The sequence below is a fragment of the Streptomyces sp. NPDC045956 genome (assembly GCF_056430705.1).
Genome location: NZ_JBWKKZ010000011.1, coordinates 104,648 through 145,584, shown reverse-complemented (window position 1 = coordinate 145,584; position 40,937 = coordinate 104,648). Strand labels below are relative to the sequence as shown.

Genomic DNA, 40,937 nt, shown 5'->3' with positions numbered 1-40,937 from the left:
CGTATGGGTTAGGGGAGAGGTGGGGGGTATGGAGCTCTGGGGGGGGCGGGGGGTGGGGGGGGGGGGGGGGGGGGCCCCCCCCCCCCCCCCGCTCCCGGTTCTCCCCGGGCGTGGTTCAGGCCAGCCGGTCCGCCAGGGCGCGCAGCAGCCGTACGACCCCCGCCGGGCCGTCCACCACCACGTCCGCGCGCTTCCTGAGGTCGGGGACCTCGTCGCTGCCGCTGCACACCAGCAGGCCGGGGGTGCCCTCCCCGCGCAGGGTGTCGACGGCCGCGAAGGCGGGGAGGTCGCCGAGGTCGTCGCCGGCGTAGACGACGGTCTCGGCGCCGACGTCCCGGGCGTACGCCCGCAGCGCGGCGCCCTTGTCCATGCCGGGCGGGCGCAGTTCCAGGACCATGCGGCCCGGCTCGACGATCAGGCCGTGGCGGGCGGCCAGGCCGGTGAGCGGAGCGCGCAGCGCGTCGAAGGCCGCCTGCGGGTCGGGGGCGCGGCGGGTGTGGACGGCGACGGCGTGGCCCTTCTCCTCGACCCAGGTGCCCGGTCCGGCGCCGGACCGCTCCAGCAGCCCGGGCAGTTCGGCGCGGACGGCGGCGACGCCGGGGTGCGGTTCGGGTGCGGTGAGGGTGCCGGTGGCGGCGTCCCAGCGCTCGGCGCCGTAGTGGCCGAGGACGACGAGGTGCTCCAGGCCGGGGGCGTTCGCGAAGCCGCCGTGGCGGACGGCGACCTCGGCCGGGCGGCCGGTGATCACCGCGACGGAGGCGACCTTCGGCGCGAGGGCCGCGAGCGCCGGTACGGCGTCCGGGTGGGCGCGGGCCCGGTCGGGGTCGGGCACGATCGGCGCGAGGGTGCCGTCGAAGTCGAGCGCGACGACCGCGCGGGCGGGGCGGGCGAGCAGGGCGTCGAGCCCCGCACGTCCGGCCTCCGTCGCGGGCGTCGGCAGGTGGTCCGGCGAGTCGTCTCGGGTGGATTCCTGGTGGCTGCCCATACCGCGAACCTATCCCGCGGACCCGCACCGCACGCCTGACCCGCGCATCCGGCCCGTGCGTCCGGCCGGTGGCCTACCGCTCCCCGCGCCGCGTCTCCCGCACCCGGCGCAGGCGGTTGACCGTCACCGGGTCGGCGGCCAGGGCGCGGGGGTCGTCCAGCAGGGCGTTGAGGAGCTGGTAGTAGCGGACCGGGGCCAGGCCCAGCTCCTCGCGGATCGCCCGCTCCTTCGCGCCGGGGCCGGGAAAGCCGCGGCGCTCCAGCGCGAGGATGTTCCGCTCCCTCTGTCCGAGCCGTCCCAGGTCCATGTACGGCACCGTAGCGCCCGCCACCGACAGCCCCGCTACTCCGCGCTGCCCGCCCGCATCGCCGTCGTCTGGATCCGGCCGAGCACCTCCGAGGGGCTGTTGCCGGGGGCGACCGCCTGGCCGATGAGCTTCTTGACGTCCGCGCTGACCGAGGCCCAGGAGGTCTTGCCGACCGGGTACAGCTCCGAGAGCAGCAGTTCGTCCAGGAACGGCCGCAGGGCCTTGTCCTCCTCCGCGGTGCTCATGACCTGGGAGGCGGAGGTGGTCACCGGCAGCAGGTCGTAGCGGCGGGAGAAGTCCAGGACGTTCTCGTCGCTGTAGACGAAGTCGAGGAAGTCGCCGATCTCCTCCTGGTGGCCGCCCGCCTTGAAGGCGGTCATCCAGTCGGTGACGCCGAGCGTGTTCCGGCTCTCGCCCTCGGCGCCGGGGGTGGTCACCATGCCGTACTTCACGCCCTTGTCGGAGGCCATCTTCATCAGCGAGGGGTGGCCGTTGAGCATGCCGACCTCGCCGTTCGCGAAGGCGGCGAAGGCGGCGGCGCGGTTCAGCTTGCCGGGGGCGACCGGGCCGGTGAGGCCCTTGCCGACCAGTTCGTCCCGGAGCCAGGTGAAGGTGGTGACGTTCTGCGGCGAGTCGACGGAGTAGGTGCCGACGTCGTCGGTGTAGCCGCCCCCGCCGCTGAGCATCCACTGCATGGTCTCGGCCTGCGCCTCCTCCGGGCCCAGCGGCAGCGCGTACGGGTACTTCACGCCCTCCGCCTTCAGCGCCTCGGCGGCGTCCGCGAGGTCGTCCCAGCTCTTGGGCGGGGTGATGCCGGCCTCGCTGAAGAGGGTCTTGTTGTAGAAGAGCACGCGCGTGGAGGCGGCGAAGGGCAGCCCGTACTGGACGCCGTTGACCTGGCCCGCGCCGGCGAGCTGGGAGACGAAGTCGGCCTGGACGGGGATGGAGAGCACGTCGTCGGCCCGGTAGAGCAGGTCCTTGTCGGCGTAGTCGGAGTAGGCGCCGATCTGCGCCAGGTCGGGCGCGTCACCGGCGTCGACCATCTCGCGGACCTCGCGGTCGACGTCGTTCCAGGAGTGGACGGTGACGTTTACGGTCACGTCGGGGTGCTTGGCCTCGTAGGCCTTGGCCAGCTCGTCCCAGTACTCCTTCGAGCCGTTGGCCTCGCTGTCGCCGTAGTCGGCGGCGACCAGCCTCAGCGTCACCTCGCCGGAGTCGCCGGTGAGCCCGCAGCCGCCGAGGACCGCCACCATGCCCAGCGCGGACACCGCCGCGACCGTTCCTGCCCTGTGCCGCTGCACCCTGATTCCCCAACCCCGGCGACGTACGCCGTTCACACGCACGCGCTTGTCCGCTTGTTCGCCTGTCCGTTTAACGGATTAAGGTCTACACCACGGCAGTGGACTAGACCTCTCCCGGGTCGACGGGCCACACTGTCCCCGTGAGACACGTCATCGCCCTCGATGTGGGCGGCACCGGGATGAAGGCCGCCCTCGCGGGACCGGGGGGCGAGCTGCTCCACGAGGCCCGCCGGGCCACCGGCCGCGACCGCGGGCCCGAGGCGGTGGTCGCCGGCATCCTGGACTTCGCCGCCGAACTGCGCGCCCACGGCGCCGACCGCTTCGGCGAGCCCGCCCTCGCGGCGGGGGTCGCCGTCCCCGGCATCGTCGACGAGGAGCACGGCACCGCCGTCTACGCGGCCAACCTGGGCTGGCGCGACGTGCCCCTGCGGGCGCTGCTCGGCGAACGGCTCGGCTCCATCCCGGTCGCCCTGGGCCACGACGTGCGCACCGGCGGGCTCGCCGAGGGGAGGATCGGCGCCGGCCGCGGCGCGGACCGGTTCCTGTTCGTGCCGCTGGGCACCGGCATCGCGGGCGCCATCGGCATCGACGGCCGGGTCGAGTCGGGGGCCCACGGCTTCGCCGGCGAGATCGGCCACGTCGTCGTACGCCCCGGCGGTACCCCCTGCCCGTGCGGGCAGCGCGGCTGCCTGGAGCGGTTCGCGTCCGCGTCGGCCGTCAGCCAGGCTTGGGCCGAGGCCTGCGGCGACCCGGGCGCGGACGCCGCCGACTGCGCCGAGGCCGTCGCCTCGGGGGACGGCCGCGCGCGCGCCGTGTGGCAGGACGCCGTGGACGCGCTCGCCGACGGGCTGGTCACCGCGCTCACTCTGCTGGACCCGCGCGTCCTGATCATCGGTGGCGGCCTGGCCGAGGCGGGGGAAACCTTGTTCACACCGCTGCGGGAGGCCGTGGGGCGGCGCGTCACCTTCCAGAAGCTGCCGGAGATCGTCCCCGCCGCGCTGGGGGACACCGCCGGCTGCCTGGGTGCCGGGCTGATGGCCTGGGACCTGCTCGGCACCGATCCGAACGGCACCACCCCGACGACCGCGACTCCCCCGGAGGTAACCACCTGATGGCCCCAAGCAAGGTTCTCGCCGGTGCCCGGGTGGTACTGCCCACCGGGACCGTGGACGACGGCCGCGTGATCGTCGACGGCACGCGGATCGCCTCCGCCGCCTCCGCCGACGCCGAGGTCGTCGACCTGTCGGGCCACTGGGTGGTCCCCGGCTTCGTCGACCTCCACAACCACGGGGGTGGCGGGGCGTCCTTCGCCGGCGGCACCGCCGAGGACGTCCTGAAGGGCGTCGCCACCCACCGCCGGCACGGCACCACCACGGTGGTCGCCTCGGCCGTCACCGGTGACCTGGACTTCCTCGCCCGGCACGCCGGGATGCTCGCCGAACTCGCCCAGCAGGGCGACATCGCGGGCATCCACTTCGAGGGGCCGTTCATCTCCCCGTGCCGCAAGGGCGCGCACGACGAGCAGCTGCTGCGCCACCCCGACCCGGCCGAGGTCCGCAAGCTCGTCGACGCCGCGCACGGGCACGCGAGGATGATGACGCTGGCCACCGAGCTGCCGGGCGGACTGGACTCCGTACGGCTGCTCGTGGAGCACGGCGTGATCGCGGCCGTCGGGCACACCGACGCGACGTACGAGCAGACGCTCCTGGCCATCGACGCGGGCGCCACGGTCGCCACGCACCTGTTCAACGCGATGCCGCCGCTCGGCCACCGCGCCCCCGGCCCGATCGCGGCGCTGCTGGAGGACGAGCGGATCACCGTCGAGCTGATCAACGACGGCACCCACCTGCACCCGGCCGCCCTGCGGCTGGCCTTCCACCGCGCGGGCGCCGCCCGGGTCGCCTTCATCACCGACGCGATGGACGCCGCGGGCTTCGGCGACGGCCGCTACCTGCTCGGCCCGCTGGAGGTCGAGGTGGCGGACGGCGTGGCCCGGCTGGTGGAGGGCGGCTCGATCGCGGGCTCCACGCTCACCCAGGACCGCGCCTTCAAGCGGGCGGTGACGGTGGACGGGCTGCCCGTCGAGGACGTCGTCGCGGCGATCTCCGCCAACCCGGCGCGGCTGCTCGGCATGGACGACCGGATCGGCTCCCTGGAGCCCGGCAAGGACGCCGACCTGGTGGTCCTGGACGCCGCGTTCGACCTGGTGGGCGTGATGCGCCGGGGCGAGTGGGCGGTCGATCCCCAACTGGGCTGATCCGTCCCCCCGTACGCTCCCGGACCGGCGCCCGATGGCCGAACCGGGGGCTGGGCCCACCGCCGTCCGTTTGGCATGATCGTGTCCCCCGGAGCACGTCGCCGGGGACGCACGGAACGCCGCAGACGATCGGGGAGGCCGGCCCGGGTGATCCTCACCGTCACGCTGAACACCGCTCTCGACATCACCTACCGCGTCCCGGGCCTGCGGCCGCACGCCTCCCACCGGGTCACCGCGGTGACGGAGCGCCCCGGCGGCAAGGGGCTGAACGTGGCCCGGGTGCTGGCGGCCCTGGGCCACGAGGTGACGGTCACCGGCTTCGCGGGCGGCGGCACCGGGGACGTCGTGCGCGCGGGGCTGACCGGCGTGCGCGGGGTGACCGACGCGCTCGTGCCCGTCGCCGGGGCGACCCGGCGCACCATAGCCGTCGTCGACGAGCGCACCGGCGACACCACCCAGCTCAACGAACCGGGCCCGGCCGTCGCCCCCGCCGAGTGGGACGCCTTCCAGGAGGCGTACGGGCCCCTGGTCGCCGCCGCCTCGGCCGTCGCCCTGTGCGGCAGCCTGCCCCCGGGCGTCCCGGTGGGCGCCTACGCCGGTCTGGTGCGCACCGCCCGTGCGGCGGGCGTGCCGGTGCTGCTGGACACCAGCGGGGAACCGCTGCGCCGGGGAGTCGCCGCCCGCCCGGACCTGATCAAGCCGAACGCCGACGAACTGGCCGAGCTGACCGGCTCCCACGAACCGCTGCGGGCCACCCAGGCCGCCCGGCGGCGCGGTGCCCGTGCCGTGGTCGCCTCGCTGGGCGCGGAGGGGCTGCTCGCGGTGACCCCGGAGGGCCGCTGGCGCGCCGCCCCGCCCGCCCACGTCCGCGGCAACCCGACCGGCGCGGGCGACTCTGCGGTCGCGGGCCTGCTGTCGGGCCTGGTCGAGCACCTCTCCTGGCCGGACCGCCTGGCCCGCGCGGTCGCCCTGTCGGCGGCGACGGTTCTCTCACCGGTGGCGGGCGAGTTCGACCGGGGGGCGTACGAGGAGCTGCTCGGGCGCGGGGTCGCGGTGACGGCGGAGGCCGGCGCGGCGTGAGGCCTCCGGGCCGGAGGATCAGCCGGTGGTGAGCGAGAACTGGTCGAGGACCACGTCGCACTTGTTGCCCGCATTGCACGCGAGCTCGATCGTGTTGGTGCCCTCGGTCAGGTTCACGGTCGCCCAGGTGGTCTGCCAGCCCTTCTCCCAGTCGCCCTGGGGGGTGCCGCCGAAGTTCTTCATGTTCATCGGGCGGGAATCGGCCTTGCCGTTGACCATCAGGGTGGCGTCGGCGTCGACGCCCGGAATGCCGTAGCGCACGTTGAACCGGTAGCTGCCGGCCTTCTCGATGCCGTCCACGGTCCAGGTGACCTTGGCGCCGACCTGGTTGAAGCCCGCGACGTAGACGCCGCCGTCGGACTTCGCACCCTCGATGTCCGACGCCGTCGCCACGCCGGGCGACAGCCGCAGCGCCTTCGCGTCGATCGTCGGGAGCTCCGCCTCTTCCTCGGCGCCGTCGCTCGACGACGGGCTCGGGTCGGTGGTCTGGGACTGGGTGGGGGCCGTGCCGCCGCCCGCCTCCTCGCCGCCCTTGTCGTCGTCCGAGCCGCTGCTGGTCATGGCCACGGCGATGCCGATGACGACCGCGGCGACGACCGCGACCGCGCCGATCAGCAGGCCCTTGGTGTTGGGACCGCGGCGTCCGCCCCCGCCGTGCGCCGACTGCTGCGGGGCGGTGGGGGCACCGCCGCCGGGGAAGGTCTCCGGCGCGGCGTAGTGCGCGTTCGACCGGCCGTAGGCGCCCTGCTGCTGGCCGTGCCCGCCCTGGTGCTGTCCGTAGGCACCCTGCTGCGGGGCCGCCTGGCCGTAGGCGGCGGTCTGGGCGGCCTGGCCCTGCGGTGCCCCGTACTGCCGTGCGCCGACGGGACGCACCCGGTTGACGGAGTTCGGGTAGCCGTAGCCACCGGAGGGCGGCTGGGCTCCGTTGGCCTGCCCGTCGGCGTAGAGGTAGCCGAAGGGGTCGTCGTCCTCGGGCGTGCTCGCGCCGTTGTTGCCGGGCGTCATCCCTTGGTCTCCTAACCAGATGCGGTGCGTGTGCGGTATGGGTGTGAGAGGGCGAGCCTACCCGCTCCTACTGACCCGAACGGGTGACTCAGACCGCATCAGCGCTCTGACCTGGGGCTCATCCGGCTCGGCGATGTTGTTTGGGACGAGATCGTTTCTCGACGTACATCCGTTCGTCAGCTGACTTCAGCACCTCGTCCGCCGTCATGCCGCAGTGCGCCCATCCGATGCCGAAACTGGCCCCCACGCGCACGGCCCGTCCCTCGGCCCGGATCGGCTGGATGATCTCGTTGCGCAGCCGTACGGCGAGGTCCTGGGCGTCGGCGAGGCCGAGCCCGTTGGCGAGGATCACGAACTCGTCGCCGCCGAGCCGGGCCACCGTGTCGCCGTCGCGGACGCCGCCGCTGAGCCTGCGGGCGACCTCGATGAGCACGGCGTCACCGGCGTTGTGCCCGAACCGGTCGTTGATCGACTTGAAGCCGTCCAGGTCGCAGAAGAGGACCGCGAGCCCCTTGGTGCCGTCGTCCCGGCCGTCCGTGGGCGCGACGGCGTGCACGTGGTGGTCGTAGGCGCCGTAGGGCTCGGGCGTCGCGCCGAAGTCGAAGGTGTGGCCGCCGGAGTCGGTCACGGCGGGGTGGCCGTAGGCCGCGTCCATGGCGTCGACCACGGCCGCGTGCGAGGACTGCGGGCGCCGGCACAGCCGGGCGGAGAGGCGGGAGCGCAGCTCGGCGGAGTTCGGCAGGCCGGTGAGGGAGTCGTGGGAGGCGCGGTGGGCGAGTTGCAGCTCGCGGCGCTTGCGCTCCTCTATGTCCTCGACGTGCGTGAGCAGGAAGCGCGGCCCGTCGGCGGCGTCGGCGACGACGCTGTTGCGCAGCGAGACCCAGACGTAGGTGCCGTCGCGGCGGCCCAGGCGCAGCTCGGCCCGGCCGCCCTCGGCGGAGGTCCGCAGCAGGGTGCCGATGTCCTCGGGGTGGACGAGGTCGGAGAAGGCGTAGCGGCGCATCGCGGAGGCAGGGCGGCCCAGCAGGCGGCAGAGCGCGTCGTTGGTCCTGAGGATGCGGCCGTGCTGGTCACCGCCCATCTCGGCGATGGCCATGCCGGAGGGGGCGTACTCGAAGGCCTGGCGGAAGCTTTCCTCGCTGGCCCTGAGGGCCTGCTGGTCGCGCTCCAGGCGGACCAGGGCGCGCTGCATGTTGGAGCGGAGCCGGGCGTTGCTGATCGCGATGGCGGCCTGGAACGCGTACATCTGCAAAGCCTCGCGTCCCCAGGCGCCGGGCCGGCGGCCGTTGCGCGGCCGGTCGACGGAGAGGACGCCGATCAGCTCGCCGCTGTTGCCGCCGCCCTGCGGGCCGGGCGCGTACATCGGGGCGAAGAGGCGGTCCGAGGGGTGCCACTCGTCCTCGAAGCGGGGGGCGGGGCCGTCGGTGTACCACTGCGGGACGTCGTCGTCGTCGAGGATCCAGCCCTCGGTGTGGGGTATGAAGATCAGGTCGCCCCACTGCTCGCCCATGTTCAGGCGGCGGTCCCAGGACTCGCGGGAGCCCGCCCGGCCGGTGATCAGCGCCTCGGCGGCCTGGTTGCCGGAGAAGGCGGCGACGACGAGGTCGCCGTCGGGTCGGACCAGGTTGACGCACGCCAGCTCGTACCCGAGGGCCTGGACGACGCCGTCGGCGACGGCCTGCAGGGTGTCCGCCAGGCTGCGGGCCTTGTTCATCTCGGCCATGACCTGGTGCAGCTGCCGCAGGGACGCAAGACGGACGTAGGGCTCCGACTCGGTCTCCATGCTCGCCCTCCCCCCGAGACCTCGCAGCGAATCAAGGGTTCCCTTCGGCGCCTTCACTGATGGTGCCCTTGCAGGTTCTCCGCCACTGAATCACAGCGCGCTCCCCACTCGGTACACAGGGTCAACAATTACCGCTCCTTGTGACTCAAGTCACAGCGAAAGATGAACAATTGAGTGGGGTTTCTGCGTTTTCCCTGTGCGTTTACTGAACGCAAAGTTTGTAGGTATGCGCACGTCTCCCCCGAGTTCTCCGCGGACTCTCCTTCCGTGGTCCTAGGTCCCGGTTCGGACCGGGGCCCGATGCCGCGCCGACGGCCCGGAGATTAGCGTGGCGGGGTGCCGAACACTCCCTCCCTCACGTCCCCCGCGCCCCTCACGTCCCCCCGGTCACCGCTGGTGTCACCGGTCGCCGGGCATGCTGAGGGGGTGAGCAACGACGAGTTCCGTGCCGCCATGTCCCGGCTGGCCTCGGGTGTGGTCCTGGTGACCGCCCAGGAGCCGCCGCTGGACCCCGACGACCCGCTGGCGCCGCGCGGCGAGGACGTCGGGATGACGGCCACCGCCTTCATGTCGGTGTCGCTGGACCCGCCGCTGGTGCTCGTGAGCCTGCGCGAGGGCTCCCGCATGGACGACCTGCTGGACGAACAGCCGCTGTGGGGGGTCTCCGTGCTCTCCGAGAGCCAGCGCCACATCGCCGGACGGTTCGCCATGAAGGGCCGCGTCAGCGACCGGCTGCTCTTCGCGGACATCCCCTACCGGCGCGGCGAGGCGACCGGGGTGCCGCTGGTGGGCGGGGCCCTGGCCACGCTGGAGTGCCGTACCGAGCAGCGGGTGGCGGCCGGGGACCACACCCTGGTGATCGGCCGGGTGCTGACCGCCTCACTGCCGAGCGCGGACGGGGGGCCGCTGGCGTACTTCAAGGGGCGCTACCGGCAGTTGGGGTGATCGGTGCTGGGGAGCGATCGGGGCCGGGGAGCGATCGGGGCTGCGGGTGACCGGTGCTTCGGGGTGACCGGTGCTTCGGGGGTGATCGGTAAATCGCTCGTGCGGCGCGGGACGCCCGCCTAGGGTGCGCGCATGACGAGGAGCACGCTCCGCCTGGAGGAGATCACTCCCGCGAACATCGAGGCCGCCCTGGACATCCGGGTGCGCCCGGAGCAGGAGTTCGCCGTCTCGCCGGTGGTGAAGTCCCTGGCGGAGGCCTACGCGCACGCCGGCGTCGCCTGGCCGCGGCTGATCGTGGACGGGGACCGTCCGGTCGGCTTCCTCATGGCCTTCCTGGACATCGACTGGTACGGGGACGGCCGTGTCCGGCGGTCCGGGCTGTGGCGGCTGAACATCGCGGCCGGGGAACAGGGCCGGGGCTACGGGCGCTTCGCCGTGGCGTCGGTGGCCGCGGAGGTCCGCCGGCGCGGCGGCCGGGAGTGCTACGTGACGTGGCACACCGGTCCGCACGGCCCGGAGGGCTTCTACCTGGGCCTCGGCTTCACCCCCGACGGGGAGACGAGCGAGGGGGAGACGGTGGGCGTGCTGAGCCTCGGCTGAGCACCGCCGCCCGGCACGGAGCACGCCCCGGCAGGGGCGCGGGGAACTGCGCGACCCGCCACGACGGACCCGCGGACAGCCGCGGCGGGCGCCCCGCGCCGGTCAGTCCCAGCCCCGCGCGGAGCGGCCCTGCTTGGTCTGGGAGCGCTGCTTCTTCTCCCGCAGCCGGCGCTCGTTGATGCCGCGGGGGATGCGGGTCGGTCTGCGCGGCTTGGGCGGGGGCGCGGTGGCCTCGGCGAGGAGGGCGGCCAGGCGGACCGCGGCGGTCTCGCGGTTGCGCCACTGGGAGCGGTGCTCGGAGGCGCGGACGGTGACGACGCCGTCGGCCAGGCGGTCGGCCAGCCGCTCCAGCGCCCGCCGCTTCCACACCTCGGGCAGCGCCTCGGTGCGCGCCAGGTCGAAGCGGAGCTCCACCGCCGTGTCCGTGGTGTTCACGTGCTGCCCGCCGGGTCCCGAGGAGCGCGAGAAACGCCAGACCAGCTCGGCCTCGGGCAGGGAGACGGAGCCGCGGATGACATGGGGACCGGACATGCCGTCCATGTTCCCGTCCCCGTGCGGTCCACGTCACCCGAATATCCTCGGCCCGGTCACTCGGTAAAGAAAGTAAAGAGAGCAGGAACCTTGCGCACCCCTCTCGTCGTTCATGGGGGTAGCTGTAGCTTTCTTGCCGTACGTAAACGAGGGAAGGGACTCCCAACAATGGCTGTAAGCCTGTCCAAGGGTGGCAACGTCTCGCTCACCAAGGAGGCACCGGGCCTGACCGACGTCACCGTGGGCCTCGGCTGGGACGTCCGCACCACCACCGGTACCGACTTCGACCTCGACGCCTCCGCGATCGCGGTCAACACGCAGGGCAAGGTCTACTCCGACGCCCACTTCGTGTTCTTCAACAACAAGCAGACGCCGGACAACACCATCGTCCACACCGGTGACAACCGCACCGGTGAGGGCGCGGGCGACGACGAGGCGATCAACGTCAACCTCGCCGGTCTGCCGGCCGACATCGAGAAGATCGTCTTCCCGGTGTCGATCTACGACGCGGAGAACCGCTCGCAGAACTTCGGCCAGGTGCGCAACGCCTACATCCGCATCGTCAACCAGGCCGGCGGCGCCGAGATCGCGCGCTACGACCTGTCCGAGGACGCGGCCACCGAGACCGCCATGGTCTTCGGCGAGCTGTACCGCAACGGCGCCGAGTGGAAGTTCCGCGCCGTCGGCCAGGGCTACGCCTCGGGCCTGGTGGGCATCGCCCAGGACTTCGGCGTGAACGTCTGACGTCCACTCGCCCGTCCGTTCCGTACGAAGGCCCCCCGGTCGTGCGCCCGGGGGGCCTTCGGCGTTCCCGGTGGCGGGACGGCGCCTCACGGGCGGGGTGTCAGGGCAGCAGGCGCCGCTCCTTGGCCACGGCGACCGCGCCCGCGCGGGTCTCGACGCCCAGCTTGTCGTAGACGCGGCGCAGATGGGTCTTGACCGTGGCCTCGCTGATGAACAGGGCCCGGGCGATCTCCCGGTTGCCGAGGCCGGTGGCGAGCTGGGCGAGGATGTCGCGCTCGCGGTCGGTGAGCGAGGGGCGGGGACTGCGCAGGTTGGCCATGACCCGGCTGGCGACGGGCCCGGACAGGGACGTGCGGCCCTGGGCGGCGGCGTGGATGGCGGCGAACAGCTCCTCGGGGCGTTCGGCCTTGAGCAGGTACCCGGTCGCGCCCGCCTCGATGGCGCGGGTGATGTCGGCGTCGGTGTCGTACGTGGTCAGGACCAGCACGTGCGGGGCCGTTCCCGGGCCGGCCGTGAGACGGCGGGTGGTCTCCACGCCGTCGATGCCCTCGCCGAGCTGAAGGTCCATCAGCACCACGTCGGGGGCCAGCCGCGCGGCGAGCGCGAGGGCCTCCTCGCCGGTGCCCGCCTCGCCGACCACCTCGATGCCGGGGGCGCTGTCGAGCAGGGCGAGCAGCCCGGCCCGTACGACGACGTGGTCGTCGCAGACCAGGATGCGCACGGGGGACGGGGCGAGGCCGGGGCCGGCCGGGTCGGTCATCGGGGTGTCTCCTGCGGGTCGGCGGGGTCGGTCCGGGGCGTTTCCAGGGGGACGGCGGCGGACAGGGCGGTGCCCTCGCCGGGGGCGGACTCGACGGTGAGCCTGCCGCCGAGCTGGCGCAGCCTGGCGTGCATCGCGGGCAGCCCGTGGCCGCGCACCCCGGCGGGGGCCTCGGGCAGGGCGGCCGGGTCGAACCCGTGCCCGTCGTCGGTGACGTCCAGGACGGCCTGGTCGTCGAGGAGGGTGAGGGTCAGCGCCGCGGTGGAGGCGCCCGCGTGTTCCCGGACGTTGGCCAGGGCGCCCTGGGCGATGCGCAGCAGGGCCGACTGGACGCGGTCGGGCAGCGGGGGGAGGCGGGTGCCGCCGTCGACGTGGACGCGGACGGTGAGGTGGTCGCCGGACTCCCGCGCGGCCAGGGTGCGCAGCGCCGCCTCCAGGCCGCCGCCGCGGGCGAGGTCGGCCGGGGCGAGATCGTGGACGAAGCGGCGGGCCTCGGCCAGGTTGTGCTCGGCGACGCCGGCGGCGCCCCGGACGTGGGTGCGGGCCTTGCCCGGATCGGTCTCCCAGACCCGCTCGGCCGCCTGGAGCAGCATCCGCTGGCTGGACAGCCCCTGGGCGAGGGTGTCGTGGATCTCCATGGACAGCCGCTGGCGTTCGGCGAGGGTGCCCTCGCGGCGCTCCGAGGCGGCGAGTTCGCGGCGGGTGCGGATCAGGTCGTCGATCAGGGCGCGCTGCCGGGCCGTCTGCCGCTCGGTGTGCAGGAACACGGCCGCGGCGATGGCGGCGACGGCGGGCGGCGCGAGCAGCAGGTTCGGGTCGAAACGCCCGGCGAGCCGGAGCTGGGCGGCCACGACGAACACCGTCAGGACGGTCACCAGGACCAGCGCCGCCCGGGCCGGGAGGGTGCGCAGACCGGTGTAGAAGAGGGGCACCGCGCACCAGGAGAAGCTCGGCGCGAGGACGACGAGCACCATCCAGACCGCCACCACCACGCCCAGCCAGACCAGGCGCCGCGGGGTCGGTCGCGGGGTCGGGCCGCTCAGCGCGGGCCCGAGCAGGTGCAGCACCGCGAGGGCCAGGGACAGGGCGAGGACCCACGGGGTACGGGGCTCGCCGGGGTGGCGCAGCAGGAAGCGGGCCAGCGCGCCGCCGAGCAGCAGGAGGAACGCCGCGTGCATCACGGCGCCGAGCCACCGGGTGTCCGGGTCGTACGGCTTGGTCATCCCGCGCCCCTCCTTCCGGTCCTCTCTCCCCAACGTGCCGTAGGTGACCGCTGAGCTGCGCGAACACTCCCATGGTGCCCTCTGCGGGGGGTCCCCGGGTCAACCGATCGGACGACCCCGCCCTCGCCCGTTCCGTCGCCCGGGAGGAGCCGGACCGGCGACCGTGCTCCCGCGGTGCGGGGCGGAGGGTGGAAAGCGGCGGAAGGAGACGGTCCGGCCCGACCACCTCGGCCCGGCACCCTCCGGCACCCTCCGCCCCGACCGGTCCCCGTCCGAACCGGCGCCCTCCGTACCGGGCCCTCCGTCCCGGCCGGCTCCGGCCGCCCGTGGCCCCGACCCACCCGACACCAGGAGCAGACCACCATGAAGAAGACGCTCTCGCGACGCGCCCGCATCGCCACCGGCAGCGCCGTCCTCGCCGCCGTAGCGGCCGGCACCTTCGGCACCGTCGCGGCCAACGCCTCCGCGCCGGACGCCGCCCGTGACGCGGCCGTGGCCGCCGCTCCCGCCGCCGCGGCCGGCAAGCGCGACACCACCACCTCCACCCACCTGACGATCGACGCCGCGACCGAGGCGGCGCAGGCCGCGCTGCGGGCCGCCAAGAAGGAGGGCCAGCGGATCACGGTCGCGGTCGTCGACCGCAACGGCAACACGCTCCTGACCATGCGCGGTGACGGCGCCGGCCCGCAGTCGTACGAGTCGGCCGAGAAGAAGGCGTTCACCGCCGTCTCCTGGAACGCCCCGACCAGCGAGCTGGAGGGCCGCCTGGAGAACACGCCGAACCTGAAGGACATCCCGGGCACGCTGTTCCTGGGCGGTGGCGTCCCGGTCACCGCGGACAAGGCGCCGATCGCCGGCATCGGCGTGGCGGGTGCGCCGTCCGGCGCCCTGGACGAGAAGTTCGCGCAGGCGGGCGCGGCGGCCCTGAACTAGACACAGCGGGGCCCGCACACCCCCTGCCCCCGGCTCCGGCTGCCGAGCCGGCGGCAGGGTCGACAGCCGGGCCCAACGGGCGTTTCACGTGAAACGCCCCATAGGATCACGGCGTGCGCACCACCCGTCTGCTCGTCGCCGCCGCCACCGTCACCGCCCTCGCGGCGTGCAGCGGTGGCGGCTCGGTCGAGGGCACTCCCGGTGGCTCCGGCGTGCGCGACCCCTACTTCCCGAAAGCGGGCAACAGCGGCTACGACGTCGGCCACTACGACCTGGCCCTGGCCTACGACCCGGACGCCGAGCACCTCGACGGCACCGCGACGATCACCGCCCGCGCGACCCAGGACCTGTCGGCCTTCCACCTGGACCTCAAGGGCCTGGACGTCGAGAAGGTCGCCGTCGAGGGCCGGGCCGCCCGCTTCAACCGGGCCGGGCAGGAACTGACCGTGCGCCCGGCGGACGAGCTGCGCGACGGGGAGACGTTCCGGGTGACCGTCCGCTACTCGGGCGAGCCCGTGACGATCACCGATCCCGACGGCTCCGAGGAGGGCTGGCTGCCCACCGAGGACGGCGCCGTCGCGCTCGGTCAGCCGACGGGTTCGATGGCCTGGTTCCCGGGCAGCCACCACCCCTCCGACAAGGCCGCGTACGACCTCGCGGTGACCGTTCCGGAAGGCTTCGGGGTGGTCTCCAACGGCGAGCTGACCAGCGAGACGACGCGTGACGGCCGTACGACGTCCACCTGGCACTCCGCCGAGCCGATGTCGAGCCACGTCGTCACGGTCGCCGTCGGCGACTGGGAGACCGCCCGTTCCACCACGGACGACGGCCTGCCGGTGTACACGGCGGTCGACCCGCAGCAGGCCGACGCGAGCCGCGAGGTGCTGGGGCGGATCCCCGAGGTCATGGCGTGGGCGCGGAAGAACTTCGGCCCGTACCCCTTCTCCTCCACCGGCGCGATCGTGGACCGCGTGGAGGACGCCGGGTACGCCCTGGAGACCCAGAACCGCCCCTACTTCCCGGGCGCCCCCGACACCGTCCTGCTCGTCCACGAACTGGCCCACCAGTGGTACGGGAACTCCGTCAGTCCGAAGAGCTGGCGGGACATGTGGCTCAACGAGGGTTTCGCCACCTACGCCGAGTGGCTGTGGGAGGAGGACGAGGGCGGCGACACCGCGCAGGAGACCTTCGACGCGCTCTACGAGGGTTCCTACTACCCCGACCAGGACGCGAACGACTCGGTCTGGGCCTTCCCGCCCGCGGACCCGCCCGACGCCGAGCACATCTCCGCGAGCCCCGTCTACCAGCGCGGCGCGATGGTGCTGCACAAGATCCGCGAGGCGGTCGGCGACGACGCCTTCCCGGCCCTGCTGCGGGGCTGGGCCGCCGCCCACCGCCACGGCAACGCGGACACCGCGGACTTCACGGCGTACGTGGAGAAGTCGGCGCCGGACGAGGACTTCACGGAGATCTGGGAGGACTGGCTGTACGGGGACGGCAGGCCGGACGTCCCCTGAACCGTGGGGCCCCTCCTCCCGGTCGGCCGCCTCAGTCCCCGGACGCGCCCGAGCGGTCGAACGCGTCGAGCAGCCGGGCCAGGTCCGGGGGCCAGAGCGGCTCGGGGACCCCGGCGAGTTCCTTCCGGGTCCACCAGCGCCAGGTGTGGATGCCGTCCGCGGCGTGGGCGGCGGCGAGACCGGGGCCGGTGGGTTCGCGGCGCGGGCCGCGGGCGACGTAGACGTGCTCGTGCTGGCGGACGGGGCCGACGCTCAGGTGGGTGAAGTCGTGTTCCCAGGTGCAGAGCAGCGGGCCGGGTTCCAGGTCGGTCCAGCCGGTCTCCTCGCGCAGCTCGCGCAGGGCGCCCTCGCGCGGACCCTCGCCCGCCTCCAGGCCGCCGCCGGGCATCGCCCAGTGCACGCCGACCTCGACGTTGTCGTACCGGAAGAGGAACACCGCGCCGTCGGGGTCGAGCACCGCCACGCGGGCGGCGCGGCGCGGGGTGCGGGCCGGCCCGTCGAGCGGTTCGCGCGGCCCCTCCAACGGTTCGCGGGGTCCGTCCAGCGGTTCGCGCACACCGCCCAACGGTTCACGCACCCCGTCCAGTGGTTTGCGCAGCACCGCGCAGGGACGGCTGCGGCGCAGGTCCGGGCGGTGGTCGACGACCGTGTAGCCGAGGGCGGTCCAGAAGGCGAGCGCGTCGGTGTGGCCGTCCAGGACGGCCAGCCGGACGGCGGTGCGGCCGTCGGCGCGGAAGCGGTCCTCGACGAGGGAGGCCAGCCGTCGGCCGTACCCCTGCCGGCGCAGGCCCGCGTCCACCATCAGCAGCCCGATCCACGGGTCCGGGTCGGCCGGGTCGGGATGCCGGGCCAGCGTGACCGCGCACCCCACCAGCCGGCCCGCGTCCCGGGCGAGCAGCACCTCGGCGTCCGGCCGCGCCAGCTCCTCGGCCAGCGCCGCCGCCACCTGCTCCGGACGGATGTCGTCCGGGTCGGGGAAGTCGCCGCTCAGCGCGTGGAAGGCGCGGTGGGAGGCGTACAGGGCGGTCAGCTCGGTGAGCAGCGGGCCCGGGATGTCCCGGTCGGGGGTGAGGGGGAGGCGGCTGAGGATCACGGGGGCAACCTATCCGACGCCCGGGCGGCCGGACCGGCCCGCGGCGGCACCCTGCCCGGCCGCCGTGACACCATCACCAGCGTGCTCGACATCGGCTACGCCCTCTCCAACCGCTTCCCCGACCCGCCGCAGACGGACTACCGCCGGGCGGACGTGCGCGCCCTGCGGCACGACCTGTTCTGCGGGGACGTGTACCTCGCGGACACCGAGGCGGACCGGGAGCTGTCCACAGCCTGGGGATGGGTGCCGGTGCTCGACTTCGCCTGGGCGCTGTGCGACATCGTGGAGCGCGTCGACCGGGACCCGGCGGGCTCCCGGGCGGCCCGGCCGCAGCGGGCGGAGCTGGACTTCACCGAGTCCACCGACCGCCTGCTCTTCGAGCGCCGCTTCGGGTGGGTCGACATCGAGGCGGAGTGGCTGCCGGCGACCGAGCCGCCGCTGTCCTTCTCCCACGCGGAGCTGCGCCGGGAGGCGCGGGACTTCCTGCACGACCTGCTCGCGGACCTCGTCGACCTGCACGACGACCTGGCGGAGAACCCGGCGATCTGGACCCTCCAGGCCCGCTTCCCGCGGGTCTCCTGACGGCCGGGGAGCGGGCGGCGGGCGGCCCCGGTGGCGCCCCTACTCCTCCGCGAGCACCCGCACGCCCAGCTCCGCCGCCAGCACCGGCGCCAGGTCCAGGAGCTGGGCGGGGCTGATCACCGAGCCCGAGAGCCGGTCCACGCCCCGGCTCAGCTCCAGCGGGGACGCGCCGCGCAGGTCGACGTCGGTGAGGACCGCCGCGCTGAAGTCCGCCCCCTTGAGGGCGCAGTCCACGAACGCGACCCGCTCCAGGCGGGCGCCCCCGAAGTCCGGCTCCACCAGGACGCAGCCCTCGAAGACGACGTCCTTGAGCCGGGACCGGCGCAGGTTCAGATAGTCGATCTTGCCGCCGCGGACCAGGACCCGCTCCAGCACGGCACCGTGCAGCTGGGTGCCGCCCAGGCGGGCGTCGACCAGCTCGACGTCGCGCAGCGTCGCCTCGGACAGCCGCGTACCGACGCCCCGGACGCCGGTGAGGACCGAGTCGAGCACCCGGGCCCGGGTCAGGGACGTCTCGTCCAGCGCGCACCCGGTCAGCGCGCAGTCCATGAAGCGGGCGCCCGCGCCGTCCTGCCCGGCGAGGTCGCGGTCCCGGAACTCCAGCCCGTCGTAGTCCCCGTCCGCCTCCAGCCCGCCGCCGCCGTACGGCTCCAGCGGCGGCAGCCGCAGCTCGGGGCGGCGCGCCGCCCGTACCTTCGCCGTACCGCCGCCGCCCACCGCTCTCCTCGCCATGGCCCCCATGCTGCACCCCGCCACTGACATCCCGGTCCACGGGCCGCCGGGCGGCCCCGTCCCAACGGGATGCGGTATGCCCCGATTCATGGTCTTCTGGCCAGATGAGTGGCCCTCGGACAGGTGAGCCGGCCGCGCCCACGCATTCCGACCCCCGCCGTTGGTGGGGGTTGGTCGTGATCGCCCTGGCACAGCTGATGGTCGTCCTCGACGCGACCATCGTGAACATCGCGCTGCCCTCGGCCCAGCGCGACCTGGACATGTCCGACGGCAACCGGCAGTGGGTGATCACGGCCTACACCCTCGCCTTCGGCGGCCTGCTGCTGCTCGGCGGCCGGGTGGCGGACCTGGTGGGCCGCAAACGCACCTTCGTCATCGGGCTGATCGGCTTCGCCGCCGCCTCGGCGCTCGGCGGCGCCGCGACCACCCCGGCGATGCTGTTCGGCGCGCGGGCCCTCCAGGGCGTGTTCGCGGCCCTCCTCGCGCCGTCCGCGCTGTCGCTGCTGGCGACGACGTTCACCGAACCCAAGGAGCGCGGGAAGGCCTTCGGCATCTACGGCACGCTGGCCGCCAGCGGCGCCGCCGTCGGGTTCATCGTCGGCGGGGTGCTCACCGAGTACCTGAACTGGCGCTGGTGCCTGTACGTCAACGTCCCCATCGCCGTCGCCGCCGTGATCGGCGCGTACCTGCTGCTGCACGACCGCCCCGCGCGCACCGGCGCCCGGCTCGACGTCCCCGGCGTACTGATGGGCTGCGGCGGCCTGGTCGCCCTGGTCTACGGCTTCAGCGAGGCCCAGCCCCGCGGCTGGACCGACCCGCTGGTGCTGGGGCTCTTCGCCGCGGGCGTCGTGCTCCTGGTCGTCTTCGTGTGGTGGCAGACCCGCGCCCCGAACCCGCTGCTGCCCCTGCACGTCATCCGCGACCGCAACCGCGCCGGCTGCTTCCTGACGATGATGCTGGCCGTGGTCGGCATGTTCGGGATGTTCCTGTTCATGACCTACTACCTCCAGGAGATCCTCGGCTACTCCCCGCTCCGGACCGGCCTGGCGTTCCTGCCGATGACCGCCGCGATCCTCGTCGGCTCCACCCAGATCTCGGCCCGGCTGCTGCGCCGGGTGGGCCCCCGGATGCTGATGGTCCCCGGCATGCTCCTCGCCTCCAGCGGCATGGTGATCCTCACCCGGATGACCGTGCACTCGGAGTACGCCTCCGCGATCCTGCCCGCGCTGCTGCTGATGGGGCTCGGCATGGGCCTGACCTTCATGCCCGTCTTCTCCACCGCCACCGCCGGCGTCGCCCCGCGGGACTCCGGCGTGACCTCGGCGACGGTCAACACCTCGCAGCAGGTGGGCGGCTCGATCGGCACGGCGCTGCTGAACACGATCGCGACCAGCACCGGCGCGTCCTACGTCGCCTCCCACCTCGCCGACGCCTCCCAGCGGGCGGAGGTGGAGCGGGCGGGCATCGTGCACGGCTACACGGTCGCCATCTGGGTGGCCGCCGGCATCATGCTGCTGGCGGGCCTGATCGCGGGCCTGATGGTGACCGCCAGGGCCCCGGGACGCGACACCCCGGCCGACCGGCCGGTACCGGAACCGGTGGCCTAGGAACCGGGGCCCGGAGGGCCCGGGAACCGGGGCCCAGGAACCGGGGGGCGCGGCCGGGGGTCAGGCGCGGCCCGAGACGCGGTCCGCGAGGCGGGCCAGCCGGGAGGAGCCGGCGCGGTGGGAAGCGCGTTCACGCCGGTCCGCCTCGCGGTAGACGGCGTACAGGCCCTGGACGCCGAGCCAGCGCAGCGGCTCCGGTTCCCAGCGGCGTACCCGGTGGCCGACCCAGGGCAGGTCGGTGAGGTCGGTGCGGCCGCCCCGGCCCGAGTCCCGCTGGACCAGGTCGCACAGGGTGCGGGCGGCGAGGTGGGCGGTGGCGACGCCGGAGCCGACGTAGCCGCCGGCCCAGCCGAGGCCCGTCGAACGGTCCAGGGTGACGGTCGCGCACCAGTCGCGGGGCACGCCCAGCACCCCCGACCAGGCGTGCTCGATCCGCACTCCGGCCAGGGCGGGGAAGAAGCGGACCAGGATCTCCCGCAGCGCCTCGACGGTCGCCGCCCCGGTGGTGCCGTCGTTGTCGGTGCGGGAGCCGAAGCGGTACGGCACCCCGCGTCCGCCGAGCGCGATCCGGCCGTCGGCGGTGCGCTGGGCGTACATGTAGGCGTGCGCCATGTCGCCGAGGGTCTCGCGGCCCGCCCAGCCGACCGCCTCCCACTGCCGGTCGGTCAGCGGCTCGGTGGCGATCATCGACGAGTTCATGGGCAGCCAGGTCCGCCGCTGGCCCTTGAGGGAGGCGGTGAAGCCCTCGGTGCAGCGCAGCACGTGGGGCGCGCGGACGGTGCCGTACGGGGTGACCGCGTTCCGGGGCCGGATCTCCGTCACCGGCGTCGACTCGTGGATCGTCACGCCGAGACGCTCGACGGCCGCCGCGAGTCCCTTCACCAGCTTGACCGGGTGCAGCCGGGCCCCGTGCGGTGTCCAGGTCGAGGCGACGGCGTCCGCGACCCTGATCCGCTCGGCGGTCTCCCGGGCGCCGTACAGCTCCCGGTCCTGCTCGCCGAACGCCACCTCGGCCTCGTGGAACGCCCTCAGCCGGGCCGCCTGGGCGGGGGTGCACGCCACTTCGAGCACCCCGCCCTTGTGTATGCCGGCGTCGATGCCCTCGGCCGCGGCGACCCGGATGACCTCGTCGACGGTGTCGTTCATCGCCCGTTGCAGCCGCGCCGCCGCCTCGTGGCCGTGCAGCCTCGCGTACCGGTCGCGGCCCGCGATGCCGTTGTAGAGCCAGCCGCCGTTGCGGCCGGAGGCGCCGTAGCCGCAGAACTTCTGCTCCAGGACGGTGATCCGCAGGGAGGGCGCGGCCCGCTTGAGGTAGTAGGCCGTCCACAGGCCGGTGTAGCCGCCTCCCACGATCACCACGTCCGCCGACGCGTCGCCGGCCAGGGGCTCGCGGGCCGCGGCCGGGAGTCCGTCGTCCGCGTACCAGAAGGAGATGCCACCGTTGACGACGCCGCTGGTCGAGCTGCTCATGACCTGGACGCTAGTCCCGGTCGACGGCGCCTGTCTCCTTCGGATTCCGTCGAGTTCCCGCCGCTCGGAGGGGCTCGGGAGCGGCAGGGAGCCGAATAATGCCGTGCCCGCCGCACCGTGTGCCGGTAGCGTCGGCCGACGTGATCGACGTACCGCAGGCGCTGGCCGTGTCGCAGGCGAAGTACAACGGGGAGGCGGGCCGCGCCTTCGTCGCGGGGCTGCCCGCGCTGGCGGCCGGTTTCCTGGACCGCTGGGAACTCCGCCTCGACGGACCGTCCATGCACGGCTGGGCGGCGCTGGTGCTGCCCGTCGTGTGCCGCGACGGCACACCGGCGGCGCTGAAGCTCCAGCTCCTCGACGAGGAGACCGAGGGGGAGCCCGTGGCCCTGCGGCGGTGGGACGGGGACGGGGCGGTGCGGCTGCTCGACCACGACGCGGCCACCGGCACCATGCTTCTGGAACGCCTGGACCCGCACCGGACGCTCGCCCACGTCGAGGACTCCCGCGAGGCGGTCCTCGCCCTCGCCCGGCTGCTCGCCCACCTCACCGCCGTCCCCGCACCGCCCGGCGTGCGCCGCCTCGGCGACATCGCGCGGGCCATGCTGGAGCGGACGCGGTGGGCCCTCGACCGCATCCCGGACCCGGCGGACCGGCGGCTGGTCGCCGACTGCGCCGCCGCCCTGCGCGAGGTCGCGGACCAGCCCGGCGACCGGCTGCTGCACTGGGACCTGCACTACGAGAACGTCCTCGGCTCCGACCGCGCGCCCTGGCTCGCCATCGACCCCAAGCCACTGGCCGGCGACCCCGGTTTCGACCTGCTGCCGGCCCTCGACAACCGCTACGACCCGGCGCAGACGCGGTGGCGCTTCGACGCGATGACCGACGTCCTCGGGCTGGACCGGGAGCGGGCCCGCGCCTGGTCCCTCGGCCGCGTCCTGCAGAACAGCCTATGGAACGTCGAGGACGGCGACCCGCTGGAGACCCCGCAGCTGGAGATCGGACGGCTGCTGCGGGCGGGGTGAGGCGCGCGGGCGCCGCTCGTCAGCGTCGAGCGCAGCCGGCGGTGCCGGCGCCGTCGGGGGGAGCGGGGGGACCGGGGGGCGCGGCACGGCTCCGGCCTTGGCCCAGCGCGTCCGCCAACTCCGTCCTGCGGCGTATCCGCAGCTTGCGGTACGTGCTGGTCAGGTGGGTCTCCACGGTGCGCCGGGCGAGGTGCAGCAGGTCGGCGATCTCCGTGTTCGTCCGGCCGTCGGCGGCCAGTTCGGCGATGCGGCGCTCGCTGCCGGTCAGGGCCCCCGAGCCGGTCCGGGCCGTCGCCGGGCCCCGGGCGCCGCCTGCGCGCAGCGCCTCTCCGACCAGGGTGAGCAGCCGCTGGGCGCCCTTGCGTTCGGCCAGCTCCGCCGCCTCGCGCAGGCAGTCGCGGGCCCGGCCGCGTTCCCCGGCGGCGGTGAGCTGACGGCCCTGGGCGAGCAGCGCCGGGATCAGCTCCATGTCGGCGTCGGCGGGCGCCTTCCGCAGGGTCCGTACGGCCTCCTCGGCCAGCTCCAGACCGCGTCGCCCGCCGGTCGCGGTGCCCAGCACGCGCAGGGCGCGGCCCACCGTGCGGGGGGTGTCCCACACGCGGGCCAGCCGCAGTTCCTCCGTCGCCAGGGCCAGCGCCTCCCGGCCGCCGCCCAGCGCCAGCCGGCACTCCGCGACCGCCGTCCGCCACGGGGTGACGACCGGGCTGACGACCTCGCGGGCGGTCTGGCGCCGTCCGCACTCCAGGAAGTCGTGGAGCGCGCCCGCCGGATCGCCGGTGGCGGCGCGCAGCACCCCGCGGGCGTACAGGAAGCGGTTCAGCTCCCAGTTCTCCGGCACCGCGCGCAGGTCGAACCGGTCGGCGAAGCGCCGCGCCTCGTCGGTGCGGCCGGTGTGCACGAGCGCCATCAGGACGTGGGCGTCCCGGTTGGAGGGGCCGGTACGGGACGGCGACCGGCCCCCCGGTCCGCCGTCGGCGGCGAGCAGCCGGGCGTGGTCCCCGCGTGCCCCGGCGATGTCCGCGCGGGTGTTGAGGAGCGCGTGCTGCATCGGGTGGAGCAGGGCGGGGTGCTGCCCGGCCAGGCCGCGCTCCACGAGCCGGTCCGCCTCGTCGAGTTCGTCGGCCCACTGGGCGACCGCGGCGGCCGTGCCCAGCAGGAAGGGCTCGGCGAGCGGGTCGGTGGGCTGCGCCAGCAGGGCCCGCAGGCGGGTCATCGCCTCCTCGGCCGAGATCAGCGCGGCCGTCGCCGCGTACCGCACGAGCAGGGCCTGTCCGGCGGTGCCCAGCATCTCCGGGGACTGCGCACCGGCCTCGCACAGCGACCGGTACACCTCCTGACGGGTCGCCAGGTCCTGGTCGGACAGCAGCGCGACGGCGGTCTGCACGGTGCGGGTGAGGCCGGGGTGGCCGGAGAGCCGGCCCTCCGTGCGGCGCAGCACCTCCATGGCGGTACGGATCTCGCCGCGGCCGGCCAGGGCGGTGCCGAGGGCCACGGCCGTCCGGACCCGGTTGCGGGGGTCGGCCGGCAGGTGCTGCGCCTCGGCGAGCCGCGCGATGGCCGCCGGGGTGTCGGCCGACGCGTACTCCAGTGAGCCCAGTTCGGTCAGCAGCCGCTGACGGAGGTCGTCCGGCAGCGGCTCGTCCAGCACCCGGCGCAGATAGCCGACGGCGTCGTCGGGCCGGGCGTCGTGCACGGCGACCGTGACCGCGTCGCGCAGGACGCGCAGGGCCCAGGGCAGGCCGACGGCCGGCGTCCGCAGGAGATGCCGGGCGACCGCCTCGACCCGGTCGCCGCGGCGCAGCATCGCCTCCGCCGCGGCCCGGTGCGCCGCCTCCCGCCGGGACCTCGGCCAGCCGGTGAGCACGGCGTCGCGCAACAGCGGGTGCGCGTAACGGGGTTGACCTGCGCTGTCCGGGCGCAGGAGGCCCAGCCGGGTCATGGCGGCGAGCCACCCGGCGACCCGGGCGGGGTCGGCGCCGGCCGCCTCGGCGAGCAGCTGGTGCCGCGCGTACGGCTCACCGCCCGCGCCTCCGGCGTCCCGGTCGCGGTCGGTGCGACGCGGGTACGGGGGCGGGTGCTCGGGCGGGGGGACGGAAGCGCCGCCCGGGGGCGGCGGAGCGGGCGGGGCGTCCCGCCGGCCCGGCGGCCAGGCCTGCTCCAGGGTCGCGAGGCAACGGGCCACGTCGACGGTGGCGTCACCGGCGCTGTTCAGCCACCAGGAGACGGCCGCCGGGTAGGCCCCCGGGTACAGCGCGGCCGAGCTGCCGGGCAGCGACGGGACACCCCGGGCGTGGGGATCGCCCTCGGCGTACGGGCCGCCCTCGGCGTACGGGTCACCCTCGGCGTACGGGTCGCCCTCGGCGCGCGGTCCGCCCCCGGCATACGGGTCACCCTCGGCATGCGGTCCGCCCCCGGCGTACGGGTCGCCCTCGGCGCGCGGTCCGCCCCCGGCATACGGGTCACCCTCGGCATGCGGTCCGCCCCCGGCATACGGGTCGCCCTCGGCGTACGGGCCGCCCCCGGCATACGGGGCGCCCCCGACGTACGAGGCGCCCCCGGCGCACGGGTCGCCCCCGGCGTACGGGTCGTCCTCGGTGGGCGGGATGCCGCGCAGGTCGTCGAGGAGGGCGTGCAGCAGGAGGGGGCTGCCGGCGCCCGCCCGTACGCACTCCGCCGTCCAGCGCGCGCCGGCCGCGGGGAAGGCCGCGCGGACCAGGGCGCCCGCCGCCGCGTCGGAGAGCGGGGCGAGGGTGTGGGTGCGCACGAGGGAGGGGGACAGGGCCTGGGTGAGTCCGGCGGGCCGCGGGTCGACGTCGTACTGGCTGCGCTCGGTGACCACCAGCAGCACCGGTAATCGGTCCACGCGCCGGGCGGCCTCGACCAGCCAGCGGCGTGAGGAGTCGTCGGCCAGGTGCACGTCGTCCACGGCCAGCATCAGGGGCCCCTCGTCCGCGTAGGCACGCAGCAGCCGCCACAGCCGGGCCGCGCTGCCGCGGTCGTCGCCGCCGGGCGCCAGGTCCGTGAACTCGGAGACCGGGCCCAGCAGATGCAGGACCGTGGCCAGGGGCACCGCGGTGTCCTCGGGCGAGCAGCGGGCCCGCAGCACCCGCAGGCCGCGGTCGGCGGCGTGCCGGGCGGCGGCCTCCAGGACGGCGGTCCGGCCGGTGCCGGTGGCACCGCGCAGCAGGACGAGGGCGCCGGTGCCGGCCCGGGCTCGTTCGGTCTCGGCCGCGAACAGCGCGAGAGCGTCGTCGCGTTCGCGGAGCGGTCCGGTCATCGCTGCCTCCCGTGCTGGATGATGCTCCCCCGGTGTGTGAGACGCGGCCTGCGGTCCCGTGGTGGTGTGAAGTGGCCCACCTCACCCGCACCACGAGCCTGCCTCCGCCCTTGCACCACGGCGCTGACCTGCTGCGACGTCCACCCGATGACCCGCCCGCCGCACCGGCCGCACTGGTCTCGTGGTGCGCCTCGTGGTCCTCCACGATTGCGCTCGCCCCAACGGTCCCAGAAGTGTGGAAGATGCTCATCCGCCCCCGGTCCACACCGGACGGCGGGCTTCTGAACAGGGGGGAAACGGTTGCTCAACTCACCCCGGACCACCACCACGCATACCCTCGGCGCCGGCGGGGCCGTCGGCGTCACCGACCGGCGCGTCCCGGTGGCGGTGTCCGCTCCGGACCCGATCAGCCGCGAGGGCGCGGTCAGCCAGTTGCGCCGCCACCCCGAGATCGACCTGCGCGAGGAGTCCGGCCCCGGCACGGTGGCCCTCCTCATCGCGGACACGCTCGACGAGGCGACGCTCACCCGGTTGCGCCGGCTCGTGCGCAGCGAGGGCGCGCGCGCCGTGCTGGTGGTCGGCACGATCCGGGAGAGCGAACTGCTCGACGTCGTCGAGTGCGGCGTCGGCGCCATCGTCTGGCGGCACGAGGCCACCGCCCACCGGCTGGTGCAGGCGGTGCTGGCCGCCGCCCGCGGTGACGGGGACCTGCCCGCCGACCTGCTCGGCCGGCTCATCAGCCAGGTGGGCACGTTGCACCGGGGCGCGGCGGGCCGCCCCGGCGCCCCCTCGCTGGGGCTCGCACCCCGCGAGGTGGACGTCCTGCGACTGGTCGCCGAGGGTTTCGACACCGGTGAGATCGCCGGCAAGCTGTCCTACTCCGAACGGACCGTCAAGAACGTCATGCACGGACTCACCACCCGGCTCCATCTGCGCAACCGCGCACACGCCGTGGCCTATGCCCTGCGGGAAGGCTACATCTGACCGAACGGGCAAGCGAATACGGTCCCTTGGGGCCGTGCGGGCAGGGCGGGATGCCCGGCCGCCGTCCCCGGTGCGCCTGCGGGACGGGCGGCGCCCGGGGCACGATCGGTGGCGCAGGGCGGCGGGCGAGACGGCAGGGCGGGAGCGCACGGGTGATCCACGAGGTGGACGAGGTCCTCAAGGGCCTCCTCGGCGGCGGAGCCCTGACGGGTTCGGGCATCGACGTGTCCTTCGAGGCACCCACCCGTGACTGGGCGGCCCGGCGCAACGCTCCGGTGGTCAACGCCTACCTGTACGACATCCGGGAGGACGTGGCCCGGCGGCAGAGCGGCCGGGTGTCGGTGCGCGACGAGCGGGACATCGAGGTGCGGCGCCGACGGCCACCGCGCTGGTTCAAGCTGTCGTACCTCGTGACCGCCTGGACGAAGACCCCGCAGGACGAGCACCGGCTGCTGTCCGCCGTACTGGCGACGCTCCTGCCGCGCGAGGTCCTGGCGCCCGCCGAACTCCCGCCCGGCCTGCGGGCCCTGCAACTGTCCATGCCGCTGACGGTGGCGGGGACCCAGACGGAGTCCCGTTCCCTCGCGGAGATCTGGTCCGCGCTCGGCGGCGAGCTGAAACCGTCCCTGGACCTGGTGGTGACCGTGCCCTTCCCCGCCTTCCCGGAGTACGACGCAGGGCCGCCGGTCACGGAGGGCGCGGTGGTCCGGGTGCGCGAGCTGCCGGGCGAACCGGCGCGGTCCAGCGAACGCTCCCACCGGCCCCACCAGGTGGCGGCCGCCCGCACCGCCCGCAAGGACGCGGGCCCCGGCTCCCGCGAGGACCCGGCCTCCCGCGAGGACGCCGCCGACCGGCGCGCGGACCGGCGGTGAGCGCCTCGGCCGGGGGGTCGTCCGCGGCGGCCCCCGACTCCGTGGCCTCCGGCCCGTACGACGACTCCTATGGCTCGTACGAGGCCCACGGCTCGCACGACTCGCCCGCCTCGCACGCCTCGCACGCCTCGCACGGACTGTACGACTCCCAGGACTCGTACGCCCCCGACACCCCGCAGGACCCGCACGACCCGCACGCCGACCCCGCGCACGTCCTGCTCGGCCGTCTGGCCGCCCTGCGGGAGCGGGTGGCCGCGCTGGTCGAGCACCGTGCCGCGGGCGACCCCACGGCCGACGACCCCCTGCGCGGCCTGTACCTGTCCGACGACGCCGTGCGCCATCTGCTGCGCACCTGGCCGGCGCCCGGCGCCCCCGCTGCCGTACCGCCGCACGCGCCGGCCGGCGGCCCCGCCGGTCCCGGTGACCGGCTGGCGCTGCTGGCCGGACGGAACGGGCTGACCGAGCTGGACACCGCAGTCCTGCTCACCGCGCTCGCCCCCGACGTCGACCGCACCTTCGAGCCGCTCTACGGCTACCTCAACGACGACGTGAGCCGCCGCCGCGCCACCGTGAGCCTCGCCCTGGACCTGTGCGGTGTCCCCGCCCACCAGGCGGCGGTCCGCGCCCGCTTCCACGCCTCGGCACCGCTGCGCGCCCTCGGCCTGCTGGAGGTGGAGGAGGCCGAACGGCCCTACCTCACCCGCTCGTTGCGCGTGCCGGACCGGCTGGCCGGGCATCTGCTCGGCGACGACGCCCCGGACGCCGCGCTCCTCGGCCGGCTGCATCCGCTGCCGGACCCGCTGCCGACGGGCACCGACGCCGCCGCCGACGGCTTCGTACGCCATCTGACGGCGCGTCTGCTCGACGGTCCGCTCACCGTCTACCTCCGCGAACAGCGCGAGGGGGACGGACTGGCCGCGCTCGCCTCCGTCCTGCGCGCCGCCGGTCTCGACGCGCTCTGCTGCTCCGGCTCCGAGGAGGACCTCCCGGGCGTCCCCGAGCTGCTGCGCGAGGCCCGCCTCGGCGGCCGGGCCGTCGTGGTGTCGGCACTGCCCGAGCGGCCGGGCCCGCTGGTCCGGGCGCTGACCGCGGCGACGGACGTGACCGTGCTGCTGACCGACCCCCGCCCCTACGACCCGCACTGGTCCCCGGTCGATCCCCTGGTCCTCGACGCACCGGGCCGCCGGGCCGGCGGTGCCGCCGCCTGGCGGGCCGCGCTGGGCCCGGACGCCGACGGGTTCGACCTGGCCACCGCCGTCGCCCCCTACCGGCTGGGCGGCGACCGGATCCAGCGGGCCGCGCAGGCCGCCCGCGCCCTCGCGGCCTTCGACGGCGGGCCGGTCACCGCCGACCACGTCCGGCTGGCGGCCCGCCGGCAGTCGGCGTCCGGCCTGGAGAGCCACGCCCGGCGGATCCGCCCCGCCGTGGACTGGCGGGACCTGGTGCTGCCCGAGGCCCCCCTCACCCAGCTGCGCGAACTCGCCCTGCGCGCCCGCCACCGCGACCGTGTCCTCGGCGACTGGCGGCTCAGCGCGGGCGGCGGACGCGGCCGGGGCGTCCTCGGCCTGTTCGCGGGCGAGTCCGGCACCGGCAAGACCCTGTCGGCGGAGGTGGTCGCGGCCGACCTGGGCCTGGACCTCTACGTCGTCCAGCTGTCGTCGATCGTGGACAAGTACGTCGGGGAGACCGAGAAGAACCTCGAACGGATCTTCACGGAGGCCGACCGCACCGACGCCGTGCTCCTCTTCGACGAGGCCGACGCCGTCTTCGGCAAGCGCTCCGAGGTCAAGGACTCGCACGACCGGTACGCCAACATGGAGAGCGCCTACCTGCTCCAGCGCCTGGAGTCCTTCGACGGCATCGCCCTGCTCACCACCAACCTGCGGGCCAACATCGACGAGGCGTTCACGCGGCGCCTGGACCTGGTGGTCGACTTCCCGTTCCCGGACGCCGGCCAGCGGCTGGCGCTGTGGCGGCACGGCCTGTCGCACGTCCCGTCCGCCGAGGGCATCGACCCGGCCCCGCTTGCGCGGGAGTTCGAGCTGGCCGGCGGGTCGATCCGCAGCGCGGTGGTCACCGCCGCCTACCTCGCCGCCGGACGCGGGGACCACGTGACGGCGGGCGACCTCCTGGAGGGCGCCCGCCGCGAGTACCGCAAGGCCGGACGGCTGGTGCCCGGCGAGGGCGGCTGGTGACCGGCGGCCCCGCCGGGCCGCCGGCACCGGTCCGGCTCAGTCCTTCTTCAGCTGGATGATCTTCCACTCCTGGTCGTCGGAGTTGGTGCAGTTCCAGATCGTCAACCGGGCGAAGAGACCGCCGTTGTCGGCGCCGTCCACGTCCAGGCACTTGTTGTTGCTGGCGAAGTTGCGGATCCAGTAGTCGCCGCTCGGCTGCTTGTCGACCCACCAGAGCTGGTTGTCGGCGGTCGTGCCGTCGCAGTGGAACTCGGCGACGGGCGTCCCGACGGGCCGGGCCCCGTACTCGCCCAGGTCCATGCAGAACTTGTCCTTGACGTTCCGGATCTGGAAGAGAGCCGTCCCGCCGGGTCCGCCCTTGGGGTACTTGACCTCCAGGTCCCAGATCTGGTTGTCCCCGTCGGTCTCGTCGCAGACGGCCTGCTGCACCGGCCCGTTGATGGCCCCCTTCTCCCGGCCGGGGAGTTCGGCGCACATGTCGCTGGTGGTGTTGCGCAGCAGGACGTTCTCGGCGGGCACCACGCCCTTCGGCTCGGGCTTCTTCGACTCCCCGCCGCCGCCACCGCCGCCCCCGCCATCGCCGGCCCCGTCCTTCTCCGGCTCCTCGGAGGCGGGCTGCTCGGGCGGCGCCAACACCTCGGCGGGCGACTCGGCCGCGCTGGGCAGCGTCTCCGGGCTGGCACTGGGGCTGGGCGCGAGGGCGCTGCCCGCGTTCTCCACCTGCTCGGTGGCGCTGGTGCGGACCTGCGGCTTGTAGGCGATCCAGATCATGACGAACGCGATGGTCAGCGCCAGGACGATGCCGAAGACCCCCGCGAGCCAGCCGGGCAGGAACCCGCGCTGGACGTACGTACCCTCGACCTCCGTGGGCTCCACCCCGGACCGGCGTACCGCCAGCGTGTAGGGCCGCTCCTCCTTGGAGCCGAACCAGATGATCTGCCGCGGCTTCAGCGTCGTCTCCACGAACGCCGCCCGGCCCGGCTCGATCTGCACGTTCCCCGGGCGGATGTCGTACGACAGGTGGTCCCCGTTGTCGCTGCCGGCGACGGAGGCGGTCACCTTGGTGTTGCCGAGGTTGTCCACCGCCAGCCGCGGCCGCCCCCGGAACCGGCCCTTCACCGTCGGCGGCACCAGCTCGGCCCGCACCTCGGTGAACGGGGTGATGGTGAGGTTCCCCTCCGGCACCGTCACCGCGTCCGGGTGCTCGGTCGGCGTGATCCGCACCGCGTACGGGTTGGGGCCGGCGGTCGCGTCGGACGTCCGGGGCGGCGCGAACGTCAGCTCCACCGTCCCCGTCGTCCCCGGGTAGAGCCGCAGCGTGGGCGGCTCCACCGTCGTCCAGGGCGCCACGTCCCCCACGGGCTCGAACCGGTACTCGTCGACGACATCACCGGTGTTGCGCACCCGCAGCCGCACGCGCGTGCTGCTGCCGGGGTCGACGGTGGCGGACGCGGGCTCCAGGGAAGTCCAAAGGCTCACACGCCGACGCTACGGCGTCGCCGACGGTCCGTCAGGAGCCGTGAGGGCAGGGTTGGTTGCCCGAACGGGTCCGTCCCGCTATCCGCGCCGGGACCGGGTGGTCCTGCGGACCAGGGAGTTGAGGATCTCGGTGTGCCGGCCCTTGAGCGCCGCGACCGGCACCTCGATCATCACGTACTGGTCGGCGTCTTCCTGACGGCCTTCCACGCTGTTCGCGTCGTTCAGCCGGAGGTCGGTGCCGCCCGCCTCGTAGTGGTCCATGTCCGGGACCGTCTGGACCATGACCCGGCCGCCTCCCGGGACGGGCAGCTCGATCCAGAAGTGCTCGGGGAAGCCGACCGTGCCGCTCTTCTTGTAGTGGCACACGACCCAGCCCGCCGGGTCGTCCCGCTGGATCTGGAAGCCGTGCGCCCGCACGAAGTTCTCGACGGAGCGCTGCATGTAGGGGCGGATCAGGTCCTCGCTCCGCTCCGTGTTGGCGACGCCCGAGCTGAGCCCGTCGGCCGTCAGCTCCTGCTTCAGCCGGTCCAGCTCGGCCTTGACCGCCGGCTCCAGCTGGTCGAGCCCTCTCACGTCTCCCTCCTCGGACCACCCCGAGAGGTAGGCCCAGTACTCTCCCCGGTCGAGGCCCCCCGAGGTCTCGGCGGCCCGCACGGCCCACTCCCAGCAGGCGACCTGCGTGTTCGACTTCGCGATGCGCTTGCCCATCCCGGCGCCGTCGTAGTTCTCGACCCGGCCGCGGGGGTCCGCGATGGCGGCGACCGCCTCGTCCACCGTCTCCTCCTCGGCGGCACCGCGCTTACGGCCCCCCGCCCGCTGCACCGTCGCCGTGCCGCCCCCGCCGTCCGTGCTCCGCTGCACGGCCGGTCCCTGCTCGGTGGCCCGGTCGGTGGCGTGGTCGGCGACCTGGCGCTGGGTGACGACGGAGGGGGCGGTGCCGGCGCCGGCCATGAAGGCGTCGCTGTCGGAGTCCGCCGCCCGCTCGGAGCCCTGGTTGGGGTCCGTGACCGTGACGCCGGCTCCGTGGCTGTGACCCGTCTCGGGGATGCCCCGGATGTTCTTGTCCAGGTGACTGGCCTCGTGGACGAGGGTCTTCGTGTTCCCGACGGCCTTCGGGCCGAGGAAGATGTGCTTGCCGACCGTCATGGCCTCCGCGCCCAGCGCCGCGGTCGCCCGCTGGGCGATCGGGTTGTCGTGCAGGCGGCCCTCGGACAGCCGCTCGTTCTGGAAGAACGGCTTCGCCTTGGAGAGGAAGGCCGCGGGCAGCGACGTGCTCGGCGTGTTCCTCGCGGCGTCGAGGAGGCTGCGCTGAGCCGTCGGGTGGGTGTCCTCCACACCGCCGTGCCCGCAGCCGGGCCCGTGCTCGTGCCGGTCCTCCTCGACGGACCGGGCCACGGCCGCGTTGCCCGCCAGCCGCTGGAGGTTCAGCATCCGCTGCACCGGCGCGCTGGGCGCGGCCACGTGGCGGGGCGCCGCGTCCCGCTCGTCGGACGATCGGCTCCGCGTTCCGTGCGCGCGCACGACGCTCCCTTCGACACCGGACGGTTGACCACCCAGCCTTACCGGAACGCCCCCACCCCCGCCAGGTCCCCGAGGGCAGCGACGGGGGCAACGACGCCGGGACCTACCCGTCCGCCGCGAACCGCCGGGCCTCGGACGCCGGCATCCGGATCACCACCGGGACCGGCAGCACACCGTCCCGCACACCGACGGACTCCGGGCCCCGCACCCGCTGCGTGTGCCGGTGCCGTACCCGCGCCACGGCCCGGAACTCCAGGGTGAACTGGACCAGCGCCGAGGTCTCCTTGGGCTTGTGGAGCGGCACCGTGCCGGCCGCGTTGCCCACCGTGCCGGCCGCGCCGCCCTCGCTGCCGACCCCGCCGGGCGCGTTGGTGAGGCCGGACTGCTCGACCCGCACCGGCCCCCCGCCGCCCGAGAAGCCCGCCGAACGACCGTGCCGCGCCGCCTGCCGGTGCTCCACGCCCGCGGGACGGGGACCCTCCGGGCCGCTCTGGGCCACCGTCTCGAAGGTCATCGCCTCGCTCTCCCCGAGGAACCGCGCGTCGAGCAGCCGCGCGTGCAGCGCGCAGTCGACGTCCCGGCCCTCGGCGCCGGAGACGTGCACCGGCGGCAGCTCGGCGCCGGCGGACACCAGCAGCGGCAGGGCGGCCAGCAGCCACTCGGTGGAGACCGCCTCACCGTGCGCGTAGTGCGCGGCGCTCCCCGCGCGCAGGCCGGTGCCCGCGTCGGCGGCCGTCATCGCCCGGCCGAGCAGCTCCCGCACCTGCGGCGCGCCCCGGAACCCGTCGGCCTGCGCCTCCATCGGCAGCCTCGCCCCCGCCGCCCGCCAGGTGCGCAGCGCCGCCGGGTGGGCGCCGCTGCCGCCCGGCGCGACGGCGGGCCGCCGTCCGGGGAGGCGCTCCTCGGGTACCGGGGTCACCTGGGCGAGGGCGGCCAGGTCCTTCTCCAGGGCGCGGTGCACCAGGGCGCCGCCGAGTTCGACGCGGGCCACCCGGCCGTCACCGGAGAGCAGTTCCAGTTCGGCGGTGACCGGGACGCGCACCTTCACGGAGGGTGCCTCGCCCACGATGGCCCGCAGTCCGGTCTGTCCGCGCGCGGCGACGGCCCGGCTGGTGGCCCCGGACCGGCCGGCCGCCGGCCCCAGGACCCCGGCGCTGCGGTCGGCGGCCGTCTCCCCGGACGCCTCGGAGCCGGTGAGCACGAGACCCACGCCGTCGGAGGCGCTCTCCTGGTGCGTGCTCGTACGCTGCGCGGCGGCGACGGTCGCGTACTCCATCTCGCGGTCGCCGGCGGACGGCCCGACGATCTCGCCGGCACCGGTCCGCCGGACGTGGAACACGGCCCGGTACGGCTTCGCCCGGCGGCCGGGCCTGGCGCTGTTGCGCAGCAGTTCCACGGGCACGCCGCCGTCCATGGCCCCGGCGAGCAGGCCGGTGGCACCGGCGCGGTCCAGGACCCGCAGCAGCCGCTGCACGTTGTCGAAGCGGTCGTCGAGCCGGTGCGTGGGCAGCAGGTCCTCGGCCAGGCCCTGGTCCTTCACGGCCGAGCGCAGGCGCGTCAGCAGGGGTACGAAGTCGGGCAGTTCGTCGATCAGGCCGAACCCGAGGGGCATCTCCCCGGCCTGCCGCGGCAGGGGCACGGGGGCGGGGGTGTCCGCGTCCCTCTCCCTCTCCCTGTGCTTGCCCCTGTCCTCGCCCCCGCCCTCGGTGTCGCGCGACCCGGTCGCCGGCGCGGGCGGGCGGAACAGGCCGTCCGGGCCCAACTGCGCGAGCGCCTCCGCCTGCTCCCTCGCCCGGTCCTCGGGGTCGCGCAGCCCCGCCGCCTCCAGTTGGGCCGCGGTCAGCCACAGGCCGACGCTGCCGGGGACCGTCCGCTGCCGGGCCGCCGTGCCGGGACCCCGGCCGTTGACCGCGACCTCGGCGACCATGCTGACGGCCAGGTCGCACTGGACGAGGTAGAGGGGGCGGTTGCGCGGGGCGACGGCGTTGCGCTCCACCGTGCCGCTCAGCGACGCGCTCTCGGCGTCGGTCGAGGCCTTGGTACGGCGGTAGGCCGGGGTCTCCCACAGCGACCAGCCCCGGCCCGTCTCCATCGCCCGGGCGTTGCCCGAGTACGTGGTGCTCCGGGTCCGTGCCCGCTGCCCGGAGCCCTGGTGGCCGCCCAGCGCCATGTTCTCCATGCCGGCGCCCGTGCTCCGGTGCCGCACACGGGGGTTGACAAGGGCGAAGCGGGTACCGATCGCGCCGTCCAGCGCGGTGAGCCGCCTGGGGTGCCGCAGGCCCGCCACCACCCAGCCCGAGCCGACACCCTGCCGCAGGGCCGCCGTGACCGCCTGCGGACTGAACCGCTCCTCGACCGCCAGCCGCGGCGCCAGGCCCTCCGCCTCGAAGGCGGTGTCCCCCGGCCTGTCGGTAAGCCCCCCGCGCGCGGCCCGGGCGAGCAGCGTGAAGGCCAGGTCGCGGATCTCCCGGGCGTCCCCGACGGTCTCCACGAAGTCCCAGTCCCGCAGACCGCGGCCCGCGGGCCGGGTGGTGAGGTCGGTGATGCCGGTGGCGTCGAGTGCGCCGGCCCGGCCCGGGCGCGCCGCGGCCCGCCGCCGGTTCAGCGCCTCGTACGCCTCGTCGTCCAGGGTCGTCGCGGTGGGGGCGCTCAGCCGTACGTCCTGGCCCTGCTCGCTCAGTTCGCGCAGCGGGTCGTCCGCGCCGGTGCGGGCACCCGGTCCGGCGATCGGCTCGGCCGCCGGGGTGTGCCGTCCGGGGCGGCCGGGGGTGAGGGCCCGCTTCGCGGTGCGTTCCCGGCTGGTCATGGTGACGTCCACGTCCAGCCACAGCCGGGTGGCGAAGGTGCTGGTCGACACGTCACCGCTGTTCAGCGAGTCGGTACGGGTCACCGGCCCGCCCTGGGCGCTGCGGGCGCTCTCCACCGCGGCCTCGGCGGCCACCTGCGCGGACAGCGCGCCGGGCACCAGGGTGCCCTGGACGGCGCCCTGGACGCCCGCCTTCCGGGCCGAGACGCCGCCCGTCTGACCGCTCGACCCGACGCCCGCGCTGCTGCGCACCAGCCAGTCGGGGGTGTCGCCGAGGTAGCTGACCGGGCCGATCCGGCCCCGGACACGGACCTGGACGTCGTCCGACCGCAGCGCGGACTTGCGGCGCAGGCGCACGGGGACACCGGTGGACAGCAACTGGTCCTTGTTGGCCCGCAGGTTGGTCTCCGACAGGACGGTCAGCAGCTCCCGGTAGTTGCGCCGCTGCGCCTCGGCGTCCGTGCGGTCGGCGGTCCGGCCGACGGCGTCCTCGCCGAACCCCGGCAGATAGCCGGCCAGCCGGGGGTGGGACGCGAACAGCCGCTCCAGCGTGTCGATGAGGGGTCGGGTGTCGAGGTGGGTGAGGGCCGCGCTGGAGCCCATCGCGCCGAACGGGAGGTGGCGTTCGCGGGCGCGCGGGCCGCCGTCGGCGTCCGGGGCGGAGGCGCCGTCGGCCTGGGGGCGGTCCGCCTTGGTGTACAGCTCGCCGGCCTCCGTGCCGGCGGGCAGCGGCAGCCCCAGGTGCCGGGCCTCCTCGGCCCGCATGCTGATCCAGGCGTCGACGGTGTGCCGGGCCGTGCGCCGGGCGGGGTCGGCGGTGTGCTGCGGCGCGGCCGGCCCGGTGCCCTGCACGGTCAGCAGGATCCGGCCCAGGTACAGCACCTTGGCGCCGCGCACCTCGGCGCCCTGCCGGGTGGCCGCCGCCTGGTCGGCCGAGGAGAACCGCATCCGCCGGAAGCTGACGCCGGGCATCGCCTTGAGGCGTACGGAGGGACCCGCGCCGGGAGCGCCGAAGCCGACGGCGGGCCCGGCCCCCGCCATGCCGCTCATGCCCTTGCCCGTGGTGGCGCCCGTGCCGTGCTGGCTCTGCTGGTGGGTGCGCAGCTGGGTCTGCCCGGCCTGCCAGGCGGGGGTCAGGGAGACGATGTCGGCCCGCATCCGGTAGGCGCTCTCGGCCCCGGCGGCACCGGCCGCCAGGTCCTCGCTCGCGACCCAGCCGGTCAGCAGGCGCGGCAGGTCCTGGAGGATCGTCGCGGCGGCGGTCGCCTCGTAGAGCCGGGAGCGGCCGGCGGAGTCCGGGGGCGCCGCCTGGGGGTGCAGGGTGGAGTCGATCTTGTCGAAGAGGCCCCCGCCGCCGGCGTGCGGGGCGCCGCTGTCCTCCACGCCGACGACCGCCGTGGAGGTGGCCTGCCGTACGCCCTCGCGCTGCTGCGCGCCGAGGGCCGGGCCGGGGGCGGGCCGCTCGGTGCCCAGCGGGACGAGGTGTTCCTGCGGGACGCGCTGGATGAGGGTGCCGCCGGCCTCCACGACCCGCGCGGTGCCGTAGGGGCCCTGCGGTCTGATCCGTACGGTCCAGCGCACGTGGCGCAGCGCCCGGACCGTGCCGCCGGAGCTGCGCAGGGTGCGGGGCTCGGCCACCGTCCGGGTGTGGTGCACGTCGTGGTCGCTGCGCAGGCCGAGGCCGCCGGCGAGCTGTGCCCCGCCCCAGATGCCGGGTACGGGCGTCGGGACCAGGACCGTGCCGGAGCCGCTGAGGCCGGTCTGCCGGGAGCGGGCGGAGTCGGTGACCACGGTGGCGGACGAGGAGTGCTGCTGGTCCACCTTGGTGTCGTCGTCGCGGGCCGCCCGGTCGGCCGGCGCCCGCTGCTCGGGCAGGACGGGTGAGGCGGCGCCGGGGTTCTCGAACACGGACGGCTCCGGCGCACGGTGGCCGGGGTCGGGCCGGACGGAGACCGTGACGTCGTACGCGCCCTCGCGCCCCCGCACGGTGAAGACCCGGCCGTGGCCGTAGAAGGACTCCGGGCGCCCCGCCAGCTCCCGCTCCACCGTCGCCACGTCGTCCTTCGCGCCGCCCGGGATCGCGGCGACCGCCCGGCCCACCGCCTCGTGGCCGGTCGGTCCCGAGGCGGTCGAGAGCCCCGCCGACGTCATGTCGGCCAGGTACGGCGGCAGCACCAGCGGCGGGTGCTTCGGCGCGCCGCCCGCCGCCGGGGCGAGCGGCCCGGTGCCCCGGCCGGGGGCGGGCGGGGTGCGCCGGGCACGGGGGGCGGGCCGTGGGCGGGGCGGGGTCCGGACGGCCGGCGCCCGCTCCGCCGGTGCCGCCTCCTCCTCCGCGATCGGGGCCAGCGGCGTCCGCGCCACGACGAGCGAACCACCCCCGCCGGCCGGCGGGGAGGGGGCGAGGCGGTCACCGGGGAGCGGGGACGCGGCGGGCCGGTCGCCGAGGAACGGAGGCGTGGCCGGGCGGTTGCCCAGGAAGAGGGAGGCGGCGGCGTTCCCCGCGCTGCCCTGGAGGGCCGCCAGCCCGCGCGGGCCGAGCGCGGCCGCGGTACCGGGGGCCGGGGCCGGGCCGCCGGGCACCTCCCGCGCGCCGGCTCCGCCGGCGGACCTGTTCGGCACCGGCACGGCCGCCGTGCGGCCCGTCCCGCCGCCGTCCGGGCCGGGCTTCTCCTGTCGTCCCCGCATCGCACGCCCCTGCCCGACGAGGTGTCGGCCCGCCCCGCACGTCACCGGCCGCCGCATGAGACGGCCGGCCCGGCGTGGTGCGCAGCCCGGCCAGGCGGGGAGGCTAACCCACGAACGGCGGGTGGCCACAGGGTGAAGATCGAACGAACTCGGCGCCCGCGGACGGGAAAGGGCGCGGCACCGGCGCTCCCACCAGCGGCTGGACGCGCGGCCCTGCCCCTACGGGCACAGCCGGGGGCAGATCCCGTGCCCCCGCTCCGGCACCCCGGGACGTTTCGGCGGGATCAACGCGCGCGCGAGGGTGAGGGGCGTCCTGTCTCGTACCCCGAGGAGAGCAGAGCATGCCGTCCTACCTGTCGCCCGGCGTCTACGTCGAGGAGGTGGCCAGCGGCTCGCGCCCGATCGAGGGGGTGGGCACCTCGGTGGCGGCCTTCGTCGGGCTCGCGCCGACCGGCCCGCTGAACGAGCCCACGCTGGTGACCAACTGGACCCAGTACGTGGCGGCCTTCGGGGACTTCACCGACGGGTACTACCTCGCGCACTCCGTCTACGGGTTCTTCAACAACGGCGGCAGCGCCGCGTACGTCGTCCGGGTCGGCGGCTCCGCCGAGGACGCCGCCGCCGGCCGGGACGGTACCTCCGCTCCCGCCGGGGTCACGGGCACCTCCGCCCCGGCCGCGCTGCCCGCCGCCGAGCCCCGGCAGCTCGGCACGTTCGCCGTGACGGCCACCGCCGCCGGACAGCACGGCCCGCTCTCCGTCGAGGTCGCCGACCCCGAGGGCGAGGGCCCCGCCGAGCGCTTCAAGCTCGTCGTCAAGGACGGCGACAAGCCGGTCGAGACCTTCGACGTGAGCGCCAAGAAGGGCAACCGCTCCTACGTCGTCACCCAGGTGAAGGAGCGTTCCAAGCTCATCACCGTGACGGAGGCCGCGCCCACCGCGCAGCTGGCCCGCCCGGAGAACCAGAGCCTGACGCTGCCCGCCCCGCCGGCCGCCGCGCCCGCCGCCCCGGTCGAGAAGGGCGAGAGCGCCCACCCCGGCCCGGCGCACTACCTCGGCGACTCCGCGGACCGCACCGGCTTCGGCGGCCTGGAGGCCATCGACGAGATCTCCATGGTCGCGGTGCCCGACCTGATGGCCGCCTACCAGCGCGGCGCGATCGACCTGGAGGCCGTCAAGGCCGTCCAGCTCGGCCTCATCGCGCACTGCGAGCTGATGGGCGACCGGGTCGCCATCATCGACCCGCCGCCCGGTCAGAACGCCCGTCAGATCCGGGTCTGGCGCCAGGAGACGGCCGGGTACGACTCCAAGTACGCGGCCCTGTACTACCCCTGGATCAAGTCCTTCGACCCGGCCTCCGGCCAGTCCCGCCTGATCCCGCCGAGCGGTCACGTCGCCGGCATCTGGGCCCGTAACGACACCGAGCGCGGCGTGCACAAGGCCCCCGCCAACGAGGTCGTGCGCGGCGCCGTCGACCTCGAACTCCAGATCACCCGCGGCGAGCAGGACCTGCTCAACCCGATCGGCGTCAACTGCATCCGCTCCTTCCCGGGCCGCGGCATCCGCGTCTGGGGCGCCCGCACCCTCTCCTCCGACCCGGCCTGGCGCTACCTGAACATCCGCCGGTACTTCAACTACCTGGAGGAGTCGATCCTGATCGGCACCCAGTGGGTGGTCTTCGAGCCGAACGACCACAACCTCTGGGCCCGCATCCGCCGCAACGTCTCGGCGTTCCTCGTCAACGAGTGGCGCAGCGGCGCCCTGTTCGGCCAGAGCCCGGCCGAGGCGTACTACGTGAAGTGCGACGAGGAGACCAACCCGCCGGAGTCGGTCGACCTCGGCCGGGTCATCTGCGAGATCGGCATCGCGCCGGTCAAGCCCGCCGAGTTCGTGATCTTCCGGCTGGCGCAGTTCTCCAGCGGCAGCGGCGAGCTGGAGGAGTAGGACGCCCCGCGCGTCCACCACCTCCCGGGGGCCCCAGCCCCCACCCTCCACTCACAGATTTCCAGAAGGACAGCGAACACATGGCTCTGATGCCGGGTGACTCCCTCACAGCGAACAACTTCGGGCTCCAGATCGACGGGGTGATGGTCGAGTACCTCGCCGAGGTCAACGGCCTCACCCTCGAACAGGACGTCATCAAGTACCCGCAGAACAACAGCACCACCGGCAAGCACGAGACGGCCGTGCTCCCGGGCAACAAGAAGGACGGTCAGTGCACCGTCGTACGGGGCATGACCCAGTCGTCGTCGTTCACCCAGTGGATCAACGACTCGATGAACGGCCGGATGTCCACGGCGCGCAAGAACGCCTCCATCATCCTGATGGACTCCGAGGACACCCCCGTCAAGCGCTACAACCTGCGCAACGCCTGGTGCAGCAAGATCGACGCCAGCGCGGTGAAGGCCGGCGACACCTCCGCGCTGACCGAGACGGTCACCATCGTGTTCGAAGAACTGGTCATCGAATAATGCGGCGCGCGGCTGTCGGGGCGCCCGTCGCGGCCCCCGAGAACCCCCAGACCGCGGGGGGGGGGGGGGGGGGGGTCCCCCCCCTCCCCCCCCCCCCCCCCCCCCCAACCGCCTTCCCATCTGGTTCTTTTTCTCCCCCTCCTGCCCCCGCCTCCCTCCCCCGATTCTCTC

The 40,937-nt window shown here is 74.9% G+C and carries 31 protein-coding genes; 16 read left to right on the top strand and 15 right to left on the bottom strand.

The window, feature by feature from the left end; genetic code table 11:
* Positions 1–115: 115 nt before the first annotated feature.
* From otsB to AC07FV_RS26985, 3 genes are all read right to left on the bottom strand, one after another.
* Positions 116–985, bottom strand: coding sequence for a trehalose-phosphatase (otsB, locus tag AC07FV_RS26995; protein ID WP_479089859.1), 870 nt, complete (start codon positions 983–985; stop codon positions 116–118).
* A 73-nt stretch (positions 986–1,058) separates the two neighbouring features.
* Positions 1,059–1,292 (bottom strand): DUF3263 domain-containing protein, encoded by a 234-nt coding sequence (locus tag AC07FV_RS26990; protein WP_356608463.1) that lies wholly within the window; start codon positions 1,290–1,292, stop codon positions 1,059–1,061.
* Between the two features lie 35 nt (positions 1,293–1,327).
* On the bottom strand, positions 1,328–2,593 hold the full coding sequence (locus tag AC07FV_RS26985; protein ID WP_479089858.1) for an ABC transporter substrate-binding protein: 1,266 nt from the start codon (positions 2,591–2,593) through the stop codon (positions 1,328–1,330).
* Positions 2,594–2,733: 140 nt separating this feature from the next.
* Between AC07FV_RS26985 and AC07FV_RS26980 the strand changes: the two genes are divergently transcribed.
* The 3 genes from AC07FV_RS26980 to AC07FV_RS26970 all read left to right on the top strand — a co-directional run bounded on the left by AC07FV_RS26980 (position 2,734) and on the right by AC07FV_RS26970 (position 5,930).
* A complete protein-coding gene (locus AC07FV_RS26980) occupies positions 2,734–3,705 on the top strand; it encodes an ROK family protein (RefSeq protein WP_479089856.1) in 972 nt (323 codons plus the stop codon).
* Positions 3,705–4,850, top strand: coding sequence for an N-acetylglucosamine-6-phosphate deacetylase (nagA, locus tag AC07FV_RS26975; RefSeq protein WP_479089854.1), 1,146 nt, complete (start codon positions 3,705–3,707; stop codon positions 4,848–4,850). The genes AC07FV_RS26980 and nagA overlap by 1 nt, the downstream gene beginning before the upstream one ends.
* A 147-nt stretch (positions 4,851–4,997) precedes the next feature.
* Entirely contained in the window at positions 4,998–5,930 is a 933-nt protein-coding gene (locus AC07FV_RS26970; RefSeq protein ID WP_479089852.1) for a 1-phosphofructokinase family hexose kinase, read from the top strand.
* An 18-nt stretch (positions 5,931–5,948) separates the two neighbouring features.
* On the opposite strand, the gene AC07FV_RS26965 is transcribed toward AC07FV_RS26970, so the two are convergent.
* Positions 5,949–6,935, bottom strand: a complete 987-nt coding sequence (locus tag AC07FV_RS26965) for a carbohydrate-binding protein (RefSeq protein WP_479089851.1) — start codon at positions 6,933–6,935, stop codon at positions 5,949–5,951.
* Between the two features lie 118 nt (positions 6,936–7,053).
* Entirely contained in the window at positions 7,054–8,718 is a 1,665-nt protein-coding gene (cdgB, locus tag AC07FV_RS26960) for a diguanylate cyclase CdgB (RefSeq protein WP_479089850.1), read from the bottom strand.
* A gap of 336 nt (positions 8,719–9,054) precedes the next feature.
* Between cdgB and AC07FV_RS26955 the strand changes: the two genes are divergently transcribed.
* Together AC07FV_RS26955 and AC07FV_RS26950 are read left to right on the top strand one after the other, a co-directional pair.
* Positions 9,055–9,663: a flavin reductase family protein gene (locus AC07FV_RS26955; protein WP_479089849.1), complete on the top strand. Its 609-nt coding sequence runs from the start codon at positions 9,055–9,057 to the stop codon at positions 9,661–9,663.
* Positions 9,664–9,795: 132 nt separating this feature from the next.
* On the top strand, positions 9,796–10,263 hold the full coding sequence (locus AC07FV_RS26950; protein WP_479089848.1) for a GNAT family N-acetyltransferase: 468 nt from the start codon (positions 9,796–9,798) through the stop codon (positions 10,261–10,263).
* 102 nt (positions 10,264–10,365) lie between these two features.
* On the opposite strand, the gene arfB is transcribed toward AC07FV_RS26950, so the two are convergent.
* Positions 10,366–10,803: an alternative ribosome rescue aminoacyl-tRNA hydrolase ArfB gene (gene arfB, locus AC07FV_RS26945; RefSeq protein ID WP_479089847.1), complete on the bottom strand. Its 438-nt coding sequence runs from the start codon at positions 10,801–10,803 to the stop codon at positions 10,366–10,368.
* Between the two features lie 159 nt (positions 10,804–10,962).
* Here arfB and AC07FV_RS26940 point away from each other — a divergent pair, with 159 nt between their 5' ends.
* Entirely contained in the window at positions 10,963–11,538 is a 576-nt protein-coding gene (locus AC07FV_RS26940) for a TerD family protein (protein WP_053133088.1), read from the top strand.
* A 100-nt stretch (positions 11,539–11,638) separates the two neighbouring features.
* On the opposite strand, the gene AC07FV_RS26935 is transcribed toward AC07FV_RS26940, so the two are convergent.
* On the bottom strand, positions 11,639–12,298 hold the full coding sequence (locus AC07FV_RS26935; RefSeq protein WP_479089846.1) for a response regulator: 660 nt from the start codon (positions 12,296–12,298) through the stop codon (positions 11,639–11,641).
* Positions 12,295–13,521 carry a sensor histidine kinase gene (locus AC07FV_RS26930; protein ID WP_479089844.1) on the bottom strand — a complete coding sequence of 409 codons (1,227 nt, stop codon included), beginning with the start codon at positions 13,519–13,521 and terminating at the stop codon, positions 12,295–12,297. The genes AC07FV_RS26935 and AC07FV_RS26930 overlap by 4 nt, the downstream gene beginning before the upstream one ends.
* Positions 13,522–13,884: 363 nt before the next feature.
* Here AC07FV_RS26930 and AC07FV_RS26925 point away from each other — a divergent pair, with 363 nt between their 5' ends.
* Entirely contained in the window at positions 13,885–14,454 is a 570-nt protein-coding gene (locus AC07FV_RS26925; RefSeq protein WP_479089843.1) for a GlcG/HbpS family heme-binding protein, read from the top strand.
* 113 nt (positions 14,455–14,567) lie between these two features.
* The gene (locus AC07FV_RS26920) at positions 14,568–15,971 is read left to right on the top strand and encodes a M1 family metallopeptidase (protein WP_479089842.1); all 1,404 of its coding nucleotides are present in this window, start codon (positions 14,568–14,570) and stop codon (positions 15,969–15,971) included.
* Between the two features lie 31 nt (positions 15,972–16,002).
* On the opposite strand, the gene AC07FV_RS26915 is transcribed toward AC07FV_RS26920, so the two are convergent.
* A complete protein-coding gene (locus tag AC07FV_RS26915) occupies positions 16,003–17,064 on the bottom strand; it encodes a bifunctional GNAT family N-acetyltransferase/NUDIX hydrolase (protein ID WP_479089841.1) in 1,062 nt (353 codons plus the stop codon).
* An 81-nt stretch (positions 17,065–17,145) separates the two neighbouring features.
* On the opposite strand from AC07FV_RS26915, the gene AC07FV_RS26910 reads away from it, so the two are divergent.
* Positions 17,146–17,646, top strand: coding sequence for a hypothetical protein (locus AC07FV_RS26910; protein ID WP_356608491.1), 501 nt, complete (start codon positions 17,146–17,148; stop codon positions 17,644–17,646).
* Positions 17,647–17,685: 39 nt separating this feature from the next.
* On the opposite strand, the gene AC07FV_RS26905 is transcribed toward AC07FV_RS26910, so the two are convergent.
* Entirely contained in the window at positions 17,686–18,378 is a 693-nt protein-coding gene (locus tag AC07FV_RS26905; protein WP_479089840.1) for a pentapeptide repeat-containing protein, read from the bottom strand.
* Positions 18,379–18,482: 104 nt separating this feature from the next.
* On the opposite strand from AC07FV_RS26905, the gene AC07FV_RS26900 reads away from it, so the two are divergent.
* Complete coding sequence (locus AC07FV_RS26900; protein WP_479089838.1) at positions 18,483–19,985, top strand: MFS transporter; 1,503 nt, start codon at positions 18,483–18,485, stop codon at positions 19,983–19,985.
* A 60-nt stretch (positions 19,986–20,045) separates the two neighbouring features.
* Here AC07FV_RS26900 and AC07FV_RS26895 read toward each other — a convergent pair whose 3' ends face one another.
* A complete protein-coding gene (locus AC07FV_RS26895) occupies positions 20,046–21,455 on the bottom strand; it encodes an NAD(P)/FAD-dependent oxidoreductase (protein ID WP_479089837.1) in 1,410 nt (469 codons plus the stop codon).
* 98 nt (positions 21,456–21,553) lie between these two features.
* Here AC07FV_RS26895 and AC07FV_RS26890 point away from each other — a divergent pair, with 98 nt between their 5' ends.
* Positions 21,554–22,477, top strand: a complete 924-nt coding sequence (locus AC07FV_RS26890; protein ID WP_479089836.1) for an aminoglycoside phosphotransferase family protein — start codon at positions 21,554–21,556, stop codon at positions 22,475–22,477.
* Between the two features lie 19 nt (positions 22,478–22,496).
* On the opposite strand, the gene AC07FV_RS26885 is transcribed toward AC07FV_RS26890, so the two are convergent.
* Positions 22,497–25,754: a helix-turn-helix transcriptional regulator gene (locus tag AC07FV_RS26885; RefSeq protein WP_479089835.1), complete on the bottom strand. Its 3,258-nt coding sequence runs from the start codon at positions 25,752–25,754 to the stop codon at positions 22,497–22,499.
* A gap of 300 nt (positions 25,755–26,054) precedes the next feature.
* Between AC07FV_RS26885 and AC07FV_RS26880 the strand changes: the two genes are divergently transcribed.
* The 3 genes from AC07FV_RS26880 (at position 26,055) to AC07FV_RS26870 (ending at position 29,805) form a co-directional block, all read left to right on the top strand.
* Positions 26,055–26,738 carry a helix-turn-helix transcriptional regulator gene (locus AC07FV_RS26880; protein WP_479089834.1) on the top strand — a complete coding sequence of 228 codons (684 nt, stop codon included), beginning with the start codon at positions 26,055–26,057 and terminating at the stop codon, positions 26,736–26,738.
* 152 nt (positions 26,739–26,890) lie between these two features.
* Positions 26,891–27,610 carry a Pvc16 family protein gene (locus AC07FV_RS26875; RefSeq protein ID WP_479089833.1) on the top strand — a complete coding sequence of 240 codons (720 nt, stop codon included), beginning with the start codon at positions 26,891–26,893 and terminating at the stop codon, positions 27,608–27,610.
* A gap of 215 nt (positions 27,611–27,825) precedes the next feature.
* The gene (locus tag AC07FV_RS26870; protein ID WP_479090060.1) at positions 27,826–29,805 is read left to right on the top strand and encodes an ATP-binding protein; all 1,980 of its coding nucleotides are present in this window, start codon (positions 27,826–27,828) and stop codon (positions 29,803–29,805) included.
* A 36-nt stretch (positions 29,806–29,841) separates the two neighbouring features.
* Here AC07FV_RS26870 and AC07FV_RS26865 read toward each other — a convergent pair whose 3' ends face one another.
* From AC07FV_RS26865 to AC07FV_RS26855, 3 genes are all read right to left on the bottom strand, one after another.
* Positions 29,842–31,284, bottom strand: coding sequence for a ricin-type beta-trefoil lectin domain protein (locus AC07FV_RS26865; protein WP_479089831.1), 1,443 nt, complete (start codon positions 31,282–31,284; stop codon positions 29,842–29,844).
* 78 nt (positions 31,285–31,362) lie between these two features.
* Positions 31,363–32,805 carry an eCIS core domain-containing protein gene (locus tag AC07FV_RS26860; protein ID WP_479089830.1) on the bottom strand — a complete coding sequence of 481 codons (1,443 nt, stop codon included), beginning with the start codon at positions 32,803–32,805 and terminating at the stop codon, positions 31,363–31,365.
* Positions 32,806–32,908: 103 nt separating this feature from the next.
* Entirely contained in the window at positions 32,909–38,296 is a 5,388-nt protein-coding gene (locus AC07FV_RS26855) for a hypothetical protein (RefSeq protein WP_479089829.1), read from the bottom strand.
* Between the two features lie 341 nt (positions 38,297–38,637).
* Here AC07FV_RS26855 and AC07FV_RS26850 point away from each other — a divergent pair, with 341 nt between their 5' ends.
* Both AC07FV_RS26850 and AC07FV_RS26845 read left to right on the top strand, forming a co-directional pair.
* Entirely contained in the window at positions 38,638–40,239 is a 1,602-nt protein-coding gene (locus AC07FV_RS26850; RefSeq protein ID WP_479089828.1) for a phage tail sheath subtilisin-like domain-containing protein, read from the top strand.
* 80 nt (positions 40,240–40,319) lie between these two features.
* Positions 40,320–40,766 carry a phage tail protein gene (locus tag AC07FV_RS26845; protein ID WP_053133134.1) on the top strand — a complete coding sequence of 149 codons (447 nt, stop codon included), beginning with the start codon at positions 40,320–40,322 and terminating at the stop codon, positions 40,764–40,766.
* Positions 40,767–40,937: the final 171 nt, after the last annotated feature.

Excerpts from the sequence above, each read along its gene's own strand:
- otsB (WP_479089859.1), bottom strand. The coding sequence starts at position 985 with ATGGGCAGCCACCAGGAATCCACCCGAGACGACTCGCCGGACCACCTG.
- AC07FV_RS26990 (WP_356608463.1), bottom strand. The coding sequence starts at position 1,292 with ATGGACCTGGGACGGCTCGGACAGAGGGAGCGGAACATCCTCGCGCTG.
- nagA (WP_479089854.1), top strand. The coding sequence starts at position 3,705 with ATGGCCCCAAGCAAGGTTCTCGCCGGTGCCCGGGTGGTACTGCCCACC.
- AC07FV_RS26965 (WP_479089851.1), bottom strand. The coding sequence starts at position 6,935 with ATGACGCCCGGCAACAACGGCGCGAGCACGCCCGAGGACGACGACCCC.
- cdgB (WP_479089850.1), bottom strand. The coding sequence starts at position 8,718 with ATGGAGACCGAGTCGGAGCCCTACGTCCGTCTTGCGTCCCTGCGGCAG.
- AC07FV_RS26950 (WP_479089848.1), top strand. The coding sequence starts at position 9,796 with ATGACGAGGAGCACGCTCCGCCTGGAGGAGATCACTCCCGCGAACATC.
- arfB (WP_479089847.1), bottom strand. The coding sequence starts at position 10,803 with ATGGACGGCATGTCCGGTCCCCATGTCATCCGCGGCTCCGTCTCCCTG.
- AC07FV_RS26940 (WP_053133088.1), top strand. The coding sequence starts at position 10,963 with ATGGCTGTAAGCCTGTCCAAGGGTGGCAACGTCTCGCTCACCAAGGAG.
- AC07FV_RS26935 (WP_479089846.1), bottom strand. The coding sequence starts at position 12,298 with ATGACCGACCCGGCCGGCCCCGGCCTCGCCCCGTCCCCCGTGCGCATC.
- AC07FV_RS26930 (WP_479089844.1), bottom strand. The coding sequence starts at position 13,521 with ATGACCAAGCCGTACGACCCGGACACCCGGTGGCTCGGCGCCGTGATG.
- AC07FV_RS26925 (WP_479089843.1), top strand. The coding sequence starts at position 13,885 with ATGAAGAAGACGCTCTCGCGACGCGCCCGCATCGCCACCGGCAGCGCC.
- AC07FV_RS26905 (WP_479089840.1), bottom strand. The coding sequence starts at position 18,378 with ATGGCGAGGAGAGCGGTGGGCGGCGGCGGTACGGCGAAGGTACGGGCG.
- AC07FV_RS26900 (WP_479089838.1), top strand. The coding sequence starts at position 18,483 with ATGAGTGGCCCTCGGACAGGTGAGCCGGCCGCGCCCACGCATTCCGAC.
- AC07FV_RS26895 (WP_479089837.1), bottom strand. The coding sequence starts at position 21,455 with ATGAGCAGCTCGACCAGCGGCGTCGTCAACGGTGGCATCTCCTTCTGG.
- AC07FV_RS26890 (WP_479089836.1), top strand. The coding sequence starts at position 21,554 with ATGCCGTGCCCGCCGCACCGTGTGCCGGTAGCGTCGGCCGACGTGATC.
- AC07FV_RS26885 (WP_479089835.1), bottom strand. The coding sequence starts at position 25,754 with ATGACCGGACCGCTCCGCGAACGCGACGACGCTCTCGCGCTGTTCGCG.
- AC07FV_RS26855 (WP_479089829.1), bottom strand. The coding sequence starts at position 38,296 with ATGCGGGGACGACAGGAGAAGCCCGGCCCGGACGGCGGCGGGACGGGC.
- AC07FV_RS26850 (WP_479089828.1), top strand. The coding sequence starts at position 38,638 with ATGCCGTCCTACCTGTCGCCCGGCGTCTACGTCGAGGAGGTGGCCAGC.
- AC07FV_RS26845 (WP_053133134.1), top strand. The coding sequence starts at position 40,320 with ATGGCTCTGATGCCGGGTGACTCCCTCACAGCGAACAACTTCGGGCTC.